The following is a 57,671-nucleotide window of genomic DNA, read 5'->3' as shown; positions in this document are numbered from 1 at the left end:
GCAACCCCAGCCGGACAGCATCGCCTTCATGCCCTCGAGAATCAGGCTCTCGTTGTCGATGCACAGGACGCGAGTGCCGGTCAGCTTGTTGCCGGCGCGCTTGCGAGCCGGCACGGCATCCGGCAGCTCGGCCGCTGGCAGCTCCTTGCTGATCGGCACGCTGACGGCGAAGACGGTGCCGATGCCGACCCAGCTGCGCACCGTGATCGGGTGGTCGAGCACTCGGCTCATGCGTTCGGCGATCGACAGTCCCAGGCCGAGACCCTTCTCGCTTTCCTTGTGACGCTCGGTCTGATCGAGACGCCGGAATTCCTGGAAGATCTCGGTCAGCTTCGACTCGGGAATGCCGGGGCCGGTGTCCCAGACCTCGATGCGAATGCGATCGCCCAGACGGCGGCAGCCCAGCAGCACATGTCCCTGGCGGGTATAGCGCACCGCGTTGGAGAGGAAGTTCTGCACGATGCGTCTGAGCATCTGGCCATCGGAATCCACTGCCAGCTGCGTCATCACCACTTTCAGGTCCAGCCCGCGATCTTCCGCCATCACCTCGAACTCGGCCTTGAGCGGCTTGAGGATGTCGGAGAGGCGGAACACGCTGCGGCGTGGCGCCAGTGCCCCGGCATCCAGCTTGGAGATGTCGAGCAGGGTGCTGAGCAGCTCCTCGGCGGCCTGCAGCGAGTTGTCGATGTGATTGGTGGTGGTCTTCATCTCGCCTTCGACCTGCTGGGCGAGGGCGGAGGTGAACAGACGCGCCGCATTCAGTGGCTGCAGCAGGTCGTGGCTGGCCGCGGCCAGGAAGCGTGTCTTGGAGGCGTTGGCATCCTCGGCCAGCTGCTTGGCCTGACGCAGTGCCTGCTCGGCCTCGGCGCGCACGCGGTTCTCGGTGCGCAGGGCCTCGTTGACCTGTGACAGCTCCTGGGTACGCACGCGCACGCGCTCCTCCAGGTTCTCGTTGGTCTCCTTGAGGGCGATCTCCGCCAGGCGTCGCTCGGTGATGTCCTGATAGAGCGCGAAGAAGCCGAGGATGTTGCCCTTGGTGCTGAAGTGCGGCGTATAGGTGACCAGCATGTAGCGCACGCCGCCTTCCGGGGCTTCCAGCGAGATCTCGAAGGAGACGCGCTCACCGGACAGCGCGCGCGTCATCCAAGGCGCGCGTTGGCGATAGATGTCTTCCGGCATCGCCTCTTCGGCGGGCTCGCCGATCACGGCGGTACGGTCGATGCCCATCACCGCTTCATAGGCACGGTTGGTGAAGAGGTAGCGACACTCCTTGTCGAAGTAGGCGATCAGCGCCGGCACGTTGTCGGTGTAGATGCGGATGTTGTTTTCCGAGCGGATCAACGCTTCTTCGGTGCGCTTCTGCTGGGTGATGTCCTGATAGGTGTAGACGAAGCCGCCACCGGGCATCGGGTTGCCCTGGATCTCCATCACGCTGTCATCCTGGCGATAGCGCACGTAGCGGTGCGGCTCGCCGTTGCGGATGGCATCCAGCAGCTGGTCGACGTGCTCTTCGGGGTCGCCCGGGCCGTATTCGCCGTTGTGGGCGTTGTAGCGGAAGATGCGATCGATGGGCGCGCCGACCCGGATCAGGTTGTCAGGGAAGCGGAACATGTCCAGGTAGCGCTGGTTCCACACCACCAGGCGCATGTGCTGGTCGACCACGCTGATGCCCTGGTGGATGTTCTCGATGGTCGCCTGCAGCAGGGCGCGGTTGAATTCGAGCACCTGCGAGGCTTCATCGACGATGGAGATGACATCCGAGATGCCGATGCCGCGACCCTGCAGCGCCGAGTTGACGACGATGCGTGCCGAGGAGGCGCCGAGTACCGAGGCCAGGAAGCGTTCGGTGAACTGGATCAGGTCGATGGAGGCGCGTGCATGCAGCTCCAGCGGCTGGCCACTGCGGCGCGCGTAGTCCTCGAAGGCGCGCTCGACCTGCTCGTGGCTGAGGAAGCGTTCGCACAGGACGCGCAGGTCCGAGACGGAGGTGGAGCCGGTCCAGGGGCGCGAGACGCTGGTCTGGCGGGTCTCGACACTGTCGACGAACAGCGAGGCCTGGATGCGCTCGACCACGCGCTGCGGCGTCATCTGCGAGACGAAGATGTAGCAGAACAGGTTCAGGCCGAGCGACAGCATCACGCCGTGGGTCAGCGGGTCATTGAAGCGGAAGCCGAACAGGCCATGCGGCGACAGCCAGTCGATGCCCAGCGGGCCATGATTGACGATCTCGGTCGGCATCAGGCCCGCCTGTGCCAGTGCCGGCACGAGCAGGGTCCAGGCCCAGACCGCGAAGCCGACATTCAGGCCGACGATGACGCCGAGGCGGTTGCCGCGCTTCCAGTAGAGGCCACCCATCAGCGAGGGCGCGAACTGGGCGACGGCGGCAAACGACAGCAGGCCGATGGCCGAGAGGGTGCTGTATTCGGCGATCAGCAGATAGAAGCCGTAGGCCAGCGCCAGGATCATCACGATGGTCAGACGACGCGCCAGCAGCACGATATGGCTGTAGTCGCGCGCCTCGGTATCGAACCAGCGCAGGCGGAACAGCAACGGAATCACGATCTCGTTGGAGATCATGATCGAGACCGCGACGGCGGCGACGATCACCATGCCGGTGGCGGCGGAGAAGCCGCCGATGAAGGTCAGCAGGGTCAGCCAGGTCTGGTCCGCCGCCATCGGCAGTGCCAGCACGAAGCTGTCCGGTGACACGGAACCATCGGGGAACATGGTCAGGCCGGCGGCGGCGATCGGCAGCACGAAGAAGGAGATGGCGACCAGGTAGATCGGGAACATCCAGCGCGCACGCCGGGCGTCATCGTGGTGGGTGTTCTCGACCACCGCGACGTGGAACTGACGCGGCAGGCAGAAGATCGCCAGCATCGCCAGCAGCGTCTGGGCCCAGAAGCCGGTGCCGAAGGTCTGGGTCTCCAGCTGCTGTTGCAGCTCCAGATAGGTATCGGCCTTGGTGAACAGATCGCCCAGGCCATTGAACATGCCCCAGGTGACATAGACGCCCAGGGTCAGGAAGGCGACCAGCTTGACCAGCGATTCGAAGGCGATCGCCTGCAACAGACCGACATGGTGCTCGGTGGCGTCGGTGTGGCGGGTGCCGAACAGGATGGCGAACAGCGCCATGATCGCCGCGACATAGAAGGCGGTATCGCCCAGCCAGGCGGTTCGCGTGACATCGCTGGTGTCGGTGAGTACCTGATAGGCACTCGAGACGGCCTTCAGCTGCAGGGCGATGTAGGGCAGGGTGCCGACCAGGGCCACCAGCGAGGCGAACACCGCCAGCGACTGTGTCTTGCCGTAGCGCGAGGCGATGAAGTCGGCAATCGAGGTGATATTCTGGCGCTTGGCGACCCGAATCATCTTGAGCAGGATCGGCCAGAACAGCAGACAGGCCAGAATCGGCCCGATGAAGATGCTCAGATAACTCCAGCCGCTGGTCGCGGCCTGCCCGACGCTACCGTAGAAGGTCCAGCTGGTGCAGTAGACCGCAAGCCCCAGACTGTAGACCGCTGGGCGCTGATTCGGCGACCCGTGTTTCTTGGCGTTGCGATCCCCCCGCCATGCAATCGTGAACAGCACCGCGATATATGCGAGTGCCACTGCGATCAGCCACCAACCCTGGAACATGTCGCTCTCCTCTCTGGAAGCGCCATTCTACGCAGCCCCGCCACGAGTCCCAAGCACTGTGCATGACAGACTCGGCGTCTTGAGAGTCGTGGGGAAGAGGCTGTGTCATCCATTGCCACGCAGACGCCTCGATGATTGGCGTCAAGAAGCCGGAAATGGCGTCTGCACAACGGGCCTTTTTTCCGGCATCGGCCAATGTCATGCGCGCAATACGCCGAAGCTTTCGCCGATCATTCTTCGCCCATTTGGCCAATAGACCAAGGGATTGCATCTTTAGGATATGAATCAACTTGTTGATTTAAAAGGAATTGCATCGTTCTCAACTTTGCTCCATCAGGGGTGGCTGACATTCTCGACTAAAGTCAGCCTGCAGCGTTGCAGGGCCTTGTCTACTGTCAGATTCGAGTCGCCAAGTTTCCTGTCATGCCTTGAAAGGCGCAGGAAATACCCATCAACCGCCGAGAAAGGATCATCCGCTGATGGGTGATCATCGATCTCTGGATCGCCAATCACTCCACTTCGCCAATCACAATAACAATGCGAGAACACCATCATGAAGGAAGCGAATGCCAAGGCGTATTGGTCCGCCAATATCAAACTGATCATGGGCTATCTCGTGGTCTGGTTCGTGGTGTCCTATGGATGCGGGATATTGCTGGTGGACGTGCTGAACAACATCCAGTTCTTCGGTTTCAAGCTGGGCTTCTGGTTTGCGCAACAGGGAGCGATCTACTTCTTCCTCGCGCTGATCATTCTGTATGCCCGTTCGATGAACAAGCTCGATGAGCGCTTCGATGTTCACGAGCAATGAGTCAGTGACACGCCGGGCACAGGCCGCTCGTCGTGACGCGCCGTTGTGTGAATAAGAACAATATGATCGACATCGCCAAGGACACTGCCAATGGATGTTCAACTGCTGACCTATCTGTTCGTGGGCGCGTCATTTGCGCTCTATATCGGGATCGCGGTGTGGTCGCGAGCCGGTTCCACCAAGGAATTCTATGTCGCCGGGGGTGGCGTTCACCCCATTGCCAACGGGGCAGCGACCGCCGCTGATTGGATGTCGGCGGCCTCGTTCATCTCGATGGCGGGCATCATCGCCTATGTCGGCTATGACGCCTCCGTCTACCTGATGGGCTGGACCGGCGGCTACGTCCTGCTGGCCATGCTGCTGGCACCGTACCTGCGCAAGTTCGGCAAGTTCACGGTGCCGGACTTCGTCGGTGACCGTTACTACTCCAGCGTCGCGCGCACCGTGGCGGTGGTCTGCGTCATCTTCATTTCCTTCACCTATGTCGCCGGCCAGATGCGCGGTACCGGCATCGTCTTCGCGCGCTTCCTTGAGGTGGACGTGAACGTCGGCGTGGTGATCGGCATGGCGATCGTCTTCTTCTATGCGGTACTCGGCGGCATGAAGGGCATCACCTATACCCAGGTGGCCCAGTACTGCGTGCTGATCTTCGCCTTCCTAGTGCCGGCGGTGTTCCTGTCGATCATGATGACGGGCCACGTGCTGCCGCAGACCGGTTTCGGCGGCACCCTGGTCGATGCCCAGGGCAATGACACCGGCGTCTATCTGCTGCACAAGCTCGATCAGGTGGTGACCGATCTCGGCTTCCGCGAGTACACCGAGGGTTCCAAGTCCACCATCGATGTCTTCTTCATCACCGCCGCGCTGATGTGCGGTACCGCGGGCCTGCCCCACGTCATCGTGCGCTTCTTCACGGTGCCGACGGTCAAGGATGCACGTATCTCCGCCGGTTGGGCGCTGTTCTTCATCGCACTGCTCTACACCACTGCGCCGGCCGTGGGTGCCTTCGCGCGGGTGAATCTGGTCGAGACCGTCAACGAGACGGCCTATGAGGAGCTGCCGGGCTGGTTCTACAACTGGGAGAACACCGGGCTGATCGGCTGGGTCGACAAGAATGGCGACGGCATCATCCAGATGCGTGGCGGTGATCCCTTCGCGGGCAAGCCGAGCTACGAAGGCAGCGCCGACAGCCAGGCAGCCCGCGGTGAGTACGGTCAGCGCCTGGTGAGCAACACGCCCACCGACAACGAGAGCGAGGTCTACATCGACCGCGACATCATCGTGCTGGCCAACCCGGAGATCGGCAACCTGCCGGCATGGGTCATCGCATTGGTGGCGGCGGGTGGGGTGGCGGCAGCGCTCTCGACGGCGGCCGGTCTGTTGCTGGTCATCTCGTCGGCCATCTCGCATGACCTGCTCAAGAAGACCTTCAAGCCAGACATCAGCGAGAAGCAGGAGCTGATGGCGGCACGCATGGCGGCGGCCGTGGCCATCGTGATCGCCGGTTACTTCGGCATCAATCCGCCAGGCTTCGTGGCGCAGGTGGTGGCCTTTGCCTTCGGGCTTGCGGCATCAAGCTTCTTCCCGGTCATCCTGCTGGGGATCTTCTCCAAGCGCATGAACAAGGAAGGTGCCATCGCGGGCATGCTGGTCGGCCTGGTCTTCACCTTCAGCTACATCGTCTACTTCAAGTTCATTTCGCCGGAACTCAACAGCGCCGAGAACTGGTTGCTGGGTGTGTCGCCGGAGGGGATCGGCTCGCTGGGCATGGTGCTCAACTTCGTCGTCGCGGTCATCGTCTGCAAGATGACCCCGCCGCCGCCCGAGCACATCCAGCATATCGTCGAGGACATTCGTGTTCCGCGCGGGGCCGGAACAGCAGTGGATCACTGATTCAGGCAGCAGGGCCTGTTCGCGCAGCACGCAGCATCGGTGCGAACAGGCCCCCGTTTCCCGAAGCCCCGTCTTGCACCTGCAGGCGGGGCCTCGTGGTTTGAGGGCTCGTGCATCGATCAGCGGTGCACGCGCAGAGGGGAGTCGCTGTCATGCAAGCGTCACTGGTGGATATCGCGTTCGAGGAGCCGCCGTTCAGTCTGCTGGATGAGCGTCTTCGGCAACGGCTGGCCGAAGGGGTGGACCTTCACTATTTCGAGGCGCTGGCGCAGCCGCTGGTGCCGGGGGCCGTCGGTGAGGCGGTCTACATCATTCACAAGGGCGAGGTGGCGGAACTGGCCGCCGATTCGGCACTGCCGGACGCCGCCACGCTCGACAAGGCGCAGCGCGAGGGACTGGATGCCTGGGTCAGTCTGCGCATCGGTCATTACACCGCGGGGGACCTGTTCGGGGCGCTGACGCTGCTCAATGGCCATTGCCGCACCCGCTTCGTCTGCGAGCAGGAGACGCTGTGCTACCAGCTGACCGCAGAGCTGTTCTTCTCGCTGTGCGACGAGTGTCCTGCCTTCGGTGAGTACTTCCAGCACAGCCTGAGTGACAAGGCGCGGCTGCTGGCGGCGCAGCGTGACACCCGTCAGGGCGCGAGTCGCGACCAGGCGGGCTTCATGCTGGCGCGGGTGATGGACTGCATGCGTCCGCCGCTCAAGCTGGCGGCCAGCGCCAGTATCGAGCAGGGCGTCAAGGCCATGCAGACGGCGGGGGCGGACAGTCTGATCATCTCTGTCGAGGGGCGTCAGGGTGTGGTGACACGCACGGACCTGCTCAATGCGCTGGTGATCCAGGGCTTGGCTGCCAATCATCCGCTCGCCTCGCTGGGCAGCTTTGCGCTGGTGGCGGTCACGGCGGAGGAATATCTGTTCCAGGCGCTGGTGCAGATGACCCGCCACCGGGTCGCGCGGGTCGTGGTCAAGGAGCGCCTGACGCCGGACGCGGCGGTCGTCGGGGTCATCGAGCTGACCGACGTGCTGGGGTTCTTCTCCAATCGCAGTCAGCTGGTGAGTCTCGAGATCGAGCGCGCCTCTGACATGGCGGCGCTTGAGCAGGCCAGTGCGCGTCTGCCGGAAATGGTCAGGGCGCTGGCGATGCAGGGAGTCCACATGCGCCATGCGATGGCGCTGTTGAGTGCGCTCAACGGGCGCCTGATCGAGCGCACCTTCGCCATGCTGGTGGCGGAGGAACACCGAGCCTCGAGTTGCCTGATGCTGATGGGCAGCGAAGGGCGCGGCGAACAGATCCTCAAGACCGATCAGGACAATGGGCTGATCATCGCCGATGGCCACCAGTGGCCCGAAAACGAGGACACCCTGCAGCGCTTCAGTGACGCCCTGGCGGGTCTCGGCTATCCACCATGCCCGGGCAACATCATGGTCTCCAATCCGGAGTGGGTCGCCACCGAGTCGCGCTGGCGCGGCAAGATCGCACGCTGGTGCGCCGGGCGCGATGGCGAGGCGCTGATGAATCTGGCCATCGTCTTCGATGCGCGCGCCAGCGGCGGCAATGAAGCGCTGGTCGACAGCTTGCGCGGCCACCTGGTGCGTCACGCCACGCGCGATGAGCTGCTGCTGTCGCATTTCGCGCGCCCGGCGCTGCATTTCTCGACCCCGCTGACGCTGTTCGGCTCCTTGCGCTCGCCGCGACACGGCATCGATATCAAGAAGGGCGGCATCTTCCCCATCGTGCATGGCGTTCGCACCATGGCGCTGGAACGCGGAGTGATGGCCACCGGCACCTTCGCGCGGCTTGAGGCGCTGGTCAGTGATGGGCGTATCGAGGCCAGCGACAGCGCCGACCTTGCCGAGGCACTGTCGCTGTTTGCCGAGTTGCGTCTGCGCCAGCAGCTGCGCCATCTGGAAGAGGATGAACACAGCGCGGGGGCTGGCGGGGCTGGCGACTCGCGAAGGGATGGCCAGGACAAGACCACGGCGGCGCGTGAGGCGGGGAGTCGCAACCTGATCATCACCCAGTCGCTGTCCTCGTTGGAGCGTGATCTTTTGCGCGATGCCCTGAGTCGGGTCAAGGACTTCAAGCAGCGCCTGTCACATCGTTATCACCTGGAATACTGAACCGGCCTCAGGGCCGAGGGGAGGTGGCATGTTCGAACAACTGAGACGCGCCAGTGATCGTCGTCGTCATGCGCAGGGCGAGTTTGCCGAGCTCTTTCGTCCCTGGCATGCCGCCGAGCGGGGCGGGGAGCGTGTGGCGCTGGACTGCGAGACCACCAGTCTCGATGTCGGCCACGCCGAGCTGGTCTCGCTGGCGGCGGTGCGTTTCGATGCGCGCCATATCCATACCTCCAGCGCGCTGTCGCTCTATCTGCAATGCCCGCAAGGGCTGCAGGGCGACTCGATCCGCATCCATCGTCTGCGCGGTATCGATCTGCATGGCGGAGAAGCGCTGGGCGATGCGCTGCGACAGCTGCTGGAGTTCATCGGCAATCGTCCGCTGGTGGGCTGGTGCATCGACTTCGATGTCGCGGTGATCAACCGTCACCTGCGGCCACGCTTCGGCTTTGATCTGCCCAACCAGCGTCATGATCTGGCGCGCGATTACGTCCGGCGCTGCAAGCATGAGCAGCCGGACGCCGCCCCGGACCTGCGCTTCGAGGCGATGGCAGATGCCCTGGGCGTGCCGGTGATCGGTCGCCACAGCGCGCTGGGGGACGCCGTGACCAGTGCGCTGATGGCGCAGCGCTTGATGCAGGCACCGCTGTCGCCCTCGCTGGCCAGTCAGGCCTGAGCGAGGCTTATGGCAGGGGCTGGGCAGGGGCTGGGCAGGGGCTGGGCAGGGGATGGATGAGTGTCAGGCCCGGTATCAGACGTCTCATCCGCCGACATCATCCTCAAGGCTATTATTCCAAGGTCTGTTGCCGGAATGTCCAATGGCCCGGCTCACTGCCTTTGTCCACACTGGCTGCCATACGACACGCCCACTGCGGTGAGAGGTCGACTCTGATTACACGCCAGTGCACTACCGGCCAGCAGGACGGCCAAGCCATGCAGGATGCAAGACCGAGCAGCTTTGATAACCATAATGAAGCGGCGACAGCGAGCAAAGGCCACGCGTGATACGGACCTGCTGTCAGCCAGCCTCTGTCAGGCCTGAGGACGGCATCTTTCTCTTCAGGATCGTCATCACTGCGCCAGGTGATGACTGTCGGGCCCCGGGCATCTGCTCGGGGCCCGGCTTCAGATAAGGCATCCGCCCGCGATTGCCTTCCTTATGACTCAGGGGTACTTGCCCACGAGGTGCGACATGCTGATCGCGACCAATACGCTGTTGATTCTTGGCCTGGCCATCGTGCTGTTTGCCTACGGCCTCTATATTCGCCGGACTCAGGACATGCGCGGTGTGCTGATGTTCTGGTCTCGCAAGCTTGCGCTCACTGCGCTTGAATTCAGACTGCAACGCTTCGGTATCCTCGTGATGCTGGGCGGGGTGGTGATCCGCTATCTGGAAGTGCTGCGCCTGTTCTAGCCTGCGCCTTTTCTAGCCTGCGCCTTTTTTAGCTTGCACGGACGTCCTGCAAGCGCCGCTGTTCCCCACGGTGCATGCCACACGCCAACGCCCGCTGACTGCGGGCGTTGGCGTATCTTGCGTCGGCGTCACGCCACCTGGCCCGATAGGGGCAGGCACCCCCGCCTGAAGCGCGCTGCCTCTGTGACCGTCTACTGGCCAATGCTAGACTGTGCGCCCTTCCAAACTGCCAGCCTGATGCCCCATGTTCACACCCGATAGCGAGCTTTCGTCCAGCCCCACTGATGCGGCCACTGCCAAGCGCGAACTGAACAAGTTGCAGAAGCGCCTGCGGCGCAATGTCGGTACCGCCATCACCGATTACGGCATGATCCGTGATGGTGACAAGGTGATGGTGTGCCTGTCCGGGGGCAAGGATTCCTACACCATGCTGGATATCCTGATGAACCTGCAGCGCAATGCGCCGGTGCAGTTCACGCTGGTGGCAGTGAATCTCGATCAGAAGCAGCCCGGCTTCCCGGAACATGTGCTGCCGGCATGGCTCGAGTCGGTGGGCGTCGAGTACCACATCCTCGAGCGCGACACCTATTCCATCGTCAAGGAGAAGGTGCCGGAGGGCAAGACGACCTGCGGGCTGTGCTCGCGCCTGCGTCGCGGCTCGCTGTATGGCTTCGCCGCCGAGATCGGCGCGACCAAGATCGCCCTCGGCCACCACCGCGATGACATCCTCGAGACGCTGTTCCTGAACATGTTCTTCGGTGGCAAGCTCAAGACGATGCCGCCCAAGCTGCTCTCCGATGACCAGCGCCATATCGTGATTCGTCCGCTGGCCTATTGCCGTGAGTCCGATATCGAGGCCTATTCCAACGCCCGCGAGTTTCCGATCATTCCCTGCAACCTGTGCGGCTCGCAGGAGAATCTGCAGCGTCAGGTGGTCAAGGAGATGCTGCAGGACTGGGAGAAGAAGCATCCGGGGCGGCTGGAAACCATGTTTCATGCCGTCACCTCGGTGGCGCCGTCACACCTGGCGGACCGCGACCTGTTCGATTTCGCCGGCCTGGATGAGCAGCGTGACCGCTTCCAGGCCTCGCGCATCGATGCGCTGGACATGAGTTCCGAGCAGGCCGGCATGGCCGATGACCTGTTCGAGGCCGAGCGCCGCGTCAAGCCGCTGGCCGACTCGGCGGCCTCGCTGGGGCATGAGCTGTAAGCCACACGTACCTGGCCGTCGTCAGACATCATGAACGCCACCTCGCTTGCGGGGTGGCGTTCTGCGTTTCAGGCGGTCTCCCTCACTCTCGGCTTTGATGGTTGGCGCACCTAGCGTGAGCCAGGGTTGAAGGCCCGCGACCATTGTCGTCTCGCTTGCTGGCGCGACAGTCCGCATGCTTTGGTCATGTCAGGTGATTGAAGGGCAGGGAGGCGGCGATGGGCAATGATGTGGACAGTGACGAGCGCGGCAATGGCCAGCAGGGCCAGCGACTGGCGGCGACCGTGTTGCATGGCTTCGATGAATATCGATCACGCTTCAAGCAGATCTCCAGTGATGCGCGGCGACGCTTCATCGAGGCCGACTGGCGTGAGGCCCAGCAGGCCTCCGCCGCGCGTATCAACCTCTACGACGAGAAGGTCGCCGCCACCATGGAGCGGCTGGAGCGCGCCTTCGAGCCCGACCGCCTGTGCGAGTGCACCCTGTGGGGCGAGGCCAAGCGGCAGTACATGGCGCTGATCGATCAACGCCTCGACTACAAGCTGGCCGAGACCTTCTACAACTCCATCTTCTGCAGCGTGTTTTCCCATCGTCACATCCGCGATGACTGGATGTTCGTCTCGCCATCCCGCCAGGGGCCGGCACGCCATTCCGGCTTGAGCATCAGTCATCGGGTGCCGGTCGAGGGTGACTGGGCCGGGGCACTCGAATCCGTGCTCAACGAGGCGCCGCTGGGGATCGCCTTCGAGCACCAGGGGCGCGATGTGACGCTGGGCGCCGAGATGTTGCTCGCGACGCTGCCTGAGGCGGTGCGCGATGCGCCGGACGCCGCCTTCGAGATGCTGCGCAGCGTCTTCTATCGCAACAAGGGGGCCTATCTGGTCGGGCGCATCGAGGGCGGCGGCCAGACCCTGCCGCTGGTGTTGCCGGTGCTGCATACCGAGCGCGATGGCGTCTATCTGGATACCGTGATCATCGAGCCGGAAGAGGTCTCGATCATCTTCTCTTTCACGCGGGCCTATTTTCAGGTCGAGATCGAAGTGCCCAGCGAGGTGGTCGGGTTCCTGCAGACCCTGATGCCCGAGAAGCCCATCGGCGAGCTGTACGCTGCCATCGGCTTCTACAAGCATGGCAAGACCGAGCTGTTCCGCGGCCTCAACCAGCATGTGGCGAGTCGCTCCGATCAGTTCATCATCGCGCCAGGCGTGCGCGGCATGGTGATGGCGGTCTTCGTGCTGCCCAGTTACCGGCTGGTGTTCAAGCTGATCAAGGACCGCTTCGCCCCCGGCAAGGACATGAGTCGTGATCAGGTGCGCGAGAAGTACCGTCTGGTCAAACGCCATGATCGGGTCGGGCGACTGGCCGATACGCAGGAATTCTCGAACTTCACCGTCGGCAAGGACCACTTCGACCCGGCCTGCCTCGAAGAGCTGCTGGAGGTGTGCAGCTCCTCGATCAGCCTGCGCGGCAACAAGGTGCTGATCCGTCACTGCTATACCGAGCGCATGATGACGCCGCTCAACCTGTATCTCGAGGAGTGTGACGCCGAGGAAACCCGCGCGGTGCTCAATGATTATGGCAATGCGATCAAGCAGTTGGCTGCCGCTGATATCTTCCCCGGCGACATGTTGCTCAAGAACTTCGGCGTCACGCGCCACGGGCGGGTGGTCTTCTATGACTACGACGAGATCAGCTACCTGACCGAGTGCAACTTCCGTGAGATTCCCGAGGCACGTTACCCTGAGCAGGAACTGGCCAGCGAGCCCTGGTATTCGGTGGGGCCCAACGACATCTTCCCCGAGGAGTTCGGCCCCTTCCTGTTTGCCGATATTCAGCTGCGCAAGCTGTTCTATGAGCTGCATCCCGAGATCTTCCAGGCCAGCTGGTGGCGTGGCCTGCAGGACGCCATCGCGCAAGGGCGCGTGATCGATGTCTATCCCTATCGCAACAAGCGGCGCTTCGGTGTCGATCGCAGTCAGGATTTCATCGATGACTGAGTGTGATCGCCATGCCCGCTGTTCGATCCTGTCCAACGCCAGAGAGAGTGCTAGATGAGTGAAGGCTTCAAGGACCCCGGTGCACGTCACGGACGCCATCTGGTCGTGTTGAGTGGCGCCGGCATCAGTGCTGAGAGCGGCCTGCGCACCTTCCGCGCCGAGGATGGACTGTGGGAAGAGCATCGTCTGGAAGACATCGCGACGCCGCAGGCCTTCCGGCGCGACCCCCAGCAGGTGCTGCGCTTCTACGATGACCGCCGCACCCAGGTTCGCCGCGCCAGGCCCAACGCGGCCCACAAGGCGTTGGCTGAGCTGGAGCAGCACGGCTTTCGCGTCTCGGTCATCACCCAGAACATCGACGACCTCCACGAGCGAGCAGGCTCGCGCGAGGTCGTGCATCTGCATGGCGAGATTCTCAAGGCGCGCTCCAGCGTCGACCACGGCCTGCGCTACCCCTTGCCGCGTGGCGGCATTCGCCTCGGTGACCTGTGTGACAAGGGCAGTCAGCTGCGCCCGGACGTGGTGTGGTTCGGTGAGGCGGTGCCGCTCTATGCGGTCGCCGAGGAGATCGCCGCCGAGGCGGACCTGCTGTTGATCGTCGGCACCTCGCTCAAGGTCATGCCGGCGTCCAACCTCTATGCAGCAGCGCCGCTGGATGCCCCCATCGTGCTGGTCGACCCGAATGCCGATGAACTGGCCGAGCCCGGCGTGCTGCCGCTGGCCGAAAGTGCCGGTCAGGCGGTACCGCGCCTTGTGCGCCATTGGTTGTATCAGGGCCACCTGGGGCTGCCTGATACGTTATGATGCGCGCCTTCAGGCCTGCCATGGGAGGCGGGCCAGCAATTTCCGGGAAATCGATGCCCCGGGCGACCGAAAAGTGAAAAGCATGTTCGAGACGCTGAATCGTTTCTTCCCCTTGTGGGCGCTGGTCTTTGCCGGCATCGCCGTGGTGGCTCCGACGCCGTTCGTGGCGCTCAAGGACACCATTCAGCCTCTGCTGGCGCTGATCATGTTCGCCATGGGCCTGACCCTGTCGCGTGACGACTTCATACGCGTGGCACGTCGCCCCGGCCCGATCGCGCTTGGGTTGCTGCTGCAATATAGCGTGATGCCGCTGGCCGCCTTCCTGATCGCGCGTCTGCTGGGGCTGGATCCGGCGCTGACGGTGGGCATGGTGCTGGTCGGTGCCACGGCAGGGGGAACCTCCTCCAACGTGATGACCTGGCTGGCCGGCGGACACGTGGCGCTATCGGTCTCGATGACCATGGCCTCGACGCTGCTCTCCATCGTGATGACGCCGCTGCTGACCTGGTGGCTGCTGGGCACCGATATCAACGTGCCGGTCAGCGGCATGCTGCTGAGCATCGCCAAGCTGGTGGTCGCCCCCATCGTGCTCGGCGTGGTCGTGCACCACTTCGCGCGTGATCTGATCCGCGAGTGGGAGTCGGCATTGGCGAGTCTGGCCATGCTGGCCATCGTTCTGATCATCGCCATCGTGGTCTCGCTCAACGTCGGACGCCTCGCCACGCTGGGCCCGCTGGTCGCGCTGGCAGTCGTGGCACACAATGCCATCGGCCTGAGCGCGGGTTATGGCCTGTCGCGTCTGTTCGGGCTGGATGAACGCACTTCGCGCACCATCGCCATCGAGGTCGGCATGCAGAATTCCGGCCTGGCGGCGTCACTGGCCAGTCAGTTCTTCTCCGCCACGGCGGCCCTGCCGGGGGCGATCTTCTCCATCTGGCACAACGTCTCGGGGTCGCTGCTGGCAGGCTACTGGAAGCGTCGTCCGCCCAAGTTCGTGACCGGCAGCAAGCACCGCTACGAGGTCTGATCCCGCGAATCGGCAACCTGAGTCGGGACGGAAGAATGGGAGAAAGGGGCGCGCATGCTAGAATGCGCGTCCCTTTTTCTTTGGTTCTGACTGCTCATCATGTGTGATTCCCGCCCCCCGCCGGCTGATGGCGACGATATCGCCGCCTGTGCGCCTCAATCTGCTTCCGCTGTCGCCTCCAGCGTCGATGGCGACGCTGTGGCAATCGATGCCGTCGCACCAGGCGAAGGCAGTGGCATCACCACGCTGCCCAGTGGCGAGCCGGAGGCGTGGCACGGACGGCATCCGCGCCGCGAGTTCAAGGCGCGTGGCAGTCAGGTGATTCGCTGTGAGGCGTGCCGCCTGCCCAGGCTCAATTGCCTGTGTCCCTATCAGGTCACCGCCGAGTCACGGATCAAGTTCTGGCTGATCACCCACCCGCTGGAGCATTACAAGCCGACCAATACCGGGCGCCTGATCTCGGATGTGCTGGCGGGCACCGAGGTCTTCAGCTGGTATCGCGTCGAGCCGGACCCGCGTCTGCTGGCGCTGCTGGAAGATGAGCGCTATCAGCCCTTCATCATCTTCCCGGATGACCAGCCCGACTACGCCGATCGCGTGGTCGACGTGAATGCCATCGCCGGCGTCGGCGCCGATGTGGCGACGCATACCGCCAGTGGCGAGGCGCGCATTCCGGTGTTCATCCTGCTCGATGGCACCTGGCGTCAGGCGCGGCGCATCTTCCGCAAGAGCCCTTATCTGGACGGCCTGCCGGTATTGCCGCTGCACACTCAGCGTCTGACCCGCTATCACCTGCGCAAGCCTGCCTCCGAGGCGCACCTGTGCACGGCGGAAGTGGCGGCGGAGCTGCTGCGTCAGGCGGGGGAGGAGAACGCGGCCAGCGTGCTGGATGACTACTTCGACGCCTTCAACGACTGCTATCGTGCCAGTCGCATCCATTACGTGCTGGAGCCGACCGCGCCGATGCGCCGCCTGCTGGCGCGCCGTGACGCCACTACCGGCGAGTCATAGTCGAAGCGCTGCAACAAAAACGCCCCCGTCGGAGACCTCCGGCGGGGGCGTTTGCGTTCAAGGTGATGCTCTCGGCACGCTGGCGGCTGTCAGAGCGGTTGTCAGCGCCGCCAGAAGGCCGGCGTGAACAGCACCAGGATGGTGAAGATCTCCAGGCGCCCCAGCAGCATGGCGAGGATCAGGATGCCCTTGGCGGCCCCCGGGATATCGCCGTAGTGGGTCGCGACCTCACCCAGGCCCGGCCCCAGATTGTTGAGCGCCGAGCCGACCGCTGACCACGCCGTCACCTGGTCAAGCCCGGTGGCCAGCATGCCCAGCATCATCAGCACGAACAGCATCAGGTAGACGGAGAAGAACCCCCACACCGCTTCAGCGACACCCTCGGAGATGCGCATCTTGCCGACCTTGACCGACAGGATGGCATTGGGGTGGATCAGACGATGGATCTCGCGCACGCCCTGCTTGAGGATCAGCAGGATGCGGATGACCTTCATGCCGCCACCGGCGGACCCGGAGCAGGCACCGATGAAGGCGGCGATGAACAGCATCATCGGCAAGACGCCCGGCCAGCCGGTGAAATCGGCGACGCCGAAGCCGGTGGTGGTGGCCACCGAGACGGCCTCGAACAGGCCGTGGCGCAGTGCCTTGCTGTCATCGTAGCTGCCGGTGAGCAGCAGGCCGGCGATGGTGACGCAGGTCAGGATCAGCAGCAGGATCAGGAAGAAACGTGTCTCCGGGTCGCGCAGATAATGACTGATGCGCCCCTCGCGCCAGGCGGCGAAGTGCAGGCCGAAGCTGATCGAGGACACCACCATGAAGAACACGCAGATCATCTCGATGCTGGCGGAATCGAAGTAGCCGATGCTGGCGTCGTGGGTCGAGAAGCCACCGACCGCGACGGTCGAGAAGCTGTGGCCCAGGGCATCGAACCAGCTCATGCCGGCCGCCCAGTAACTGGCGAAGCACACCAGTGTCAGCGCGGCGTAGATGTACCACAGCGCCTTGGCCGTCTCGGTGATGCGCGGCGTCAGCTTGGAGTCCTTCAGCGGGCCGGGAATCTCGGTGCGGTAGAGCTGCATGCCGCCGATGCCGAGTGTCGGCAGGATCGCCACCGCCAGCACCACGATCCCCATGCCGCCCAGCCATTGCAGCTGCTGGCGATAGTAGAGGATGGAGTGGGGCAGCAGGTCGAGCCCCGTCATCACCGTGGCGCCGGTGGTGGTGAGCCCCGAGAACGACTCGAACATGGCATCGATGATGGTCAGGTTCGGGTCTTCGGCGAGCAGGAAGGGCAGCGAACCGAAGGCTCCCAGCACGGTCCAGAACAGCACCGTGATCAGGAAGCCATCGCGGTTGCGCAGCTCCTTGCGGGCGTGCCGATTGGGGTAGAAGAGCGCGAAACCGGTCAGCAGGGTGATGCCCATCGCCACGGCGAAGGCGCTCAGGGTGTCGTCCTCGAAGACCCTCGAGATCAGCATCGGCGGCACCAGCGTCAGGCTGAACAGCATCAGCAGGATACCGAGGATGCGAGAGATCACGCGTAGACTCATGCGGCGCCTCCCTGAGAGAGGCGCAGCGTGGCGAGGCCACCGAGTGACGTTCGGGGCGGGCGCGGGGCGGAAGTCATGGAGGCCGGCATCAGAAGAAGGTCAACCCGACCTGGAACAGACGCTCCACCTCGCGGATGCGACGCTTGTCGACCACGAACAGGATGACGTGGTCGTTGGACTCCACCACCAGGTCATGATGCGCCACCAGCACTTCCTTGCCGCGTACCACGGCACCGATGGTGGTGCCCTCCGGCAGGTTGATATCCTCGATGCGTCGGCCTACCACCTTGGAGGAGCGCTCGTCGCCGTGGGCGATGGCTTCGATGGCCTCTGCCGCGCCACGGCGCAGCGAGTGGACATTGACGATGTCACCCTTGCGCACGTGGGTCAGCAGGCCGCCGATGGTCGCCTGCTGGGGCGAGATGGCGATGTCGATCTCGCCGCCCTGCACCAGGTCCACGTAGGCCGCGTTGTTGATCAGCGTCAGTACCTTCTTGGCACCGAGTCGCTTGGCCAGCATCGACGACATGATGTTGACCTCGTCGTCGTTGGTCAGCGCGCAGAAGATGTCGCAATCCTCGATGTTCTCCTCCAGCAGCAGACGCTTGGAGGTGGCGCTGCCGTGCAGGACCACGGTGCGATCGAGGCGCTCGGAGAGGTCTGTGCAACGCGCCAGCGAGTGCTCGATGATCTTGACCTGATGACTGTGTTCCAGCGTCTCGGCCAGACGCTCACCGATATGGCCGCCACCGGCGATCACCACCCGGCGGAAGTTGCGATCGACGCGTCGCAGCTCGCCCATCACGGTGCGGATGTCCTTGCGTGCCGCGATGAAGAACACCTCATCATCGGCTTCGATCACGGTGTCACCGCGCGGGATGATCGGACGGTTGCGACGATAGATGGCGGCGACGCGGGTATCCACGTTGGGCATGTGGCGACGCAGGAAACCGAGCTCCTGACCGACCAGCGGCCCGCCGTAATAGGCCTTGACCGCGACGAGCTGGGCGACGCCATTGGCGAAGTCGAGCACCTGCAGGGCGCCGGGGTATTCGATCAGGCGGCGGATGTGGTCCGTCACCACCTGCTCGGGGCTGATCAGCACGTCGACCGGGATGGCGTCATGCGAGAACAGGCCCTTGCGGGTCAGATAGGCGGTCGAGCGCACGCGCGCGATCTTGGTCGGCGTGTGGAACAGGCTATGGGCGATCTGACAGGCGATCATGTTGACCTCGTCAGAGTTGGTCACCGCGATCAGCATGTCGGCATCCTCGCCACCCGCCTGCCGCAGGATCTGCGGATAGCTCGCCGGCCCCGTGACCGTGCGGATGTCGAGTCGGTTGTGAAGCTCGCGCAGCCGTTCGCTGTCGGTATCCACCACCGTGATGTCATTTTCTTCATGGGCCAGGTGTTCGGCGAGCGTTCCGCCGACCTGACCTGCGCCCAGAATGATGATTTTCATGTCCGGCTCGTCCGCTGTTGCTCAGTCGGCACAGGATAAACCAGTGCCAGGACGGAAGACAGCCGCGCCCCGAGAGTCGGGGCGCGGCTGTCCGGGAATGTCAGGCGTGGCGTCTCATGTCATCACGGACGTCGCGCCGACACGGCTCACCTGGCTGTGATCAGGCGCTGGCCTTGGTGATGTGGGCCAGGTAGAAGCCGTCGTGACCATTGACCTGCGGCAGCATCTGGCGGCCAGCACCGGAGACACGGCCCCAGTCGGCCTTGATGGTCTCGGCCTTTGCGTCCGGCGTCGCGGCCAGGAAGCGGTCCATCACGCGGGCGTTTTCCTGGGTGATGATGGAGCAGGTGCCGTAGACCAGGGTGCCGCCGGGCTTGAGCATGCCCCACAGATTGGCCAGCAGCTTGCCCTGCAGGCGTGCCAGATCGCCGATGTCGTTCGGGCGACGCAGCAGCTTGATGTCCGGGTGACGGCGGATGACGCCACTGCCGGAGCAGGGCGCGTCGAGCAGGATGACGTCGAAGGCTTCGCCGTCCCACCAGTCGCGTTCACTGGCATCGGCACACACGACACCGGCACCCAGCTCGAGACGCTCCAGCGTCTCTTCCACGCGCTCGAGGCGCTCGCCGTCGATGTCGATGGCAGTGGCGTCCAGCCCCGGGAAGCGCTCCAGCATGTCCGCCAGCTTGCCGCCCGGCGCGGTGCAGGCATCCAGCAGGCGCACGCCTTCACCCTCGGCGTTGATGGCCGTCACGGCCGGTGCCAGCAGCTGACCGGCCAGCTGTGCCGCTTCATCCTGCACACTGACCAGGCCTTCCTCGAAGCCCGGCAGGGCGCTGACGTCGCAGGCGCTGGTCAGGGTGATGCCGTGCTCGGCGAATGGGCAGGCCACGCCTTCGATCTCGGCTTCCGCCAGCTGGGCGAGGTAGTCGTCGCGGCTGATGGCGGCGACATTGACGCGCAGCGTCATCGGCGCCTGGGCGTTGTTGGCCTCGGCGATGGCCTGCCAGTCGTCCGGCCAGTTGCGCTGGAAGGTATCCAGCAGCCACTGGGGGTGGGACAGGGCGACGGCGGGGTCCTTGTCGACCTCGGCTTCCAGCGCTTCCTGCTCACGCTGGAAACGACGCAGACAGGCGTTGAGCACACCGGTGGCCCAGCCCTTGCCCAGGCCACGGGCGGCGCCAGCGGTCTCACCGACGGCGGCGTGCGGGGCGATGCGCATGTACAGCAGCTGGTAGAGGCCGAGCAGCAGCAGGGCGTGGATGTCCTGATCCTGCGACTTGAAGGACGACTTCAAAAGCTTGCCCGCCAAGGCATCCAGACGCGGCAGCTGACGGCAGACGCCGAAGCACAGTGCCTTGTAGAGGCCCTGGTCACGCCCGGCGACGCCGGATGGCAGGCTGTCCAGGTTCAGCGAGGTGCGCGCGGCCAGCACCGGGGCCAGCGTCCGCGCGGCCGCGACACGCACCGCAGCGCCCGGCGAGGCCGGTGCATTGTCGGGCTTGCGACGGGCGCCGCCATGCTTGTGAGCGCCGCCCTTGCTGCGGGCCGGCGGCAGGGAGTTGCGCTTCTTGCCGTTGCCCTTGGAGGACGGGGTGTCTGACTGGCTCATGCGGAAGTCTCGGTCTGGGAATCGGTATCAGGGGCGTGGTCTGCGCCGAGGACGAGGCCCTCGGGGAAGCGCGCAGCACGGGAATTGAGCAGGTCCTTGACGGACAGCGGCTTGGCGCCGGGCAACTGGGCGCGAGTGATCTCGAGCACCTCATGGCCATCGCCGCAGGCGATGCGCAGGCAATCCTTGCCGGGCGCCAGCAGGGTGCCGGGCGTCACGCTGTCGGTGAGGCGTTGCTCGCCGGTGCGGGACATCCACAGGCGCAGCGGATCGCCTTCAAGGCGTGTCCAGGCCACCGGCCACGGATTGAAGGCGCGGATGCGCACGTCCAGCTCGGCGGCAGGGCGGGTGAAGTCGAGTTCGGCCTCGGCCTTGGAGAGCTTGGCGGCGTAGGTCACGCCGTCTTCCGGCTGGCGGGTCGCGGGCAGGTCGCCGGCGGCGATGGCGTCGAGGGCCGTGACGATGGCCTCGCCACCCTGGGCAGCCAGCGCATCGTGCAGCTCGCCACCGGTGGTGCTGGCGGTGATCGGGGTGCGACGGATCAGCAGCATGTCACCGGTATCCAGGCCGGCATCCATCTGCATGATGGTGACGCCGGATTCGCTGTCACCGGCTTCGATGGCACGCTGGATCGGCGCGGCACCGCGCCAGCGCGGCAGCAGAGAGGCGTGGATGTTCAGGCAGCCCAGACGCGGGATGTCGAGCACCGCCTGCGGCAGGATCAGCCCGTAGGCCACCACCACCATGATGTCGGCCTCGAGGTCGCGCAGAATCTGACGATCGGCCTCGTCCTTGAAGTTGAGCGGCTGATGGACGGGGATATCGTGCTGGAGTGCCAGCTGCTTGACGGGGCCCGGGGTCAGCTTGCGACCACGCCCGGAGGGGCGATCAGGCTGGGTGTGGACACTGATGATCTCGTGGCGACTGCCCAGCAGGGCGGACAGACACTCGGCGGCGAAATCGGGGGTGCCGGCAAAGGCGATGCGCAGGGCTTTCGACATGTGCTATGACTCATGTAGGAGCACGGAGGCGGCCGTGCTCAAGGTGCTGACGGTTGCGGCAGGACGGCCAGCGCGACAGGCTCGGCTGATGGACCAGTAACCGCACGAAGGCCGAGGGGATGCCCTCGGCCTTCGTGCGGTGCCGCCATGCGCTCAATATCGGCCGTGCGGCCGAGCGTGAGGGATCAGGCTTCTTGCAGCTTGTGACGCTTCTGCATCTTCTTCATTACCCGATCACGCTTGAGCGGGGAAAGGTAGTCGACGAACAGCTTGCCTTGCAGGTGGTCGTGCTCGTGCTGGATGCAATGTGCCAGCAGGCCATCGGCTTCCAGTTCGTAGGCATCGCCGTTGCGGTCCTGAGCCTTGAGTCGTACCTTCAGATAGCGCGGGACTTCGGCATAATATTCAGGAATCGACAGGCAGCCTTCCTGCATCGGTTGCTGTTCATCACCGATCGGGGTGTATTCCGGGTTGATCAGCACCAGCGGCTGGGACTGATCTTCGCTGACGTCGATGACGATGAGACGGCGATGCTCGTCGACCTGTGACGCGGCGAGGCCGATGCCGCGGGCGTCATACATGGTCTCGATCATGTCGTCGATCAGGGTCTGCAGCTCGGCGTCGATCGTGTCGATCGGGGCGGCAACGTTGCGCAGACGCTCATCAGGGAATTCAAGGATTTCGCGTTTGGCCATGGCTGGTGTAATTACCGTTGTGCTGTCAGAAAGGATTTGCCTGATATTGTAGTGTGCGCAAGCGAGGAACGGAACCGAATGCCGTCAATGCTGCTACTATCGCGGCAATAGTCAGGATTGATCTGACATGGCGATGGACAGGGGTCAGCAGCCACCAGGCGCGGGGCAGAGCGGGTCTGCGCGGTGCGGAGTTCAGAACAAGACCATCACCACCGAGCGATGGGTGGCAATAACGCAAGGGACGCAGGAATGGGCATGAAACGACTGGTCGGCAATGCCGTCTTTACGGCACTCCTCGGCATGGCGACGCTGGGGGCAAGCGCAGGGATGTCGCTGGCACAGGCAGCAACCGTGCGTGATGACGTACCTTCCACCTATGTGGTGGTGCGTGGCGATACGCTCTGGGACATCTCCGGGCGCTTTCTGCGTGAACCCTGGCTGTGGCCGGAAGTCTGGCGCGCCAATCCGCAGATCAAGAATCCGCACCTGATCTATCCGGGCGATCGCATCTCGCTCTACTACGAGAATGGCGAGCCACGTCTGCGCCTGGAGCGCGGCCAGGGCGGTGTCGTGAAGCTGTCTCCCCAGATCCGCAAGATTCCCAAGCGCGAGGCGGTGCCGCCGATTCCGCTGGAGAAGATCTCGGCCTTCTTGAAAGAGCATCGCGTGATTGACCCGGCGCTGCTCACCGATGCGCCCTATATCGTGGCCGGGGATGACACCCGTCTGATCAGCGGTGCCGGCGATACCATCTACGCCCGTGGCAACTGGTCCGCCAATGACACCTACAGCGTCTACCGCAAGGGCCAGCGCTATCTGGACCCGGATACCCAGGAGTTTCTGGGGCTGGAGATGATCAGCATCGGCGACATCAAGCTTGAGCGCCGCGAAGGCGATATCGGCGTGCTGCGCGTGCTGTCGGCCAATCGCGAGATTCTCAATGGTGATCTGCTGCTGCCGGCGGACGGTGGTGCGATCACCACCAGCTTCCAGCCGCAGCCGCCCGAAGAAGATGTGGGCGGCGTCATCCTCGCGGCCCCCGATGGGCTGCGCAACATCGGTCGCAATGACATCGTGGCGCTCAATCGCGGCAGTCGTGAAGGCATCCAGCCGGGGTACGTCTTCGGTATCGAGCGCCGCGGCGAGACGATCACCGACCCCGTCACCGGCGAGCCGATCACCCTGCCCGGTGAGGAAGGTGGCCTGGTGATGGTATTTCGTATCTACGACAAGGTCAGCTACGCGCTGGTGATGCAGGCCGGCCGCCCATTGAGCGTCGGTGACAAGCTGCTGGAGCCCCACGGCTGATCGAAAGCCCCTGTCATCCGCAAGCATCGGCGTGGTGAAACGACTCGTCGTGCTGAAGTGAACAACCAGGGTGAGTCAATAATCCGCTCGGGAGGTGTGGCGTGTCGATCGATGTCGAACAACGCGGCCCCTCGCGGGCGGATTTCGTCTTTCTGGCGCGCCTGCCGGGCTTTGGCACGCATACCGCGGCCAAGCTGCGTGAGCGGGCCGACTGGCCGCAGGGCTGGCTGGCGGTATTGCCGCCACGCCTCGCGGCACCGCTGCGCCTGTGGTGCGAGCGTCCCGAATCCTCGCCACTCCATGAGCAGGTGATGGCAGACCTTGCCTGGCATGCGCCGGCACAGGGCTATCATCTGCTCACCCCCGCGGACCCCGAGTGGCCAGCCATGCTCGATACCCTGCCGGACCCGCCGTTGACGCTCTGGGCGCTGGGGCGGCAGTCGCTGCTTGAGTTGCCCATGCTGGCCATCGTCGGCGCACGCAAGGCAAGTCAGGCAGGCCTGCGGCATGCACATGACTTCGCGGCTGAGCTGGTCTCACGTGGCTGGAGTGTCGCCAGTGGGCTGGCGCTGGGGGTCGATGCCGCGGCGCATCAGGGGGCCCTGGCGGCGTCAGCGCGTCTCGGCGCGCACGACTATGCGGCCAACCCCTCGACGCTGGCGGTGCTCGGCTGTGGGGTCGATGTTGTCTATCCCGCTCAGCATCATCATCTTCGCCAACGACTGCTGGAGGGCGGCGGTCTGCTGCTCTCGGAGCATCCGCCTGGCACCGGCGCGCATGCGCGCCACTTTCCGCGCCGCAATCGGCTGATCACCGGTCTGTCACTTGGCGTGCTGGTGGTCGAAGCCACGCTGCGCAGTGGCTCGCTGGTCAGTGCCCGGTTGGCGATGGAGCAGAATCGCGAGGTGTTCGCGCTGCCGGGACGCATCGATGACATCACCGCCAGCGGTTGTCTGGAGTTGATCCGTCAGGGGGCGACGCTGGTACGCGATGTCGATGACATGCTGGCGGAGCTCGAGCACCTGCTGCCGGCTCACTCGACCGAGCAGCCATCAACGCAGCCCCGGGTGGCGTCATCCAGGCAGTCCGCTGCCGTCCCTGCGGCCTCTCGCTCTGCCACTCCGGCTCGGCAAGCCACGACCTCCGCCACCTTCGCGACACCCACGACATCACTGCCCTTGCCGTCCCTGGCGCCGCCAGCGTCACGCGCTGCCACGCCGCCTGACAGTCAGGAGGCGGCACCGTTGTGCTTTCTGGGGGCCGTGCCGCTGGCGCTGGACAAGCTGGTCGAGCTGAGCGGCACCTCGGTCAGCGAGCTGAGCATGCAGTTGCTGGAACTGGAGCTCGAGGGGCGAGTCATGCAGGCTCCCGGCGGCTGGAAACGACTCTGACGCTTTGAGCAAATGTTGCCGACCTGGCAGTGATGATCTGAGGTCGCCGGCCTGGCAGTGATGATCCGAGAGGCCGGCAACCTGAACTCATTTGCCGAGGCTGACCTTGCCGCTCTCGGGCTGCCAGGCATTGAGCGCCGCATCACGCATGGCGCGCTTCTCGCGCTCACTGGCACTCCAGTTGCCATCGTAGAGTACGCCTTCCCATTCGCCGTAGGTCGGGTTGGGCAACAGCACGAAGCGACGGCCGAACTGATCCGCCTGGCGGGCGACCTCGGCATTGCGTGCGCGGGTAGTGGACTGCTGGAAGGCCTGATCGAAATCGCCGAGGTTATCGCCCATCAGCAGCGCGATGTCATGCTCCTGTGTGACCCGCGCGCGGCGCGCGGTCTTGTCGGAGCTGTCGGTGCGCGGCATCACGTGCTCGGCATTGGCCTGCGGGAAGCCCAGCGCGGCGAGATTGGCGATGGTGGCCTGCTTGCCGGCTGCCTTGCGGTTGGTGATGTAGTAGACATCGACGCCGCTGGCGTGTGCGTAGTTGAGGAACTCCACGGCGCCCGGTGAAGCCGTGGAGACGGCATCATCCACCCAGTCAGCCCAGCTCTGGCTGTCGTAGGTACGGCCTTCACGCAGTGCCCAGCCGCCGTAGCTGGTGGTGTCGAGCACGGTGTCATCGACATCGACGACCACCGCCAGCGGCTTGTCCTGCGCGTGGCGACGCGCCAGCGCCAGATTCAGGCGGTCGTGGGCCACGTTGAAGGCTTGCAGTGACAGGGCATGAAACTCCGCGCTGCGCTGTATCCATAAGGTCGCCAGCATCGCCTGGTCGCTCAAGGGCGCCTGCGCCGCGGCATCCTGCAGCGGGGCAGGGCGTGGCGCCGGCGCGGTCGGCGTCTGGGGGCCAGAGCTGGCACAGCCTGCCAATGCCAGCAGTAGAGCGGCTGAGGTGGTCAGTGAGAAAGCGCGACGCATGGATCACATCCTTGTCTGAAGAAAAGGGGGAGGAAAAGTGGGGGTGAAATGCCATCAGGCCCGGCGCTGGAGACTGTCCAGCAAAGCGTTCAAATGACCTCGATAGTCTTTTGAAACAAGCCTTTGCGTCAGTTTCGCAATACCCTGAGGGCGATGGCCCCGTTCATCATGCCGTGAACCGGGCTGTGCGCCTATGCCACCCCGACGCGACGCCGTGTTGCGTCGATGTGCAGCGTCGGTCTCGCGCCGGTGAGCGTGCTAGAATCGCCGCCATTGTGTTGCCGCAGCTAGGAGTTCGAGCAGATCATGAATGTCAGTGATGTTTCGCTGGATCAGCGTGCCCTCGACGGCGCCGCTGCCTGTCTTCGCAATGGGGGTATCGTTGCCTATCCCACCGAGGCCGTCTGGGGGCTGGGGTGTGATCCCGACGATGGTGAGGCCCTGGCACGGCTGATCAAGCTCAAGTCTCGCGACGCCGCCAAGGGCTTGATCCTGATCGCCGGTGATATCGCCCAGCTGGAACCCTGGTTGGCGGGAGTCACCGTCGAGCAGCGTGAGCAGCTGCTGGCCAGCTGGCCGGGACCCTATACCTGGCTGGTGCCTGACAATGGCCGTGCGCACCCCTTGCTGCGCGGTGAACACGTCAGCCTGGCCGTGCGCGTGACCGATCATCCGCTGGTCCAGGCATTGTGCGCCGCCTTCGGCGGACCGCTGGTGTCGACCTCGGCCAACCGTGCCGGCGAATCGCCTGCCATGACCGCAGACGAGGTGCGTGACGCCTTCGGCGACGCGCTGGTCAATGACGTGATCCTCGAAGGGCCGCTCGGCGGCAATCCGCGTCCCAGCACCATTCGTGATCTCGCGACCGGCAAGGTACTGCGCGCCTGAGCAGCAGGATCGCCCCTCGGGTTGATCCAGATCAGTGCCGCGTCATCCAGGCGCCCAAGAGGGGCATTTTCCGACCTGCCGAGCGCAGCGTGTCGCGGTAAGCTGGCAGTTCACCGCCAGCAGCGGCCAACGACGGGTGTCGCCCCGTCATCATTCATTCCCGTTCTACCGGAGGCATCGTGGCCCACGCCAATCTCGAAGACGTCAAGGTCTACCTGCTCGATCTGCAAGACCGCCTGTGCGAGGCGCTGCAAGCCTGCGATGGCCAGGCAAGTTTCCGTGAAGACAGCTGGGAACGTGCCGAGGGTGGCGGTGGTCGCTCACGGGTCATCGAGAACGGCGGCGTGTTCGAGAAGGGTGGCGTCAACTTCTCGCATGTCTTCGGGCATGAATTGCCGGCTTCCGCGACGGCGGTACGTCCGGAGCTGGCCGGTCGCAGCTTCCACGCCGTCGGGGTCAGCTGGGTGCTGCATCCGCACAACCCGCACGTGCCGACCAGCCATGGCAATGTGCGCTTCTTCATCGCCGAGAAGGAGGGCGAAGCACCGGTATGGTGGTTCGGGGGCGGCTACGATCTGACGCCGTTCTACCCGCATGAAGAAGACGCGCGTCACTGGCACCAGACGGCCTACGACGCCTGCATCGCCTTCGGCAGTGATGTCTATCCGCGCTACAAGGCCTGGTGTGACGAGTACTTCTACCTCAAGCACCGCGACGAGACGCGGGGCGTGGGTGGCCTGTTCTTCGATGATCTCAACGAGTGGGGCTTCGAGCGCTGCTTCGCTTTCCAGCAATCCGTCGGCGACAGCTTCCTTGAAGCCTATCTGCCCATCGTCGAGCGCCGCCGCGACACGGCCTATGGCGAGCGTGAACGCAACTTCCAGCTCTATCGTCGCGGGCGCTACGTGGAGTTCAATCTGGTCTGGGACCGCGGCACGCTGTTTGGCCTGCAGAGCGGCGGACGTACCGAGTCGATCCTGATGTCGATGCCGCCGGTGGTGCACTGGGAATACGGCTACGAGCCCGAGGAAGGCAGTGCCGAAGCCGTGCTGTATCGTGACTTCCTGCATGCCCGCGACTGGCTGGGCGAAGAGGCCTGATCGCCGCATTGACCTGACGCTTTTCTGTGATTGTCCCGGAGTCCTGATGTCCCGTTACGCTGTATTCGGCAACCCGATTGCCCACTCGAAATCCCCGTTGATTCATCGCTCCTTCGCTGAGCAGCTCAAGGACTCGCTGAGCTACGAGGCACGACTGGCGCCGGTCGATGACTTCGCGGCCGGTTGGGCCGAGTTCGTCGCCGAAGGCGGCCAGGGGGCGAATGTCACCATGCCCTTCAAGGAGCAGGCCTTCCGGCTGGTCGATGTGCTGAGCCCGCGTGCCCGTCGCGCCGGTGCCGTCAATACGCTGATGCTCGGCAAGACCGGTCAGCTGTATGGCGATACCACCGATGGTGTCGGCCTGACCCGTGACCTCGAGCGTCTCGAGGCGCCGCTCACGGGCGCGCGCATCCTGATTCTCGGCGCGGGAGGCGCCGTGCGTGGTGTGCTGGAGCCTCTGCTGGCCAAGCAGCCGGCGGCATTGGTGATCGCCAATCGCACCGCCGCCAAGGCCAGCGCGCTGGCCGAGGACTTCGCCGACCTGGCGGGGCAAGGCTGCCTGCTGTCCGGTGGCAGCTATGCGGCCATCGAGGGTCAGTTCGATCTGGTCATCAATGGCACCAGTGCATCGCTGGGCGGTGAGCTGCCGCCGTTGCCGGATTCGCTGTTCTCTCCGCAGGCGCTCGCCTACGACATGATGTATGCCGCCGAGCCGACCGTCTTCATGCGCTGGGCCAGCGAGCGCGGCGCGCGGGTCGAGGATGGTCTCGGCATGCTGGTGGAGCAGGCGGCCGAGTCCTACTTCCTGTGGCGTCACAAGCGCCCGGAGACGGGGCCCGTGGCGGACATGTTGCGCAGGATGCTGGCGGAGGGGTGATTCGCGTGCGCTTGCCGGGCATGTACGTCGATTCAGATGGCCGCCAGACGGGCAGCCAGATGACCCGCTAGCCGACCAGTCAGACGACAGACGATGAAAAAGGAGCGGGGGACTCGACAGAGTCGCCCGCTCCTTTTTGGTTGGCCATGATCCAGCGTGCTCACGCCTTCGCTGTTGGCGCTCAGCTGCTCTTGACGGGGGCCGTGGCACAGGATTCGAGCCGATATCCGTACTGATAGACGCTTTTCAGTCTGAGCCCACGGCTGCCGTTCAGTCCCAGCTTGCGCCGCAGGCGGCTGACGTGGGTGTCGACCGTCCGGGTCGAGATGTCCCCGTTGACTCCCCAGATCATCTCCAGCAGGTAGGCGCGTGAGTAAAGCTCTCCGACGTGACGCAGCAGCAGGGAAGCCAGCTGATATTCGCGCTGGGTCAGGGCGACAGGCTCCTCGCCGCACCAGATGGTGTGTTCATCCGGCTCGATCCGATATTGATCGCTGATGGCCACCTTGGGCTGCAGGTAATTGGTGTCGGAGGTGACGAAACGCCTGCCCAGCGCTTCCACACGGGCCGTGAGCTCGGCAGGGCGGATCGGCTTGGCCAGGAAGTCATCGGCGCCGTGCTGAAGCGCATGCACGACATCCTCCTCCCCCTGGCTTGCGGTGATGAACAGGATCAGCCCTCGCCAGCCGTGCTCGCTGCGCAGTGTGCGCGTCAGCTCCATGCCGCAGGCATCCGGCAGTTGCCAGTCGATGATCAGCAGGTCGAAGCTGCGCTCGCGCAGTGCGCGCAACAACTGGCTGGCGCGCTCGAAGCCTGCCAGCTCATGTCCCTGGGCCTCGAGACACAGGGTCAGGTAATCCCGTTGATCATGATCATCTTCCAGAATGCCGATTTGCATGTCGCTGCCTCCCCGCGTGGGTATCGCAAGCAGTCTACGCGTCTCTTGCGTGAGACCGCGTCACAATGGTTCACGTTTGGCAGGACGATGGCGACATATACTCGTGTTCATCCCCTCTCGCTGCTTCATGGCGCGGTGCCGCTGCTGGCCCGTGAATGGCGAGGATGAAACGAGACGGTGAACCTCCGGCCGTCATCCATGGTTGTCCATGACCCCTGGAGTCTTCCCATGCCGCTTCTCATTCTCCTGCGATGTCTCACCACGGCGTTACCCCGCATGCGCCACTGGCTTCTGTTGCTGACGCTGTCGTTTTGCCCCTTCGCCATGGCCCTGGAGGCTCCGCAGGGGCCGGTGGTGCTGCGCGTCACCGGGGATGTCACCCATGCCAACGCCGGAGGCGAGGCACATTTCGATCGCGCCATGCTCATGGCGCTGACGCAACGGGAAACCGTGACCACCACCCCCTGGCATGACGGCGAAGTGAGCTTCAGCGGTCCGCTCGGTTCGGCGCTGATGGAGGCGGTGGGCGTCGAGGATGGCACCATGCGTATCGTGGCGCTCAACGACTACGCCGCCACCGCGCCGGTGCAGGACTATTTCGATCATCCGGTGATACTGGCCATGGAAGTCGATGGCAAGCGACTGCGTGTGCGCGACAATGGTCCCATCTTCATCATCTACCCCTTCAGTGAGCAGCCGGATCTCCTCAACGAGGAAATCATGACCCGCTCTGTCTGGCAGGTGAAGCGAATCGACATCGAACGCTGAACCCGCCTCTCCTGCTCCGTTTCATGAGCGCTGCCAGGATGCTCGTGCATGAATCCACTCCGTTCTCTGCATTTCAGAACCGCCATCGCCATTGCCGCGACGTTGTTCTTCGTCTCGGCATTGGTGACTGGCGTTCTGGTCTATCAGCGTCAGCAGGCACTCGAGCACAAGCTGCGTGAGAATCTCATCTGGGCGGTCTATCAGTTCGACAGGGAAGTGCGCGAGCTGCGCATGGTGGTGGCCGAGGAGCAGAAGACCCCGACGCCGCCCGCCTTGATGGATGACAGCGAGCTGCTGTTGCGGCTCGACATCCTCTATAGCCGGGTGCAGCTGCTGCAGAGCGGCCAACTGGGCAGCATGCTGGCGGGGATGCCTGACCTGCATGCCCAGCTGATGGCCATGCTGCCCAGAATCGAGGTGCTGGACAGCGCCATCATGGACCTGGCAAGTCGTCAGGAGCGTGATGCGTCCCTCTATGTGCAGATACTCAGCCGGCTTGCCTCGCTTCAGGAGCAGACCGGCGAGCTGCTGCTCAACATCAATGCCGAGGCCGCTATCCAGCGCACCAAGGAGCGCTCGGAGCTCCTCAACCTGTATGCCCTCGCGCTGTCGCTGGTGCTGCTGATGACGTTGAGCGGCATCGTGCTGGTGGTCGCGCTGATCGTCGAGAGTCGCGGACGGGCCTACAAGACCCGCAAGCTGGAGGAGCGCACCCAGGAGCTGGATGGCATGGTGCAGCTGGCGCAGGCGGCCAGTCGAGCCAAGTCGGAATTCATGGCGATCATGAGCCATGAGATACGCACCCCGCTCAATGGCATGGTCGGCGTGTCGGACCTCATCGGCGAGGAAGTCTCGACCCGGCGTGGCCAGCAATACCTGACGATGCTGCGCCAGAGTGCCGAGAGCCTGCAGGCCGTCATCAATGATGTGCTGGATTATTCCAAGATCGAAGCCGGCAAGCTGGAGCTGGATCAGCGCTGCTTCTCGTTGCCCGAATTCCTCGATTCCCTGGCCGCGCATTACCATCGCCAGACAGGCAGTGCCGGCAAGGGATGCTCGCGCATCTTCCTCGAAGAGCGTGCCGATGACCTGCCTGTCTGGGTCAAGGGTGACGTCAATCGCCTGCGTCAGGTACTGACCAACCTGCTCAACAACGCCTTCAAGTTCTGTCCCCAGGGTACCATCCGGCTGAGGGCATCACTGGAAGACGGCGAGACGCTTCATTTCGAGGTTCACGACAGCGGTTGCGGGATCGCCGCCGACCAGGTGAGCCAGTTGTTTGCTCCCTTCACCCAGGTGGATACCTCGATTGCGCGTCGTCATGAAGGCACCGGGCTCGGGCTTGCCATCTGCAAGCGACTGGTGGAGGCGATGGGCGGCGAGATTGGCGTCGAGAGCCATCTCGGGCTCGGCAGTCGCTTCTGGTGCCGCGTGCCGCTGCCGGTATTGACCGCCGCCGAGGCTTGCCCGCAGCAGGCGGTGGGAGACACGCCCTTGCCCCATGCAAGCGTGCTGGTGGTGGAAGACAACGAGGTCAATCAGTCACTGGCGCGGGCCATGCTCGAGTATCTGGGGCAGCAGGTCACGGTGGTGGAAGACGGTGAACAGGCACTCGAATGGCTGGCGCAGGCTGGCAACGATGTCGATCTGGTGTTCATGGACATGCAGATGCCGGTACTGGATGGCGTCGAGACGACACGTCGCTGGCGTCAGCACGAGTCCGAGCAACCCGCCAGCGCTCGTCTGCCGATCATCGCGATGACCGCCAACGTGATGCAGGAGGATGCCCGCCGCTGCATCGAGGCTGGCATGCAGGGGGTGCTGCACAAGCCGTTCACGCGTGATGATCTGCATCGGGTGCTGCAACAGTATCTGGTCCAGGCCTCTGATTCGCATGAGCCTGATTCACAGCAGAAGGCGCTCGAGCCAGACAAGCCAGAGGACTCGGCTGGCGAGCCGTCTGCCGCCCTGCAGGCACCAGGCGATGATGGCGTCAGCCCGACAGCGGCTGATGATCAGGACGCGCAGATCGATGCTGCTCTGGCGTTCGATGTGGCAACTGACGACTCAGCCGCACGTGCTTTGCCCAATGCCGCGCCTTCCTTGCTGCAACACGCGACCTGTCAGGAGCTGCTCACGACCCTGAGTGGCGAGGCCTATTCACGACTGCTGAGCAATTACCTGACGCGACTCGAAGGACGCCTCGACGTGATGGTGACCTTGCTGAAGCAGATGGATCTCACCGAGCTCAAGCGTGAGGCGCATTCTCTGAAGGGGGCGTCAGCCTCGCTGGGATGCAGCGGCATAGCCAGTGGCGCCAAGGCGCTGGAGGAGGCCGTGATCAGCGAGGACCTTCCTGAGGTACACCAGCATGTCGCCACATTGCGCTCCTTGAGTGTGCCGACGCGGGATAGCCTTCTCGCAGAGGGCTATCTGTTCACCTGACGGTATTGGGACGTGATGGCGTGATAGACAGCTGACAGCATTCACTAGCGTCCCTCTGGTTCTCCCATCCCCGCCTTCTCTCGCTCTCTTCATCCTGGCCTTCACGATTCATCCTGGCTTTCACGACACAGACGCCACCCATGGTGACATGGGTGGCGTCTGTGTCGTGGGGGAGTTGCGGCATTCCTGCTGTCTGTGCTGCGCTGCGGGGGGACGCCAGTCTCCTCAATGGACAGCGGAGACGTGGCGCTGGCTGAGTGCATTGACGGCGCTGGGCGGGCAGCGGCTCCAGGCATTGAAGTCGCTGACGGGCATGGGGCGCGCGAACAGATAGCCCTGACCGATATTGCAGCGGGTATCGCAGAGGTAATCGCGCTGTTCCGCGGTCTCGATGCCTTCGCCGACCACGGCGAGATTCAGACGCTGGCCCAGCTCGACGATGGTACGCGTGATGGCGCGCGCTTCCGGGTGACTGTCGCTGCGCCCGACGAAGCATTGGTCGATCTTCAACTCGTCGAACGGCAGGTTGTAGAGCTGCATCATCGAGGAGAAACCGGTGCCGAAGTCATCCAGCGCCAGGCGATAGCCGCGGTCGCGAATGGCATTGAGCAGGTGACGAGCGTAGGTGAGGCAGTCGATCCCGCAGCTCTCCGTGAGTTCCAGCGTGATGGAGTGCGGATCGACATGATGCTGACTGGCCAGCGCATCCAGCGTCTTCAGCATGTCGCGGGTGCGCAGCAGCTGGGGCGACAGATTGAGCGCGAGGTCAAGGTGAAGGCCCTGGGACTGCCATTGGCCCTGCTGGCGGAAACCATGCTCGATGACCTGCCAGGTGAGTGCCTCGATACGGTTGCTGCGTTCCGCCAGGGCGATGAACTGGTTGGGCATGACCATGCCGCGTAGAGGATGCTGCCAGCGCACGAGAGCCTCCGCGCCGCTGAGCCGGCCACTGGCGAGGTCGATCTTGGGCTGGTAGACGAGGTGCAGCTGGCGCTCGGTCAGAGCATCATCCAGTTCATCGAGTGACAGCGGATTGCGTTGCTTGTCCAGCTCTGCCAGCAGCGAGGCCAGGTGCATGATGTCGAAGGGCTTGCCGAGCTGGCCCAGCATCTCCAGGCCGCTGCGCTTGCCCCTGGCGACCATCGCTTGCATGTCGTCGTTGTGACAGGCGCTCATCAGGATGATGCCCGCCTCGACATTGCGCTCGCGCAGATAGCCGAGCACATCATCGCCGGTGAAGTCGCCCAGTTCGTAGTCCACCAGGATGAGGTCCGTCTCCAGACAGGCGGGGTTGCAGGCGATGTCCTGTAGCCCTTCGCTCTGCGTGCAGTCGAAACCATGGGCGGAAAGCAGCCCGCTGATGAGTTCACGAAAATCCGGATCGTCGTCGATGATGAGTGCGTGTCGAGTCATGTAAGGCATCCTCAAGCGAGTGTCGGGAATACGCTCGCGCCGCTGTGCATGAAGTGTCTGCATGAGCAGTGCGCAGGCGAGCAGGTGATCCCAGATTAGCAATGCAGTTACATGATTCGCGGATATCGACACATTTGACGGCTTCTTTTTACATTCGAACTGTCAGGTCGATGGATAAGAGGGCGGGTAGTGTGAGCCGGCCAGGGAGAGGCCTCCAGGGTGAGCCAACCAGGAAGAGGCGGGGAGGGGGGAGTAAACAAGGAAGAGGCGGGTAGCTGGATAGAGGTCGCCACACGCTCGCGCAGCCCCGGGTTGCCTCCGGGGCCGCGCGAGCGTGTGTTACCTGAGGATGATGACGCCACCCCAGACTGGCGGGGTCAGCGCAGTCGATCGCAGTTGGGCTTCTCGCCGGCGGCGCGGGCCTGCTGATAGGTCGGCAGAGCGGTCTCGAGGCGCTCGTTGAGAGCCGCCATGCGCTGTTCGTCACTCGGGTGCGTCGACATCCACACCGGAGGTTGCGCGCCACCGGCAGCGTTCATGTTGGCCCACAGCTTGATGCTGGCGCGCGGGTCGAAGCCGGCTTCGGCCATCAGGTCCAGTCCCAGCAGGTCGGCCTCGGACTCGTGGGAGCGCGAGAACGGCTTGAGCACGCCATATTCCGCGCCCATGCCCAGCAGGCCCATGAGCTGATCGCCACCGGTACCTTCGAGGCCGGCCAGTGCCTGGGTCAGTGACAGCCCGGCGGAGGTCAGTGATTGGGTCGAGACACGTTCGTTGGCGTGGCGCGCCAGCACGTGGGCGATCTCGTGGCCGATGACCGTGGCCAGCTGGTCCTGATTCTCGGCGACCTCAAGCAACCCGGTGTTGACGCCGATGTAGCCGCCCGGCAGCGCGAAGGCATTGGCGGACTCATCCTCGAAGACCTTGACCTGCCAGCCGCTGATGCCATAGCTGGCGGGCACCTTGGCGGTCACCGCATCCGCCACGCAGCTGACGTAGGCATCCTGACGACCTTCCACCACCGGCAGCTCCTGCTGGTACTTGCTGAAGCTGGCTTCCCCCATCTTCTCCAGTTCCTGGTCCGAGTAGAGGGTCAGCTGGCTGCGGCCCAGCGGAGAGCTGGCGCAGGCACTCAGGGTGACGGACGCCGCAAGCGCCGCCAGCGGGAGCAGACGACGCAGGGCGCGGGGAGATGAGAGATCGAGCAATCCTGGCATTGGGGCCTCCTGGCTAGATGACGTGACAACCTTCGAGTGCACGGCAGGGCGATGCTGAACGTGCAATAAACGTGCAGACAGCATAACCGGATAGGCGCAGTGGTGCAGTCAGCGAAATGATACGTTGCTGAGATCACAGCATCGTCAGGCCAGGCGGCCCCGCTGGGCATGAGATACTGGGTTTGATCTGATGGGCCTGCCACGGCCCGGACCCCATGTATCTGACAGGGAATCACCATGTCGCCAGAGTTTGAACGCCGCCTCTCGCATCTGCTGGACCGACTCGAGCCGATGCTACCGCCGACGGCTGTCGAAGTGGACTGGACACGCGATGTCGCCGCCTTGTGGACCCGCCACCCCCTGGGAGGGCGCCTGACGCCGATCGCGCCGCGTGACGCCCTGACACTCGAGGACCTGCTCGGCATCGCACGCCAGAAGCGTGAGCTGCTGGCCAATACCCGCGCCTTCCTTGCGGGCAAGCCGGCCAACCACGCGCTGCTGTGGGGCGCCCGTGGCACCGGCAAGTCATCGCTGGTCCGCGCACTGCTCAATACCCTGGGCCGCGAGGGGCTGCGTCTGATCCAGATCGATCGTCACGACCTGCCGGCACTGCCGGCGCTGGTCGCCGAGCTGGCCCAGCAGCCGCATCGCTTCATCGTCTATTGCGATGACCTGTCCTTCGAGGGCAGCGATGACGCCTACAAGGCGCTCAAGAGCGTGCTGGATGGCACCCTGACCGGGCCGCCGGAGAACGTCCTGCTGTACGCCACCTCCAACCGTCGTCATCTGCTGCCGGAGCAGATGAGCGACAACCAGGCCACCCACATCGTCGATGGCGAGCTGCATCATGGCGATGCAGTGGAAGAGAAGATCTCGCTGTCGGACCGCTTCGGCCTGTGGCTGGCCTTCCATCCCTTCAATCAGGACGCCTATCTGGAGACCTGTCAGCACTGGGTGGAATGGCGTCTCGGCGCGGGCAGCTTCGATGAGGCCGCGCGTGGCGAGGCGCTGCGCTACGCCACCCAGCGCGGGGTGCGCAGCGGGCGTGCCGCCTGGCAGTTCGCCAATCTATGGGCGGGGCAGAAGACGCTGGAGGCGTGAGCCCGGTGCTTGACGCCCTTGAGATGATTGCGGCGCTTGAGGTGCTTGAAGCGTCAGTGCTCGCCCCATGAAAAAGCCGCCCCTGCAGTCATCTGCAGGGGCGGCTTTTTCATGGGGCAGGCTGGCGGATCAGATCCGCTGGCCTGCCATCACGCACGGGCACAGCTCACGCCATCAACGGCGCTGCTTGCGTTCCTTGCGAGCTTCCTTGGTGCGCGCCAGTGAACGCTCTTTCGCGCGTTCGCGGTCGTCAGCCCCCTGAGCGCCATCGAAGGGGTTGTCGCCGGAGCGGAACTCGAAGCGCATCGGCGTGCCCTTGACCTTGAGCACCTTGCGGAAGGTGTTGGTCAGGTAGCGCTTGTAGGCTTCCGGCAGACGGTTGGTCTGGTTGCCGTGCACTACGATCAGCGGCGGATTGGCGCCACCCTGGTGAGCCATGCGCAGCTTGATGCGACGGCCATTGACCATCGGCGGCTGGTGCGCCTGGGTGGCGTCCTGCAGCAGAGTGGTCAGACGCTTGGTCGACCAGCGGGCCACGGCGCTTTCGAAGGCGCGGTCGATGGACGGGTAGAGGTCACCCACCGCAGTGCCGTGCAGCGCGGAGATGAAGTGCAGGTCGGCGTAGTCGGCAAAGCCCAGACGACGCTTGATCTCGGAGCGCATCTTCTCCTTGGCTTCGCTTTCCAGGCCATCCCACTTGTTGACCACCAGCACCAGGGCGCGGCCGCTGGTCAGCACGAAGTCCAGCAGGTGCAGGTCCTGCTCGACCAGTCCCTGGCGGGCATCGAGCACCATCACGGCGACGTTGCACTTCTTGATCGCTTCCAGCGTCTTGATGATGGAGAACTTCTCCACCACTTCGCGCACGTTCTTGCGACGACGGATCCCGGCGGTATCGACCAGCAGGTAAGGCTTGCCACGACGCTCGAAGGGGATCTCCACGGCATCGGTGGTGGTGCCGGCCTGGTCATAGACGACCACGCGCTCCTCGCCCAGCAGGCGATTGACCAGCGTCGACTTGCCGACGTTCGGGCGACCGATGATGCCGATGCGCACGCCGCGATCATCCAGCTCCGGGTGCAGGTCCTCGTCTTCGCCTTCCTCGACTTCGGGGTAGGGCGAGAGCACCTCTTCCAGCAGCGTGGTGACGTTGCGGCCGTGCTCGGCGGCGATGGCGCGCGGGTCACCCAGACCCAGGGTCCAGAAGTCGGACTTGCCGATCTCCTCGTCCATGCCGTCGGTCTTGTTGACCACCAGCCAGGTCTTCTTCTGGTTGACGCGCAGGTGGTTGGCGATGGCCTCATCCGCCATGTTCAGACCGGCGCGCGCATCGACCATGAACAGCACGATGTCGGCTTCGTCGATGGCGGCCAGTGACTGGCCGGCCATCATCAGGTCGATGCCTTCCTCGTCACCGCTGATGCCGCCGGTGTCGATGACGGTGTAGGGCTTGCCGCCGACCTTGCCGGTGCCGTACTTGCGGTCACGGGTCAGGCCGGGGAAATCGGCGACCAGAGCATCACGGGTCTTGGTGAGGCGATTGAATAGCGTCGACTTGCCGACATTCGGGCGGCCGACCAGGGCGATCACGGGGTTCATGGAATCTCACAGCATTCGCAGGGATAGCATCGATGCCGGCCCCGTACGGTCTGCTTCGAACCATGATGGCTGGAAAGCACCTTGTGCAGGCAGGGCGATAGCGATGATATCGGACTTGGGGCACTGGATGACGACGCAGGCGTCGCATGCATCCAGTATGGTCCGCCGACAGGGGGGTAGCACTGTCGGCGGAAAGATCTCGTGGCTGAATCAATGGCTGCGTCGTGCGGCAGGCCTGATCAGCGGGGGCAGCATTCTAGCATTGACAGGGAGTTGCTACCAATGGCGCATTACGACAACGGCAGCCAGATGGCTGCCGTTGTCTTGACGAGGGCTGAACGAGGCGCATGTCAGATTGCAGGGCAGGCTGACGTGCGCGCTCGATCAGTGGCTTACGGCGCTTCGAGATCCAGCGCCGTCAGCTCGCCATCGTTGGTGTAGACGTAGATGCGCTTGCCTTCGGTCAGCGGGGTGATGCTGATGCCATCGCCCCCCACGTCATAGCGGCCGGCCATCTCGCCGCTCTGGGCGTCGATCAGGTGCACATAGCCTTCGTAGTCACCGACCACCAGCTTGCCATCGACGAAGGCCGGAGAGGTCAGCCAGCGGCCTTCCAGGTCTTCGGACTTCCACAGCACGTTGCCCGTGTTGGCATCCATCGCCAGCACATGGCTGGCATTGTCGATGCTGAACAGGTAGTCGCCGACCACGATGGGCGTCAGATAGCTGGAGGACGGCTTGTCCCAGAGCGGCTCGCCGTTGCGGGCGTCCAGCGCGATCAGGCGACCGTTGTAGCTGGTGACGAACAGGCGACCATCCTGGGTCAGCACCGGCTGGCCATCGAGATCGACCAGCTGGTCCACCTCGGTACGCCCGGCCGGCACGGCAACGCGCAGGTCCCACAGTTCCTGACCTGAGCGGTTGTCGAGCGTGACCAGCTTGCCGTTGGCGAAGCCCGCGAAGGTGACCGGCTGGATGACGCGCGGCGCGCCGGTGCCACGCAGCGTCAGGGCCGGAATCGTGGCCGAGTAGGCCCACTGCTCTTCGCCAGTGAAGCGATCAAGCGCGGTCACGGTGCCATCGACGCTCTGCACCACGACCAGCTCGTCGTTGTACTGCGGCGCGGCCAGCACTTCACTGGAGACACGCGTGCTCCATTCGATGCTGCCATCTTCCTGGCTGACGGCGCTGACCTTGCCATCGCGCGTACCGACGTACAGGCGAGAGGCATCGGCATTCAGTGCGCTGGTGATGCCAGCCGGCAACCGTGTCTGCCAGATGTCGTCGCCACTGTCGGCAGCGAGGGCTTCCAGCTCACCGCCTTCGGCACCGACGAACAGCTTGTCGTTGGCGAAGATCGGTGACAGCGGATAGTGGGCACGGCCAAGGCCATTGCCCACCGATTCGCTCCAGACGGAATCCAGCGCGACCTGGCGATCGAAATCGACCAGTTCCTTGGGCGCATATTCCGGTTGGGCACTGCTGGCACAGCCGGCCAGCAGACTCATGGCCAGCAGCGAGGCCGGTACGCTCAGACGACGAGTGACGCTCATGAAGAAGACTCCGCAGCCAGATCGGCGAGTTTCAGGTCGAGACCGTAGACCGGCTGACCACTTTCCTGCGACAGGGTGCTGGCCTGCTGATAGGCGGCGATGGCCTCATCACGCTTGTCCTGTGCGGCCAGGGCATCGCCACGCACCGCAGCCGCCTGCGCTGCCAGCGGCGCCGGCGGGCTCTTGAGCAGGGCGAGTGCCGCGTCGTTGTCGCCGCGCTCGACATTGATGCGTGCCAGACGCAGGCTGGCCAGCCCCTGCAGGTAGCTGTCATCGCTGTTGTCGATCACGCTCTGCAGCGCCGTGGCGGCTGCGTCGAGATCGTTGGCCTTGACCGACATGCTGGCATCCAGCAGGTGCGCCATCTGGGTGTAGAGGCTGTCGCCGTGCTCACTTTCCAGTTCGCCGATCAGCGTACGCGCCTGCTTGACGCCGGCGTCTTCCAGCTTGGGCTGGCTGACGAGGCTGATCAGTTGCTGGTAACGCACGGAGGCCGCTTCGGACTGGCTGGCTTCATAGTTCTGCCAGGCCTTGAAGGCAAAGACACCGGCGCCGGCCAGTACGACACCGGCAATCAGTGACTTGCCGTTCTCGCTCCACCAACGCTTGATGGCTTCAAGCTGTTCTTCTTCGCTTCTGAGCTCTTCCGCCACGGGCGGTCTCCTTGACCTGGCCGGCATGCCGGCACTTGCATTCGTGAGGCGGAGAGCTGGCTCTCCGCCCGATATTCATTGGCCGTCTCAGGCGCCGAAGACGCTGTCGAGACGTTCGCCCAGCGCACGCTGGTTCAGCGTTTCCTGGTCGCGTTCCTCGCGCAGGAACTTGAGCGCCACCGTGCCTTCGATGACTTCATTCTCACCGAGAATCAGCGCGATGCGAGCACCGCTCTTGTCGGCCTTCTTCATCTGGCTCTTGAAGCTGCCGCCACCGCAATGCAGCACCAGACGCAGATTGGGCAGGGCGGTGCGCAGCTCTTCGGCCAGACGCATGGCTTCGCCTTCGGCCTGCTCGCCCATCGACATCAGGTAGACATCGACGGTCTCGCGGACGTCCTGCGGTACCAGTTCCAGCGTCTCGAGCAACAGGATGAGGCGCTCGACGCCCATCGCGAAGCCGACCGCCGGCACCGGCTTGCCGCCCAGCTGTTCGAACAGGCTGTCGTAGCGGCCGCCGGCACACACGGTGCCCTGGCTGCCCAGCGCGGTGGTGGTCCATTCGAACACACTGCGCGAGTAGTAATCGAGGCCACGCACCAGGCGCGGGTTGATGACGTACTCGATGCCGGCGGCGTCGAGACGTGCCTTGAGGCCCTCGAAGTGCACGCGGGATTCTTCATCCAGGTGGTCCCCCAGACGCGGTGCGGCGTCGACGACGGCGGCCATGTCCGGGTTCTTGGTGTCGAGGATGCGCAGCGGGTTGCTGTGCAGACGACGTTTGGAGTCTTCGTCGAGGACATCCAGGTGCTGTTCGAAGTATTCGACCAGCAGGTCACGATAGGCAGCACGCGCCTCGAGGCTACCCAGCGAGTTGAGCTCGAGCGTGACGTGTTCCAGCAGGCCCAGCTGGCGCCACAGACGTGCTGAGATCAGGATCATCTCGGCATCGATGTCCGGGCCTTCCATGCCGTAGGCTTCGACGCCCACCTGATGGAACTGACGATAACGGCCCTTCTGCGGGCGCTCGTGGCGGAACATCGGGCCGGTGTACCACAGACGCTGGATCTGGTTGTGGACCAGGCCATTCTCCATCGCCATGCGCACGCAGCTGGCGGTGCCTTCCGGACGCAGGGTCAGGCTGTCGCCGTTACGGTCGTCGAAGGTGTACATCTCCTTCTCGACGATGTCGGTGACTTCGCCGATGGAGCGCTTGAACAGCGCGGTCTGCTCGACGATGGGGGTGCGGATCTCGCGATAGCCGTACTGGCCCATCAGCGCTTCCACCTGGTGCTCGAAGTATTGCCATACCGGTGACTGGTCCGGCAGCAGGTCGTTCATGCCACGAATGGCCTGGATCTTGGTACTCAACGTTCTCTCCTGAATCCTTGCGCGTCTCCCCACGGCGCTCGCATGACGTCATGCAGGCGGGTGGGGAGACGAAGGCGCGTCAATCATGACGCGCAAGCCAGCCGAGACAAGCTCAGCTCTGGCGGATGATAGTGTCGGCCTCACGGGCCTCTTTTTCCGCGACCTTGTCACGGATGAGTCGCTCAAGATCGTCAACCAGGGTGTCATTGGTCAACTTGCTGGCCGGCTTGCCGTCCAGGTAGACCAGGTTGGCGGGGCTGCCGCCGGTCAGACCGACATCGGTCTCCTTGGCTTCGCCGGGGCCATTGACGACACAGCCGATGACCGAGACGTTCAGCGGCGTCATCACGTCTTCAAGACGTGTCTCCAGCTCGTTCATGGTCTTGATGACGTCGAAATTCTGACGCGAGCAGCTGGGACAGGCAATGAAGTTGATGCCCTTGGCGCGCAGCTTGAGGCTCTTGAGCATGTCGAAGCCGACCTTGATCTCCTCGACCGGGTCCGCTGCCAGCGACACGCGGATGGTGTCACCGATGCCGTCCATCAGCAGCATGCCCAGGCCGATGGAAGACTTGACGGTGCCCGAGCGCAGGCCGCCCGCTTCGGTGATGCCCAGGTGCAGCGGCTGTTCGATGCGCGCTGCCAGGTCACGATAGGCGGCGACGGCCATGAACACGTCGCTGGCCTTGACGCTGACCTTGAAGTCCTGGAAATCGAGGCGATCCAGATGGTCGATGTGACGCATGGCAGATTCGACCAGCGCCGCCGGCGTCGGTTCGCCGTATTTCTTCTGCAGGTCCTTTTCCAGCGAGCCTGCGTTGACGCCGATGCGGATCGGGATGCCGTTGTCGCGGGCGGCGCTGACCACGGCGCGCACGCGGTCTTCACGACCGATGTTGCCCGGGTTGATGCGCAGGCAGTCGACGCCAAGTTCCGCCACACGCAGGGCGATCTTGTAATCGAAGTGGATATCGGCCACCAGCGGGATGTTGCTCTGCTGCTTGATGCGACCGAAGGCTTCGGCGGCATCCATGTCCGGCACGCTGACACGCACGATATCGGCACCGGCATCCTCGAGGCGCTTGATCTGCGCGACGGTGGCGGCGACATCGTTGGTGTCGGTGTTGGTCATGCTCTGCACGGAAATCGGTGCATCGCCGCCGACGGCCACATTGCCGACATGAATCTTGCGCGAGACGCGGCGCTTGATGGGGGAGTGACTATGCATGGGATTCCGGATCATTCACCGAGTGTGAGTTTGGCGACACTGCCGCGCGTGACGCGCGTGAGGTCGACCGCTTCATTCATGTAACGCAATTCGACGCCAGAGGCATTGCCGATGGTCAGCGTGAAGGGCGGCTTGCCTTCCAGCGTCGTGCTGGTGCCGGCCTCGTTGTTGCCGCGCAGCAGGCGCTTGCCATCGGCATCACGAATGTCGGTCCAGGAATTGATGTTGAACGTCAATTCGAGCTTGCGCGGGTCTGCCGCCGGCGCAGCATCCTCTGCTGCGCTCTCTTGTGTGGTGTCGGCACTGGCATCGGCGACAGCACTCACGTCAGCGGCGCTATCCGTGGCAGCGCCAGACGCTGACGTGCCAGCCTCTGCAGCGCCCGGCGCGGCCGCGGTTGCACCTGTATCGAGCGCGTCAGCACTCTGCGCTGTCGCCTCGGAAGATGCTGCTGTCTCGACGGCAGATGCATCACCGGTGGCGGTAGCAGTGGAGGACGGTGCCGCTTCACTGGCAGAGGACTGTGAGAGCGAAAGCTCGATGGAGCCATCGGCGTTCACGACCGGTGCGGCGTTGTCCGCATCGCTGCCACCTTCGAGGGCGGAGGTTTCCGCCGGCGAGGTGCGGCCATAGTCGCCACTCTGCCACCACACATAGCTGAGACCGATCAGACCGGCGATGACCAGCAGGCTGACGAGGCGGAACAGGTACTTGCCCATCTTGCCCGGCGGGCGCACCGACGGCGTGGAACTGGGAGTGTAGCGCTCGGCTTCGGTGGTGCCGAACTGGGCATTGTACTGCCCGACGATGGCCTTCTCGTCCATGCCCAGCAGGCGGGCATAGGCACGCAGATAGCCGCGACGGTACGCGGCGATGGGAATCTGGTCGTAGTGGTCGCGTTCCAGGTCATCGACCAGGCTGGGGCGCAGGTTGAGCTGTGTCGCCACCTCATCACGCGACAACCCCTGATGCTCGCGCTCCAGCTTGAGGCGCGTGCCAGGCAGTGCATCACTGGCGTGCTGATCAGGGGCGGGTTGATGTTCGCTCATGGCGCATCCTTGTAAGGAAAAACTGTCTACCGAGCGCACATCCGGGCGCTCTTCCGGTACTGCGGGAAACTGCTCCTGACACTGATGCTGGAGCATGCTGACTGATGCTGTCGCGCGATTGGCCGGGTGCTGCACGACTCGTTGATCATCATGCGAGTGAGCAGCGTGAAAAGCGATGACCCCCATGCCAATCGATGCGCACGAACACACGTTCGTCCGCGTCGGCACTATACCAAGCCCGCGCCGAGATTTTCACCGGCATTTCGGTCTTCTCGGTCCTGCTTGCAGCGACCCCGCTCATGAGGTGGCGCCATCAGCGGCGTCGTTGCGCCTCGCTCAGGGAGTGCGAATCACCGCGCGACCGGATTCCCGTGTCATGACCTGCTCCAGCTGACGGCTGTAGAGATCTGCCAGACGGCTGTCGCCGCGAGCCGTGGCCACATCGACGGCCAGGGCGAGACTGTCGCTATCGGTGCCTGCCAGACGGAAGTAGCGGCTCAGCGCCGACTGGGCGGCGTCATTGTCGCCGGCGTCATGCGACATGCGTGCCACCGCCAACCAGGCCTCTGACTCACGCGGGTTGATCTTGACGGCACGCTCGAAACTCTTCGCGGCCTCGCTGGTCTTGCCCAGCTGCAACTGACAGCGGCCCAGATTGGTATAGAGCTGGCCACGATTATCGTAGGTCAGGTCTTCTGCCGCGATCTCGAGCTGCCGGCAGGCCTCGATGTATTCACCGCGAGAGTAGAGAAAGGCCGCGTAGTTGTTGCGCGCACGGGTAAAGGACGGGTCGCTGGAAATGGCCTGATTGAAATAGTCATCGGCGAGCACGTTCTCACCCTGGCGCTGATAGATCATCGCCAGCCCGGCCTTGGCCTCGGCATTGCTGCTCTGCAGCTTGAGTGCCTTCTGGAAGGCGCTGTCGGCACGTTGCAGCTGATTACGACCCAGATAGGCCTCTCCGAGTTCCACGTAGGCGTTCGAGGCCTTGTTGTCATCCGGCGGGGCGTAGGGGTCGTTGGTTTCCACGCGTGTCGCGCAGCCTGCGAGGGTCAGGCCGGCAAACCCGAGGCACAGCAGCAGGGCTCTGGTGCGGCGAGTGATGCCGCGAGCAGCGGTGCGGGTGTGGGAATCATGCTGGCAGGGGCCCTGTGCGACAGTGCCATGGGCGACAGAGTCATAGGCGACAGGGTCATGCTCATTGGTGCGATGACGGGGCAGACGACTCGGCATGCAATCCTCGCGTGAATGAAGGCTCATGATGTGCCTGCGGGCGAGGGTCGCGGCAGGCAACAAAAGCGCCCCCATCAAAGCGCCGCACCTGCCACAAGTCAAGGTGGCAGGGCGGCGCATGGCTATGGCGATAGCGTCAGGTCAGGGCTGGCAGCCGCTCAGTCGGCGTCGAGCTGGATGGCGTTGATGTAACGCTCGGCGCGACGGGTGCGGTCCTTGACCTGACCGACCAGCTGGCCACAGGCGGCGTCGATGTCATCGCCACGGGTCGCGCGCACCGGTGCGGTGTAGCCCAGCTCATAGAGACGCTGCTGGAAGCGCATCACCTGGTTGCGTGACGGCTTCTCGTAACCGGAATGCGGGAACGGGTTGAACGGGATCAGGTTGATCTTGCACGGCAGCTCGTCGAGCAGCGCGGCCAGTTCCTCGGCGTGCTGGATCTGGTCGTTGACGTCCTTGATCAGGGTGTACTCGATGGTGACGATACGTGCGTCGTCACACTTGGCCAGGTAGCGATGGCAGGAGTCGAGCAGCGCGCGGATGTTCCACTTGCGGTTGATCGGCACCAGCACGTTGCGCAGTTCATCGTTGGCCGCGTGCAGCGAGATCGCCAGGCTGACGTCCATCTCGTCGCCGAGCTGGTCCAGCTTGGGCACCACACCGGAGGTGGAGAGGGTGACGCGACGCTTGGACAGGCCATAGGCGTTGTCGTCCAGCATCAGCTTCATCGCCGGCACGACGTTGTCGTAGTTCATCAGCGGCTCGCCCATGCCCATCATCACCACGTTGGTGACCGGACGCTTGCGGGTGTCCTTGCGGTCTTCGGCGCCACGGGTGGCGACCCACACCTGGCCGATGATCTCGGCGGCGGTCAGGTCACGCTCGAAGCCCTGCTTGCCGGTGGAGCAGAAGCTGCAGTCCAGCGAGCAACCGACCTGGGAAGACACGCACAGGGTGCGACGGTTGCCGTTCTCGGACGGGATCAGCACGGTCTCGACATAGCTGCCATCGCTGACTTCCAGCACCCACTTGCGGGTGCCGTCCTTGGACTCGCCTTCATAGACGATGCCCGGCGCACGGATCTCGGCGACCTGCTTGAGGCGTTCGCGCAGCGGCTTGGCGAGGTTGGTCATCTCGTCGAAGCTGTCGACGCCTTCCTGGTGAATCCATTTCATCACCTGGGTGGCGCGGAATTTCTTCTCGCCGATGCTCTCGAAGAAGGCTTCCATCGCCGGGCGCGGCAGGCCCAGCAGGTTGGTGAGCTTGACGGCGGCAGGGGCCGCGGCATCGGTGGCAGTTGCAGTGGTATCAGTCATGGTATGGGCCGGTCGTGTCAGGGATGGGCAGGCGTCATACAAAGGATAGACGTCTGCAGGGCGACGCTGTCAGCGGAGGTGGCGATGGTTCGCAGACCTCAAGAGGCTCTCGTCATCAGCGCAGTGCGCGTGGGCGTCACATGGCGTGGGGAGAGGGCGCTGCAGCGGCTTTCAGAAAAGCGTATCGGACCTGCTCAAGCGTCGAATCTGCTTCAGGGGGTGCATGCTGTCGCGCGACGCTTCAGCACGTCCGATACCACGACGGCCCCGCCTCGCAGGCAGGGCCGTCGTGTCATGCACGGCTGGGAGACGCGTGCCCCGAAGGGCCGGGCTTCTCAGTCGTACAAGGCGAAATCAACCGCGCGGGCAGATTTCGTTGTCGCCGAAGAAGTAGGCGATTTCGCGAGCAGCAGATTCCGGCGCGTCAGAACCGTGAACGGCGTTGGCGTCGATGGAAGTGGCGAAGTCTGCACGGATGGTGCCGGCTTCTGCTTCCTTCGGGTTGGTAGCGCCCATCAGGTCGCGGTTCTTGGTGATGGCGTCTTCGCCTTCCAGCACCTGGATCATGACCGGGCCGGAAGTCATGAAGCCGACCAGCTCACCGAAGAAGCCACGTTCGCTGTGCTCAGCGTAGAAGCCTTCGGCCTGTTCCTTGGACAGGTGAACCATCTTGGAAGCGACGATCTGCAGACCGGCCTTCTCGAAGCGGGAGTAGATTTCGCCGATCACGTTCTTGGCAACGGCATCCGGCTTGATGATGGACAGAGTACGCTGAGTCATGGTGAATCTCCTGAGACAAGCTTTGAAGAGCCGCACGGCAGATGCCGAACGGCGGAAAACGGGCTCTGTCGGCATGCGCGCGACAAAAGTGGGCGGCATTATAGCGGCAAGTGCCACCGGCTGCATCCATCATGCCTGAGTCGCATGACGCACAGATGGCAAGCGCCTCGTCGGCATGGGCTGGCGAGGCGCTGAGGGTCGGCTTGGACGTTGAGCCTGGTCTACACGCTGAAGCCAGTCTCAGACGCTGAAGCCTGGCCTAGACGCTGAAGCTCTCGCCACAACCACACTCGTCCTTGACGTTGGGGTTGTTGAAGCGGAAGTAGCGGTTCAGGCCGTCCTTGACGTAGTCCACTTCGGAACCGTCGAGCACGGTGAGGGCTTCGGTGTCGACATAGACGGTGGCGCCGTGATCGACGAAGACGGCGTCTTCCTCGTTGACCTCGTCAGCGAAGTCGAGCACGTAGCTGTAGCCGGAGCAGCCGCTGGGCTTGACCGAGACACGCAGGCCAAGGCCGTGGCCGCGCTCGGCCAGCACGACGCGGATCTGGTCGGCGGCGGAGGAGGAAATCGACAGATGTGCCATGAGCAGTCTCCCGGGTCAGGCGCGCAGCGACGTCAGGGCATGCCTGAGTTCGCCGAGCGCGGATTCGATGTCGGCAGCGGTGGTGAAACGACCGAAGCTGAAGCGCAGTGATGCCAGCGCCAGCGGACGGGGCACCCCGATGCCGGTGAGGACGAACGACGGTTCGACACTGGCGGAATTGCAGGCCGAGCCGGTGGAAATCGCGATGCCGCGCAGCGCCATCAGCATCGCCTCGCCATCCACGCCCTCGAAGGCGAGATTGACGATGTTGGGCGCGCTGACCTCTATATCGGTATTGAAGTGCACGCCTTCAAGGCCGGCAAGCCCGGCGACGAACTGATCACGCAGCGCGACGAGGTGCTGGTGATCGGCGTCGAACTGGTCGGCGCTCAGGCGGTAGGCCTCGCCCATGCCGACGATCTGATGGGTCGGCAAGGTGCCGGAACGCATGCCGCGCTCATGGCCACCGCCGTGGATCAGGGCATCGACCTTGATCTGCGGCTGGCGACGCACGTACAGCGCGCCGATGCCCTTGGGGCCGTAGGCCTTGTGGGCGGACAGTGACAGCATGTCGATGGGCTGACGGCTGACATCGATCTGCACCTTGCCGGGGGCCTGGGCGGCATCGACATGGAAGGCCGCGCCATGCGAGTGGGCGATGTCGCCCAGCGCATCCAGGTCATTCAGGCTGCCCAGCTCGTTGTTCACCGCCATCAGCGATACCAGGATGGTGTCGCTGCGCAGGGCACCGCGCAGGCTGTCCGGGCTGATGCGCCCGTCAGGCTGCGGCGCAATGCGCGTCACCTCGAAGCCTTCCGCTTCCAGCGCACTGGCGGTATCCAGAATCGCCTTGTGCTCGATGGTCGAGGTGATCAGATGGCGGCCACGCGCGGCATTGGCACGCATGTAGCCGGTCAGCGCCAGGTTGTCGGCTTCGGTGGCACCGCTGGTCCAGACGATCTCACGCGGGTCGGCACCGATCAGCTCGGCGACCTGACGACGCGCGCCCTCGACGGCCTGCTCGGCCAGCCAGCCCGGCATATGACTGCGCGAGGCCGGGTTGGCGAAGGTGCCGTCCTGCGTCAGGTGACGCATCATCAGCTCGGCGACGCGTGGGTCGACGGGCGTGGTGGCGGCATAGTCAAGGTAGATCGGCTGGGACATGGTGACTTCCTGAAGACACGACAGACAGTGATGACGGTGAACGTGATGAAGGCGATCTCGAAGGCGATGGGGCGCGGCGAGCATCGCCTCGGCTGGCCGTGCTCAGCCTGGCTGGCAAACGCCGCTCAGCTGCCTTGCATGACGGTGATCGGTGTCGGCTCGCACGCCTTGCGCTGACGACTGGCTATCTGGCGAATCTCTTCGCGCGCGACCAGGTCGGCCAGGCTGATGCCGTCGAGAAAGCCGTGGATCTCGTCGGACAGATCACACCACAGATGGTGCGTCAGGCAGGTGTCACCGGCCTGACAGTCCGACATTCCCTGACAGCGTGTGGCATCGACTGACTCGTTGACGGCGTCGATGATGCACGCCACCGAGGTGGTCTCGAGTTCGGTATCCAGCAGATAACCGCCACCGGGGCCACGCACGCTCTTGACCAGACCTGCACGCCGCAGACGTGCAAACAGTTGCTCCAGATACGACAGCGAGATGCCCTGGCGTACGGAAATATCGGCCAGACAGGTCGGGCCGCAACTGGCATGCAGGGCCAGATCGAGCATCGCGGTGACGGCGTAGCGTCCCTTGGTGGTCAGGCGCATGACAGAGTCCGTGAGCAGATGGAGCCTGCGACGTTGAGGACGAGGCCGGGCGTAGTCGCCGCCTCTGGCGAGACGGCGTATCAATGCGCCCCATTATGGTGGGGTGGTCTGGCGGGGTCAATCCCGACTGAATTGGTCAACTTTAGCCATGCTGACGTTCGGCGGGCTCCTGCGTATCGCTTGCCTGCTCGGTCGGCGGCTGCTCAGTCGGTGCCTGCTGGGGCGAGGTCTGCTCGGAACTGGAGGCTGCCCGGGCCTTGGGTGAGGTGCTGCCCTGGGCTGCGGCCACGTCAGCGACGGTCGTCTCGCCACCGCAGGGCCCCAGTTCATCGATCAGCTGGGCGAAGTCGGCATCATCGAGCTCGGGCAGGCGCCCGGCGCGATAGCTGGCATCCAGCTTGCGCAGCGTGCCGCACATCTGTTCGATGCGCTTGTCCACGGCATGCATGTGATCGAGCATCGCGTGCATGGAACGCGCGACCGGATCGGGCATGTCCTGGCCCATGCCGTAGGCATCGAAGCCGAACTTCTCCTTCATGGCCTCGCGGCTTTCCGGGTCGACTGATGGCTCCTCCGCCACATCCGGCTCGGCACGCTTGACGATCTTGCCGGGAATGCCGACGACGGTGGCGCCGGCAGGCACTTCACGCGTGACCACGGCATTGGAGCCGACCTTGGCGCCGGCACCAACGGTGAACGGGCCGAGAATCTTGGCGCCGGCACCGACGATGACACCGTCGCCGAGGGTCGGGTGGCGCTTGCCGGCGTTCCAGGTGGTGCCGCCGAGAGTGACGCCGTGATAGAGGGTCACGTCATCGCCGATCAGGGCGGTCTCGCCGATCACGACGCCCATGCCGTGGTCGATGAAGAAGCGCCGACCGATGGTGGCACCCGGGTGGATCTCGATGCCGGTCAGCCAGCGCATCAGGGTCGAGCCGGTGCGCGCCAGCCATTTGGCGTTGTGACGCCATAGCCAGTGATTGATGCGATGGGCCACCAGCGCATGCAGGCCCGGATAGTTGGTCAGGACTTCAAAGAAGTTGCGTGCCGCCGGATCACGGGCAAACACGCTATCGATGTCTTCACGCAGTCGAGTGAACATGGCGTGTCCTCAGGAAGTGCGGTTGGCCGTGTCGGCTTGTGCCAGGCGAACCTGCTTGTCCACCGCGGAAAGAATGCCGCGCAGAATGTTGATTTCCATGCTGTCCGGACGCGCGCGCAGATAGAGGCGACGCAGGCGTGCCATCAGCTGGCGCGGCTGTTCCGGATCGAGGAAGTCGACGCTGATCAATGTCTTCTCGAGATGCTCGAACAGGCGCTCGAGGTCGGCATGGCTGGCCAGCGGGCTGTCCCAGTCGATACCGAACGGCTGGTCATCCTCGGCACGCGGCGTCTCGCCGGCGGCTTCCTGGTCGGCCAGCCACGCCTGGCGGCACTCATAGGCCAGCACCTGCACCGCCGCGGCCAGATTCAGCGAGCTGAAATCCGGATTGGTCGGGATGTGCACGTGGCGGTGGCAGCGCTGCAGCTCTTCATTGGAGAGCCCGGAATCCTCGCGGCCGAAGACGATGGCCACGCGGGCATCCGGCAGGCGGGCTTCATCGGCCAGGGTGGCACCGAAGGCGCGCGGCGTGATCATCGGCCACGGCAGGTTGCGCGAACGTGCGCTGCAGCCGACCACCAGGCTGCAATCCGCCACGGCCTCTTCCAGCGTCTCGTGCACCGAGGCGCTGGCGACGAGTGCATCGGCACCCGAGGCGCGTGAGGCGGATTCCTGGCATTGCACCTGACATCGCGGCGCGACCAGTGCGAGATCGGCCAGGCCCATATTGAGCATGGCGCGGGCTGCACCACCAATGTTGCCGGGATGGCTGGTGCCAATCAGGACAATGCGCAGACGTTCAAGCATGAGGACTTCCAGGATAGCAATTGAAGGGCGGGTCGGCCGACGCGGCTGGCGCAGTGCGTGATCCGCATACGCAGACTCAGCGATAAATCGCGCGTCAGGACCCGATATCCTAGCATGAAGCCGCGTCAGGGAGCAGTTTCCCGCCGGTGTTGAGGCCAAGAGCGGCGCGAGGGAGGCGCACGTGGGCAGGGCGCAAGCAGGCGACGCGCAGGCAGAGGGTGGCCGCAGGCAATGGCAGCTCGAGCCGAGCTCTGATAGACTACGCCGTCCCGTCATGTCGCAACATGTGTTCGCCCTCGCTGGCGCCGCGTGCTGTGGCGGCTGGCAGCCTGCATACATTGCACTATGCAGCGCGCCCCGCGCCGTATCAGGATTCCTGTACGGGCTACATGAGCGCCTGATCTGATTGCACCCAGTTTCGCTCGATCCGTGTTGCGCCGCGTTGAAGTCTCACGCGCCGTGGCACCCGTTCTTTAACAGCTCCCGACTCGTCAAGGCCTTGATCATGCATCCGATGGTCCAATTTGCGCTGCGTGCTGCACGCGGTGCCGCAGAGCAGTTCGTCCGTGCTCGTGAACGTATCGAAGTCGCCCGTGGCGACAACGATCTCGACACCTTCATTGCAGACACTGCACGTCGCGCCGAAGCGCACATCGTGCGTCAGCTGGAGCGCGGTTATCCGCAACACGGTCTCTCCGGCCGTTATACCGACCATCGCGATGGTGAAGGTCAGGGCTCTGACTACCACTGGCGCATCGAGCCGGTGCACGGTTATTCCAACCTGGCATCCGCGGCCTCCGGCTTCGCGCTGTCCGTGGTCTGCCTGTTCAAGGGCCGTGCCGAGCACGCCGTGGTCATCGCACCGTTCACTGACGAAGAGTACATCGTCAGCCGCGGTCGTGGCGCCCAGCACTCCGGTCACCGTATCCGCGTGACCAACGCCACCTCCATCGAAGGTGCGCGTCTGGCGATGGGCCTGCCGGAAAGCTGGCAGCGTCCGCGTCACCTGCCGACCTACCTCTCCATCGTTCAGCAGGTCGGCCCGCAGGTCGAGATGCTGCGCACCAGCGGCTGTGCGCTGCTGGACGTGCTCGAGCTGGCCTCCGGCCGCGTCGATGCCGTCTATGTGCTGGGTCTGGATGCCGGTGACAGCGAGATCGTCAGCCTGTTCCTGAAGGAATGTGGCGCGCTGGCAGGCAGTGCCGACGGCACTCCGGTCGTGGTTGCTGAAGGCACCCTGATGGCCGCTGGCGCACGTCTGTACAAGGCGCTGGCGCAGACCATGCAGCCGCACCTGTAAGGCCCTGCAAGACGACGTGACCTGACAGCCCTCTGGGGCAGTCTGGAGAACGAAAAAAACCCCACCTCGCATGAGGTGGGGTTTTTTTTGTGCCTGGCGATCCGTGCCGGGCTTAACGAGCGGAGGCGCTTACGGCGCGCCGTCCTCGAACTGCTCCTTGGGCGGGGGGATCAGATCCACACGCTTCAGGCCGACCACCAGCAGCAGCGCCGCTGCCACGTAGATGGATGAGAAGGTCCCCGCGACCACACCGATGATCAGTGCGATGGCGAAGTTGTGGATCATGTCACCGCCGAGGAAGAACAGCGCCAGCAACACCAGCAAGGTGGTGCCGGAGGTGGACAGCGTGCGTGACAGCGTCGCGTTGATGGCGTCATTGAAGATCGACGGCATGTCATCGGTACGCGATTTGCGGATGTTCTCGCGAATGCGGTCGTAGACGATGATGGTGTCGTTCAATGAGTAGCCGATCACGGCCAGCACCGCGGCCAGTACCGTCAGGTCGAAGTCGAGTCCGAACAAGGCGAAGATGCCCAGCAGGATGATGACGTCGTGACCCAGCGAGATGAGTGCGCCGAGGGCGAACTTGTACTGGAAGCGGAAGGCCACATAGACCATTACCACGGCCAGGGCGAGCAGCATGCCGAGACCGGACTGGTCACGCAGCTGATCACCGACCTGAGCACCGACGAACTCGGCGCGGATCAGGTTGACGCTGTCACCGGTGGCCTGCAGGTGCGCCACGATGTCATTGCCGATGCCGGCTTCGAAGCTCTGCTGCAGACGCACCAGAATCTCGTTGCTGGCACCGAAGGTCTGGACCGAGACATCCTTGTAGCCGGCGGCTTCGAGTGTCTGGCGCACGCTGTCCAGTGCCGGTGCCGCCTGGTATTTCACTTCCACCAGGGTGCCGCCGGTAAAGTCGAGGCCCAGGTTCAGGCCATGAATCACAAGGGCGCCAATGGCCACGATCGTCAGCACGATGGAGACGATGAAGGCCGCGCGCCGCTTGCTCATGAAGTCAAACTGTCGCATCACGATGGCCCCTCAGATCCAGAGTTTCTTGAGTGTCTTGCCGCCAATGGCAAGATTGATGATGCCGCGCGAGACCATGATCGCCGTGAACATCGACGTCAGGATGCCGATGGACAGCGTCACCGCGAAGCCCTTGACCGGGCCACTGCCGATGGAGAACAGGATCACCGCGACCAGCAGGGTGGTGATGTTGGCATCGACGATGGAGGTGAAGGCGCGCTCGAAGCCGGTGTGCACGGCTTGGTGCAGCGGCATCTTGGAGCGCATTTCCTCGCGGATACGCTCGAAGATCAGCACGTTGGCATCCACCGCCATGCCCAGCGTCAGCACGATACCGGCGATACCCGGCAGGGTCAGGGTGGCGCCCAGCATCGACATCGCGGCAATCAGGATCGCCAGGTTGGCGGTCAGGGCCACGTTGGCGACGACACCGAAGGCCTTGTAGCGCGCCAGCATGAACAGCACGACCAGCAGCAGGCCCAGCTCGACGGACAGGATGCCGCGCGAGATGTTCTCGGCACCGAGGCTCGGGCCGATGGTGCGTTCCTGCACGAAGTAGATCGGCGCGGCCAGTGAGCCGGAACGCAGCAGCAGTGACAGCTCCTTGGCTTCCGTCGGCGAGTCGAGGCCGGTGATGCGGAAGCTGTTGCCCAGTGCACTCTGGATCGTGGCCAGACTGATCAGCCCCTTCTCGGTGTACGGGATGCGCTTCTCGACCTTCTCGCCGTCTTCCATCACGGTGCGCGTGCGGGTCTTGTGCTCGATGAACAGCACCGCCATGTTGCGGCCGATCGCGGCACGCGTGACGCGGTTCATGATCGAGCCACCGGTACCGTCCAGGTTGATGTTGACCTGCGGACGGCCGCTTTCATCGAAGCTGGTGCTGGCGCTGGAGACGCTGTCACCGCTGATGATCACGTCCTTCATGATGTTTGCGGTGCGGCTCGGCTGGTTGCGGAACGCGAAGCTCTCCATCTCGCTGGCCGGCGTGTCGCTGGCCGCTTCCAGACGGAATTCGAGGTTGGCGGTGGCACCCAGTACGCGCTTGGCGGCGGCCGTGTCCTGCACGCCCGGCAGCTCGACCACGATGCGGTTCGGGCCCTGGCGCTGAACCAGCGGCTCGGACACGCCCAGCTCGTTGACGCGATTGCGGATCGTGGTCAGGTTCTGGTTGACCGCGTAATCCTGAATCTCCTTGACGGCGGCGGCGGTCAGGGTGAGGTCCAGTACGGCCCCACGCTCGACATCGCGCTCGTCGTATTCGAAGTTCTGGAAGTCGCGCGAGATCAGTGAGCGCGCCTTCGAACGGTCTTCCTCATCGGAGAACGTCAGGCTCAGGGTGCCGTCGTCGACTTCGCTGCCGCGGTAGCGGATACGCTCCTCGCGCAGGGTTTCCTTGATGGCGCTGGCGTTGACTTCCAGGCGCTGCTTGACCGCGGCGTCCATGTCCACTTCCAGCTGGAAGTGGACACCGCCGCGCAGGTCAAGGCCCAGCTTCATCGGTGAGGCACCGAGGCTGGCCAGCCACGACGGCGTGGCGTCGGCCAGGTTCAGCGCGACGATGGCGTCATCGCCGAGCGTCTCGCTGATCAGTTCCTTGGCGCGCAGCTGCTGGTCGTTGCTGGTAAGGCGAATCAGGCCGGTGGAACCGTTGAGTTCCCCGGATTTGGGCGTGATGCCGGCGTTTTCGAGGGCACTGGTGGCGCGATCGAGGTCTTGCTGGTCGATGGCCTCGGCGCCGCTGGCGGCACTGATCTGCACAGCCGGGTCTTCGGGGTAGAGGTTCGGCAATGCGTAGATCACGCCGACGGCAAGTACCAGGCAGATCACCAGGTACTTCCAAAGCGGATAGCGGTTGAGCATGGCAGCCCTGTCCTTGGTGGAGCGGGAGAGAAAAGCATGCTGCCGGCACAGGGGCCGGCAGCAGGAGGGATCAGATGGACTTGATGGTGCCCTTCGGCAGGACTGCAGCCACGGCAGACTTCTGCACGTTGACTTCGTTGCCTTCGTTCAGCTCCATGGTGATGAACTGCTCGCTGACCTTGGTGATGCGGCCAACCAGGCCACCACCGATGACGACTTCGTCACCCTTGGCCAGATTGCCGATCAGGTTCTTGTGTTCCTTGGCGCGCTTGGACTGCGGACGCCAGAGCAGGAAATAGAAAATGACCACGAAGCCGACCAGCATGACGATCTGGCCGATGGCGCCGCCGCCGGCGACAGCCGCTTCGGCTTCCGCGTGTGCGGCAGGAATCAGGAATTCCAGCATGTGTATCTCCAGAGGTTACGAGTGAACTGTTGTTATGCAATGAGCGTGATTCAGGCTCTTCTTCACGTCTGGCTCGAGTCGAATATCAAGACGACCGGAGGATTTGGCCCCCGGTCGTCATTCGCCTCGATCAGTCGGCCAGCGGCGGCACCGGCAGGCCGCGCGCGGCATAGAACTGTTCCACGAAGTCCTGCAATGTACCCGCTTCAATTGCACCGCGCAAACCAGCCATCACGGTCTGGTAGTAGCGCAGATTGTGGATGGTGTTGAGCATCGAGCCGAGCATTTCTCCACAGCGATCAAGGTGATGCAGGTAGCCGCGCGAGAAATTGGTGCAGGTGTAGCAATCGCAGTCCGGGTCCAGCGGTGAGGTGTCACGCTTGTGGACGGCGTTGCGGATCTTGACGGTGCCCGTCGGCGTGAACAGGTGGCCGTTGCGCGCGTTGCGGGTCGGCATCACGCAATCGAACATGTCGACGCCGCGCCGCACGCCCTCGACCAGGTCTTCCGGCTTGCCGACGCCCATCAGATAGCGCGGCTTGTCTTCCGGCATCCACTCGGGGAGGTAGTCGAGAACCTTGATCATCTCGTCCTTGGGCTCGCCCACGGACAGGCCGCCGATGGCGTAGCCGTCGAAATCGATCTTCTTGAGGCCCTCGAGGGACTTCTCGCGCAGGTCCGGATACATGCCGCCCTGGATGATACCGAACAGCGCCGACGGCGAGTCGCCATGCGCGTCGTAGGAGCGCTGCGCCCAGCGCAGGGACATCTCCATGGACTTGCGCGCTTCATCATGGGTGGCCGGGTACGGCGTGCACTCATCGAAGATCATCACGATGTCGGAGCCCAGCGAGCGCTGCACCGCCATCGATTCTTCCGGGCCCATGAAGACCTTGGAGCCATCGACCGGTGAGCGGAAGTGAACGCCCTGTTCGGTGATCTTGCGCGTCTTGCCCAGCGAGAAGACCTGGAAGCCGCCGGAATCGGTCAGGATCGGCTTGTCCCACTGCGCGAAGTCATGCAGATCGCCATGCGCTTCGATGACTTCCGTACCCGGGCGCAGCCACAGGTGGAAGGTGTTGCCGAGGATGATCTCGGCGCCGATCTCCTTGATGGACTCCGGCGTCATGCCCTTGACGGTGCCGTAGGTGCCCACCGGCATGAAGGCCGGGGTTTCCACGGTGCCGCGCGGGAAGGTCATGCGGCCACGACGTGCACGGCCATCGGTCGCGAGCTTTTCAAAGCTCATGAAGCATTCTTTACGCATGGTGCTCTCTTTGCTTGGCGGCGAAACAGGCCGCAGCTGGTGTGTCGATGCCACTATGCCGCAGCATAGCGCGGGGCGCGTTAACTGCGCATGACACGGCCCTCGGCGAATGCCGGGGCCATGTCAGAAGAGGGGA

47 protein-coding genes (1 of these 47 running past the window's edge) are annotated in these 57,671 nt (G+C 64.0%); 19 read left to right on the top strand and 28 right to left on the bottom strand.

The features are described from left to right. Positions 1–3,639, bottom strand: partial view of a NahK/ErcS family hybrid sensor histidine kinase/response regulator gene (locus H2O77_RS15065; RefSeq protein ID WP_215823456.1) — the 5' portion only. Its footprint begins 360 nt before the window's first position; the window shows 3,639 of its 3,999 coding nt (coding positions 1–3,639); it begins with the start codon at positions 3,637–3,639; the stop codon falls past the left edge of the window. Between the two features lie 553 nt (positions 3,640–4,192). Here H2O77_RS15065 and H2O77_RS15060 point away from each other — a divergent pair. From H2O77_RS15060 to H2O77_RS15015, 10 genes are all read left to right on the top strand, one after another. Beyond that, positions 4,193–4,450 (top strand): DUF4212 domain-containing protein, encoded by a 258-nt coding sequence (locus H2O77_RS15060; protein ID WP_043333789.1) that lies wholly within the window; start codon positions 4,193–4,195, stop codon positions 4,448–4,450. A 90-nt stretch (positions 4,451–4,540) separates the two neighbouring features. Next, positions 4,541–6,343 carry a sodium:solute symporter family protein gene (locus tag H2O77_RS15055; protein WP_054556853.1) on the top strand — a complete coding sequence of 601 codons (1,803 nt, stop codon included), beginning with the start codon at positions 4,541–4,543 and terminating at the stop codon, positions 6,341–6,343. Between the two features lie 152 nt (positions 6,344–6,495). Further along, on the top strand, positions 6,496–8,466 hold the full coding sequence (locus H2O77_RS15050) for a DUF294 nucleotidyltransferase-like domain-containing protein (RefSeq protein WP_240548632.1): 1,971 nt from the start codon (positions 6,496–6,498) through the stop codon (positions 8,464–8,466). A 28-nt stretch (positions 8,467–8,494) separates the two neighbouring features. Next, positions 8,495–9,139: a 3'-5' exonuclease gene (locus tag H2O77_RS15045; RefSeq protein ID WP_215823455.1), complete on the top strand. Its 645-nt coding sequence runs from the start codon at positions 8,495–8,497 to the stop codon at positions 9,137–9,139. 516 nt (positions 9,140–9,655) lie between these two features. Further along, positions 9,656–9,877 carry a hypothetical protein gene (locus H2O77_RS15040; protein ID WP_043333792.1) on the top strand — a complete coding sequence of 74 codons (222 nt, stop codon included), beginning with the start codon at positions 9,656–9,658 and terminating at the stop codon, positions 9,875–9,877. A 244-nt stretch (positions 9,878–10,121) separates the two neighbouring features. Beyond that, the gene (gene ttcA, locus H2O77_RS15035) at positions 10,122–11,087 is read left to right on the top strand and encodes a tRNA 2-thiocytidine(32) synthetase TtcA (RefSeq protein WP_082388814.1); all 966 of its coding nucleotides are present in this window, start codon (positions 10,122–10,124) and stop codon (positions 11,085–11,087) included. A gap of 218 nt (positions 11,088–11,305) precedes the next feature. Beyond that, positions 11,306–13,084 (top strand): bifunctional isocitrate dehydrogenase kinase/phosphatase, encoded by a 1,779-nt coding sequence (gene aceK, locus H2O77_RS15030; protein ID WP_052384571.1) that lies wholly within the window; start codon positions 11,306–11,308, stop codon positions 13,082–13,084. A 54-nt stretch (positions 13,085–13,138) separates the two neighbouring features. Continuing rightward, on the top strand, positions 13,139–13,888 hold the full coding sequence (locus H2O77_RS15025; RefSeq protein WP_052384572.1) for a Sir2 family NAD-dependent protein deacetylase: 750 nt from the start codon (positions 13,139–13,141) through the stop codon (positions 13,886–13,888). An 82-nt stretch (positions 13,889–13,970) separates the two neighbouring features. After that, the gene (locus H2O77_RS15020) at positions 13,971–14,915 is read left to right on the top strand and encodes a bile acid:sodium symporter family protein (RefSeq protein WP_043333793.1); all 945 of its coding nucleotides are present in this window, start codon (positions 13,971–13,973) and stop codon (positions 14,913–14,915) included. 99 nt (positions 14,916–15,014) lie between these two features. Next, positions 15,015–15,926 carry a DTW domain-containing protein gene (locus tag H2O77_RS15015; protein ID WP_215823454.1) on the top strand — a complete coding sequence of 304 codons (912 nt, stop codon included), beginning with the start codon at positions 15,015–15,017 and terminating at the stop codon, positions 15,924–15,926. Between the two features lie 101 nt (positions 15,927–16,027). Here H2O77_RS15015 and H2O77_RS15010 read toward each other — a convergent pair whose 3' ends face one another. From H2O77_RS15010 to def, 5 genes are all read right to left on the bottom strand, one after another. After that, entirely contained in the window at positions 16,028–17,476 is a 1,449-nt protein-coding gene (locus tag H2O77_RS15010; RefSeq protein WP_043333794.1) for a TrkH family potassium uptake protein, read from the bottom strand. A gap of 88 nt (positions 17,477–17,564) precedes the next feature. Beyond that, the gene (trkA, locus tag H2O77_RS15005; RefSeq protein ID WP_043333795.1) at positions 17,565–18,938 is read right to left on the bottom strand and encodes a Trk system potassium transporter TrkA; all 1,374 of its coding nucleotides are present in this window, start codon (positions 18,936–18,938) and stop codon (positions 17,565–17,567) included. Between the two features lie 160 nt (positions 18,939–19,098). Continuing rightward, on the bottom strand, positions 19,099–20,550 hold the full coding sequence (gene rsmB / locus H2O77_RS15000) for a 16S rRNA (cytosine(967)-C(5))-methyltransferase RsmB (protein ID WP_215823453.1): 1,452 nt from the start codon (positions 20,548–20,550) through the stop codon (positions 19,099–19,101). Beyond that, positions 20,547–21,551: a methionyl-tRNA formyltransferase gene (gene fmt / locus H2O77_RS14995; protein WP_215823452.1), complete on the bottom strand. Its 1,005-nt coding sequence runs from the start codon at positions 21,549–21,551 to the stop codon at positions 20,547–20,549. The genes rsmB and fmt overlap by 4 nt, the downstream gene beginning before the upstream one ends. 185 nt (positions 21,552–21,736) lie before the next feature. Continuing rightward, on the bottom strand, positions 21,737–22,246 hold the full coding sequence (def, locus tag H2O77_RS14990; RefSeq protein WP_043333797.1) for a peptide deformylase: 510 nt from the start codon (positions 22,244–22,246) through the stop codon (positions 21,737–21,739). A 255-nt stretch (positions 22,247–22,501) separates the two neighbouring features. Between def and H2O77_RS14985 the strand changes: the two genes are divergently transcribed. Beyond that, a complete protein-coding gene (locus H2O77_RS14985) occupies positions 22,502–23,554 on the top strand; it encodes a LysM domain-containing protein (RefSeq protein ID WP_054556857.1) in 1,053 nt (350 codons plus the stop codon). A 101-nt stretch (positions 23,555–23,655) separates the two neighbouring features. Further along, positions 23,656–24,945 carry a DNA-processing protein DprA gene (dprA, locus tag H2O77_RS14980; RefSeq protein WP_240548631.1) on the top strand — a complete coding sequence of 430 codons (1,290 nt, stop codon included), beginning with the start codon at positions 23,656–23,658 and terminating at the stop codon, positions 24,943–24,945. A gap of 87 nt (positions 24,946–25,032) precedes the next feature. On the opposite strand, the gene H2O77_RS14975 is transcribed toward dprA, so the two are convergent. After that, entirely contained in the window at positions 25,033–25,917 is an 885-nt protein-coding gene (locus tag H2O77_RS14975) for a 5'-nucleotidase, lipoprotein e(P4) family (protein WP_192839396.1), read from the bottom strand. A gap of 306 nt (positions 25,918–26,223) precedes the next feature. On the opposite strand from H2O77_RS14975, the gene H2O77_RS14970 reads away from it, so the two are divergent. The 3 genes from H2O77_RS14970 to aroE all read left to right on the top strand — a co-directional run bounded on the left by H2O77_RS14970 (position 26,224) and on the right by aroE (position 28,782). After that, positions 26,224–26,805: a Sua5/YciO/YrdC/YwlC family protein gene (locus tag H2O77_RS14970; RefSeq protein ID WP_153636528.1), complete on the top strand. Its 582-nt coding sequence runs from the start codon at positions 26,224–26,226 to the stop codon at positions 26,803–26,805. 179 nt (positions 26,806–26,984) lie between these two features. Beyond that, positions 26,985–27,905 (top strand): oxygen-dependent coproporphyrinogen oxidase, encoded by a 921-nt coding sequence (hemF, locus tag H2O77_RS14965; protein WP_107336010.1) that lies wholly within the window; start codon positions 26,985–26,987, stop codon positions 27,903–27,905. 43 nt (positions 27,906–27,948) lie between these two features. Further along, on the top strand, positions 27,949–28,782 hold the full coding sequence (gene aroE / locus H2O77_RS14960) for a shikimate dehydrogenase (RefSeq protein WP_215824630.1): 834 nt from the start codon (positions 27,949–27,951) through the stop codon (positions 28,780–28,782). A 181-nt stretch (positions 28,783–28,963) separates the two neighbouring features. Here aroE and H2O77_RS14955 read toward each other — a convergent pair whose 3' ends face one another. Then, positions 28,964–29,680 (bottom strand): response regulator transcription factor, encoded by a 717-nt coding sequence (locus H2O77_RS14955; protein WP_043333802.1) that lies wholly within the window; start codon positions 29,678–29,680, stop codon positions 28,964–28,966. 276 nt (positions 29,681–29,956) lie between these two features. On the opposite strand from H2O77_RS14955, the gene H2O77_RS14950 reads away from it, so the two are divergent. Then, complete coding sequence (locus tag H2O77_RS14950) at positions 29,957–30,448, top strand: hypothetical protein (protein ID WP_043333803.1); 492 nt, start codon at positions 29,957–29,959, stop codon at positions 30,446–30,448. 48 nt (positions 30,449–30,496) lie between these two features. Next, a complete protein-coding gene (locus H2O77_RS14945; protein ID WP_215823451.1) occupies positions 30,497–32,893 on the top strand; it encodes an ATP-binding protein in 2,397 nt (798 codons plus the stop codon). Positions 32,894–33,118: 225 nt separating this feature from the next. Here the strand turns inward: H2O77_RS14945 and H2O77_RS14940 are convergent, their stop codons facing one another. Together H2O77_RS14940 and H2O77_RS14935 are read right to left on the bottom strand one after the other, a co-directional pair. After that, positions 33,119–34,306 (bottom strand): EAL domain-containing response regulator, encoded by a 1,188-nt coding sequence (locus H2O77_RS14940; RefSeq protein WP_215823450.1) that lies wholly within the window; start codon positions 34,304–34,306, stop codon positions 33,119–33,121. A gap of 377 nt (positions 34,307–34,683) precedes the next feature. After that, positions 34,684–35,523, bottom strand: coding sequence for a M48 family metallopeptidase (locus H2O77_RS14935; protein ID WP_172978723.1), 840 nt, complete (start codon positions 35,521–35,523; stop codon positions 34,684–34,686). A 237-nt stretch (positions 35,524–35,760) separates the two neighbouring features. On the opposite strand from H2O77_RS14935, the gene H2O77_RS14930 reads away from it, so the two are divergent. Continuing rightward, positions 35,761–36,624 (top strand): ATP-binding protein, encoded by an 864-nt coding sequence (locus H2O77_RS14930; RefSeq protein WP_215823449.1) that lies wholly within the window; start codon positions 35,761–35,763, stop codon positions 36,622–36,624. 174 nt (positions 36,625–36,798) lie between these two features. Here H2O77_RS14930 and der read toward each other — a convergent pair whose 3' ends face one another. The 14 genes from der to H2O77_RS14860 all read right to left on the bottom strand — a co-directional run bounded on the left by der (position 36,799) and on the right by H2O77_RS14860 (position 51,664). Beyond that, positions 36,799–38,223 carry a ribosome biogenesis GTPase Der gene (gene der / locus H2O77_RS14925; protein ID WP_043333806.1) on the bottom strand — a complete coding sequence of 475 codons (1,425 nt, stop codon included), beginning with the start codon at positions 38,221–38,223 and terminating at the stop codon, positions 36,799–36,801. A gap of 392 nt (positions 38,224–38,615) precedes the next feature. Further along, entirely contained in the window at positions 38,616–39,776 is a 1,161-nt protein-coding gene (gene bamB, locus H2O77_RS14920) for an outer membrane protein assembly factor BamB (RefSeq protein WP_215823448.1), read from the bottom strand. Further along, on the bottom strand, positions 39,773–40,429 hold the full coding sequence (locus H2O77_RS14915) for a tetratricopeptide repeat protein (protein ID WP_240548630.1): 657 nt from the start codon (positions 40,427–40,429) through the stop codon (positions 39,773–39,775). The genes bamB and H2O77_RS14915 overlap by 4 nt, the downstream gene beginning before the upstream one ends. Before the next feature lie 87 nt (positions 40,430–40,516). Further along, positions 40,517–41,800 carry a histidine--tRNA ligase gene (hisS, locus tag H2O77_RS14910; RefSeq protein WP_084589419.1) on the bottom strand — a complete coding sequence of 428 codons (1,284 nt, stop codon included), beginning with the start codon at positions 41,798–41,800 and terminating at the stop codon, positions 40,517–40,519. Positions 41,801–41,912: 112 nt separating this feature from the next. After that, positions 41,913–43,028, bottom strand: coding sequence for a flavodoxin-dependent (E)-4-hydroxy-3-methylbut-2-enyl-diphosphate synthase (gene ispG / locus H2O77_RS14905; protein ID WP_043333809.1), 1,116 nt, complete (start codon positions 43,026–43,028; stop codon positions 41,913–41,915). An 11-nt stretch (positions 43,029–43,039) separates the two neighbouring features. Beyond that, positions 43,040–44,077, bottom strand: coding sequence for a RodZ domain-containing protein (locus H2O77_RS14900; protein ID WP_215823446.1), 1,038 nt, complete (start codon positions 44,075–44,077; stop codon positions 43,040–43,042). Between the two features lie 336 nt (positions 44,078–44,413). Continuing rightward, entirely contained in the window at positions 44,414–45,310 is an 897-nt protein-coding gene (gene pilW, locus H2O77_RS14895; RefSeq protein WP_215823445.1) for a type IV pilus biogenesis/stability protein PilW, read from the bottom strand. A 158-nt stretch (positions 45,311–45,468) separates the two neighbouring features. Further along, positions 45,469–46,626, bottom strand: coding sequence for a 23S rRNA (adenine(2503)-C(2))-methyltransferase RlmN (gene rlmN / locus H2O77_RS14890; RefSeq protein ID WP_043333811.1), 1,158 nt, complete (start codon positions 46,624–46,626; stop codon positions 45,469–45,471). Positions 46,627–46,980: 354 nt separating this feature from the next. Beyond that, positions 46,981–47,406 (bottom strand): nucleoside-diphosphate kinase, encoded by a 426-nt coding sequence (gene ndk / locus H2O77_RS14885; RefSeq protein WP_043333812.1) that lies wholly within the window; start codon positions 47,404–47,406, stop codon positions 46,981–46,983. Between the two features lie 259 nt (positions 47,407–47,665). After that, complete coding sequence (locus H2O77_RS14880; RefSeq protein WP_043333813.1) at positions 47,666–47,992, bottom strand: iron-sulfur cluster assembly accessory protein; 327 nt, start codon at positions 47,990–47,992, stop codon at positions 47,666–47,668. Between the two features lie 15 nt (positions 47,993–48,007). Continuing rightward, positions 48,008–49,156, bottom strand: a complete 1,149-nt coding sequence (locus H2O77_RS14875) for an aminotransferase class V-fold PLP-dependent enzyme (RefSeq protein WP_215823444.1) — start codon at positions 49,154–49,156, stop codon at positions 48,008–48,010. Between the two features lie 125 nt (positions 49,157–49,281). After that, on the bottom strand, positions 49,282–49,755 hold the full coding sequence (locus H2O77_RS14870) for a Fe-S cluster assembly transcription factor (RefSeq protein WP_043333815.1): 474 nt from the start codon (positions 49,753–49,755) through the stop codon (positions 49,282–49,284). Between the two features lie 142 nt (positions 49,756–49,897). Further along, positions 49,898–50,857 (bottom strand): serine O-acetyltransferase, encoded by a 960-nt coding sequence (gene cysE, locus H2O77_RS14865; protein WP_215823443.1) that lies wholly within the window; start codon positions 50,855–50,857, stop codon positions 49,898–49,900. Positions 50,858–50,866: 9 nt separating this feature from the next. Further along, complete coding sequence (locus H2O77_RS14860; RefSeq protein WP_054556868.1) at positions 50,867–51,664, bottom strand: RNA methyltransferase; 798 nt, start codon at positions 51,662–51,664, stop codon at positions 50,867–50,869. A gap of 505 nt (positions 51,665–52,169) precedes the next feature. Between H2O77_RS14860 and H2O77_RS14855 the strand changes: the two genes are divergently transcribed. Continuing rightward, positions 52,170–52,964 carry an inositol monophosphatase family protein gene (locus H2O77_RS14855; protein ID WP_043333816.1) on the top strand — a complete coding sequence of 265 codons (795 nt, stop codon included), beginning with the start codon at positions 52,170–52,172 and terminating at the stop codon, positions 52,962–52,964. A gap of 129 nt (positions 52,965–53,093) precedes the next feature. On the opposite strand, the gene secF is transcribed toward H2O77_RS14855, so the two are convergent. The 4 genes from secF to tgt form a co-directional block, all read right to left on the bottom strand. After that, entirely contained in the window at positions 53,094–53,999 is a 906-nt protein-coding gene (secF, locus tag H2O77_RS14850) for a protein translocase subunit SecF (protein ID WP_215823442.1), read from the bottom strand. 12 nt (positions 54,000–54,011) lie between these two features. After that, entirely contained in the window at positions 54,012–55,862 is a 1,851-nt protein-coding gene (gene secD, locus H2O77_RS14845; RefSeq protein ID WP_054556870.1) for a protein translocase subunit SecD, read from the bottom strand. A gap of 70 nt (positions 55,863–55,932) precedes the next feature. Beyond that, the gene (gene yajC, locus H2O77_RS14840) at positions 55,933–56,268 is read right to left on the bottom strand and encodes a preprotein translocase subunit YajC (protein WP_043333819.1); all 336 of its coding nucleotides are present in this window, start codon (positions 56,266–56,268) and stop codon (positions 55,933–55,935) included. Positions 56,269–56,398: 130 nt separating this feature from the next. Further along, the gene (gene tgt, locus H2O77_RS14835) at positions 56,399–57,535 is read right to left on the bottom strand and encodes a tRNA guanosine(34) transglycosylase Tgt (protein ID WP_215823441.1); all 1,137 of its coding nucleotides are present in this window, start codon (positions 57,533–57,535) and stop codon (positions 56,399–56,401) included. Positions 57,536–57,671: the final 136 nt, after the last annotated feature.

The organism is Cobetia sp. 4B, assembly GCF_018831605.1.
Taxonomy (GTDB): Bacteria; Pseudomonadota; Gammaproteobacteria; order Pseudomonadales; family Halomonadaceae; genus Cobetia; species Cobetia amphilecti.
Note: the sequence above shows the minus strand (reverse complement) of the source record. Positions and strands in the feature narration are given on the sequence as shown.

Coding starts and splice junctions, on each gene's coding strand:
- H2O77_RS15060 (WP_043333789.1), top strand. CDS start 4,193: ATGAAGGAAGCGAATGCCAAGGCGTATTGGTCCGCCAATATCAAACTG.
- H2O77_RS15055 (WP_054556853.1), top strand. CDS start 4,541: ATGGATGTTCAACTGCTGACCTATCTGTTCGTGGGCGCGTCATTTGCG.
- H2O77_RS15050 (WP_240548632.1), top strand. CDS start 6,496: ATGCAAGCGTCACTGGTGGATATCGCGTTCGAGGAGCCGCCGTTCAGT.
- H2O77_RS15045 (WP_215823455.1), top strand. CDS start 8,495: ATGTTCGAACAACTGAGACGCGCCAGTGATCGTCGTCGTCATGCGCAG.
- H2O77_RS15040 (WP_043333792.1), top strand. CDS start 9,656: ATGCTGATCGCGACCAATACGCTGTTGATTCTTGGCCTGGCCATCGTG.
- ttcA (WP_082388814.1), top strand. CDS start 10,122: ATGTTCACACCCGATAGCGAGCTTTCGTCCAGCCCCACTGATGCGGCC.
- aceK (WP_052384571.1), top strand. CDS start 11,306: ATGGGCAATGATGTGGACAGTGACGAGCGCGGCAATGGCCAGCAGGGC.
- H2O77_RS15025 (WP_052384572.1), top strand. CDS start 13,139: ATGAGTGAAGGCTTCAAGGACCCCGGTGCACGTCACGGACGCCATCTG.
- H2O77_RS15020 (WP_043333793.1), top strand. CDS start 13,971: ATGTTCGAGACGCTGAATCGTTTCTTCCCCTTGTGGGCGCTGGTCTTT.
- H2O77_RS15015 (WP_215823454.1), top strand. CDS start 15,015: ATGTGTGATTCCCGCCCCCCGCCGGCTGATGGCGACGATATCGCCGCC.
- H2O77_RS15010 (WP_043333794.1), bottom strand. CDS start 17,476: ATGAGTCTACGCGTGATCTCTCGCATCCTCGGTATCCTGCTGATGCTG.
- trkA (WP_043333795.1), bottom strand. CDS start 18,938: ATGAAAATCATCATTCTGGGCGCAGGTCAGGTCGGCGGAACGCTCGCC.
- rsmB (WP_215823453.1), bottom strand. CDS start 20,550: ATGAGCCAGTCAGACACCCCGTCCTCCAAGGGCAACGGCAAGAAGCGC.
- fmt (WP_215823452.1), bottom strand. CDS start 21,551: ATGTCGAAAGCCCTGCGCATCGCCTTTGCCGGCACCCCCGATTTCGCC.
- def (WP_043333797.1), bottom strand. CDS start 22,246: ATGGCCAAACGCGAAATCCTTGAATTCCCTGATGAGCGTCTGCGCAAC.
- H2O77_RS14985 (WP_054556857.1), top strand. CDS start 22,502: ATGAAACGACTGGTCGGCAATGCCGTCTTTACGGCACTCCTCGGCATG.
- H2O77_RS14975 (WP_192839396.1), bottom strand. CDS start 25,917: ATGCGTCGCGCTTTCTCACTGACCACCTCAGCCGCTCTACTGCTGGCA.
- H2O77_RS14970 (WP_153636528.1), top strand. CDS start 26,224: ATGAATGTCAGTGATGTTTCGCTGGATCAGCGTGCCCTCGACGGCGCC.
- H2O77_RS14955 (WP_043333802.1), bottom strand. CDS start 29,680: ATGCAAATCGGCATTCTGGAAGATGATCATGATCAACGGGATTACCTG.
- H2O77_RS14950 (WP_043333803.1), top strand. CDS start 29,957: ATGCGCCACTGGCTTCTGTTGCTGACGCTGTCGTTTTGCCCCTTCGCC.
- H2O77_RS14945 (WP_215823451.1), top strand. CDS start 30,497: ATGAATCCACTCCGTTCTCTGCATTTCAGAACCGCCATCGCCATTGCC.
- H2O77_RS14940 (WP_215823450.1), bottom strand. CDS start 34,306: ATGACTCGACACGCACTCATCATCGACGACGATCCGGATTTTCGTGAA.
- H2O77_RS14935 (WP_172978723.1), bottom strand. CDS start 35,523: ATGCCAGGATTGCTCGATCTCTCATCTCCCCGCGCCCTGCGTCGTCTG.
- H2O77_RS14930 (WP_215823449.1), top strand. CDS start 35,761: ATGTCGCCAGAGTTTGAACGCCGCCTCTCGCATCTGCTGGACCGACTC.
- der (WP_043333806.1), bottom strand. CDS start 38,223: ATGAACCCCGTGATCGCCCTGGTCGGCCGCCCGAATGTCGGCAAGTCG.
- bamB (WP_215823448.1), bottom strand. CDS start 39,776: ATGAGCGTCACTCGTCGTCTGAGCGTACCGGCCTCGCTGCTGGCCATG.
- ispG (WP_043333809.1), bottom strand. CDS start 43,028: ATGCATAGTCACTCCCCCATCAAGCGCCGCGTCTCGCGCAAGATTCAT.
- H2O77_RS14900 (WP_215823446.1), bottom strand. CDS start 44,077: ATGAGCGAACATCAACCCGCCCCTGATCAGCACGCCAGTGATGCACTG.
- pilW (WP_215823445.1), bottom strand. CDS start 45,310: ATGCCGAGTCGTCTGCCCCGTCATCGCACCAATGAGCATGACCCTGTC.
- rlmN (WP_043333811.1), bottom strand. CDS start 46,626: ATGACTGATACCACTGCAACTGCCACCGATGCCGCGGCCCCTGCCGCC.
- ndk (WP_043333812.1), bottom strand. CDS start 47,406: ATGACTCAGCGTACTCTGTCCATCATCAAGCCGGATGCCGTTGCCAAG.
- H2O77_RS14880 (WP_043333813.1), bottom strand. CDS start 47,992: ATGGCACATCTGTCGATTTCCTCCTCCGCCGCCGACCAGATCCGCGTC.
- H2O77_RS14875 (WP_215823444.1), bottom strand. CDS start 49,156: ATGTCCCAGCCGATCTACCTTGACTATGCCGCCACCACGCCCGTCGAC.
- H2O77_RS14870 (WP_043333815.1), bottom strand. CDS start 49,755: ATGCGCCTGACCACCAAGGGACGCTACGCCGTCACCGCGATGCTCGAT.
- cysE (WP_215823443.1), bottom strand. CDS start 50,857: ATGTTCACTCGACTGCGTGAAGACATCGATAGCGTGTTTGCCCGTGAT.
- H2O77_RS14860 (WP_054556868.1), bottom strand. CDS start 51,664: ATGCTTGAACGTCTGCGCATTGTCCTGATTGGCACCAGCCATCCCGGC.
- H2O77_RS14855 (WP_043333816.1), top strand. CDS start 52,170: ATGCATCCGATGGTCCAATTTGCGCTGCGTGCTGCACGCGGTGCCGCA.
- secF (WP_215823442.1), bottom strand. CDS start 53,999: ATGCGACAGTTTGACTTCATGAGCAAGCGGCGCGCGGCCTTCATCGTC.
- secD (WP_054556870.1), bottom strand. CDS start 55,862: ATGCTCAACCGCTATCCGCTTTGGAAGTACCTGGTGATCTGCCTGGTA.
- yajC (WP_043333819.1), bottom strand. CDS start 56,268: ATGCTGGAATTCCTGATTCCTGCCGCACACGCGGAAGCCGAAGCGGCT.
- tgt (WP_215823441.1), bottom strand. CDS start 57,535: ATGCGTAAAGAATGCTTCATGAGCTTTGAAAAGCTCGCGACCGATGGC.